The sequence below is a fragment of the Oscillospiraceae bacterium genome (assembly GCA_035380125.1).
Classification (GTDB): domain Bacteria; phylum Bacillota; class Clostridia; order Oscillospirales; family JAKOTC01; genus DAOPZJ01.
In genome coordinates, this window is the sequence record DAOSWV010000005.1 from 1 (window position 1) to 57,671 (window position 57,671).

Below are 57,671 nucleotides of genomic sequence, written 5' to 3' on the forward strand. Positions count from 1 at the left end.
CCGCAGTGGACGGCGTATCGTTTATGGACGACTGGGGTACGCAGATATCGCTGTTGATCTCCCCGAAGACCTGGGAACAGATTTTTAAACCGATGTACAAGGATTACAGCGACCTTGCGCATTCCAAGGGCAAGAAGATCTTTTTCCATTCGGACGGATACATCGAGGCCATCTATCCGCATCTGGTCGAAATCGGTCTGGATGCGATCAATTCACAGTTGTTTTGCATGAATATCGAAAATCTGGTTGAAAAATACGGCGATAAAGTCACTTTTTGGGGCGAAATCGATCGGCAGCACATTTTGCCGTTCGGAACGACCGAGGACGTGAAAAAAGCCGTCAATCGGGTGGCTTCCGCAGTTATCAAGAAAAACGGCAAGCGCACCGGCGCATTCGCCCAGTGCGAATGGAACGCCTTCGACCCCTATGAGAACATCGTGACCGTATTTGAGGAATGGGATAAGCAATGATATTGGAATTAAATTGTTTTTCGAGACGCACTTTCGGGTGCGTCTTTTTCATTTCAAAAGGCATTTTTACTTGTTACATCGCACATATGGTGGTATACTGTTTACATCCTCAGAAAGGAGAAAAAGCACATGCTTTATCCGAAAAATCAAACCGAAAAACTCGACAGAGAACTTTTTAAAAATCCCACCTGCGAATATCGCGGGACGCCGTTCTGGGCTTGGAACACCAAGTTGGACCAACAGCTCATGAACAAAGAAATAGACCATATGAAAGAGATGGGAATGGGCGGTTTCCACATGCATACCCGCGTGGGACTTGCGACCGATTATCTCTCCGATGAATATATGGAGGTCGTCAAGGGCTGCGTCGAAAAAGCGCGTGAGGACAATATGCTCGCATGGCTATACGACGAGGACAGATGGCCCTCCGGTGCCGCCGGCGGTCTTGTCACCAAACAGAAAAAGTACCGCGCGCGTTTCTTGCTTTTTACGCTGCATCCGGAACACAGTAAGACCGGAGACCTGCTTTCCAAATACAGTGTGGTTTTGGACGAGACCGGCTGTCTGAAGGATTATAAGAGATTGCCGAAGGACAGTGAGACCGAAAAAGCAAACGGAGATATTTGGTACGCATTTATCGAGTATCCCGAGGAGAGCACTTGGTACAACAACCAGACCTATCTTGATACGATGTCGCCGGAGGCTGTTCAACGTTTTATTGAAGTCACCCATGAGCGGTATAAAGAGGTTGTGGGAGATGAGTTCGGCAAACTGATACCGGCCATATTCACCGACGAACCGCAGATTCAAGCCAGCGACACCTTTGGATTTGCAAATGAGAAAAAGGACGTCAAACTTCCGTTCACGCAGACGTTTGCGAGGACCTATAAACAGACCTATAAAGAAGATATTCTGAATAAAATTCCGGAACTGTTTTGGAATTTGCCCAACGGTAAGATTTCAACCGCGCGCTATCACTTTTACGATCATGTGGCGGAACGCTTCGCTTCTGCTTTTGCGGATACAATCGGAAAATGGTGCCGCGAAAACAACATTTTAATGACCGGGCATCTGATGGCGGAACCGACACTCACCTCACAGACCAAATTCGGCGGTGAGGCGATGCGCCCGTATCGCAGTTTCGGAATGTCCGGCGTTGATATGCTCTGTGACAGACATGAGCTTTCCACCGCAAAACAGGCACAGAGCGCGTCACATCAATATGGTCAGCCGGGTGTGCTGAGCGAACTCTACGGCGTTACGAACTGGGATTATGATTTCCGAGGGCATAAGCTGCAGGGCGACTGGCAGGCCGCTTTGGGTATCTCCACGCGTGTGCATCACTTATACTGGGTCTCAATGGAGGGTGAAGCAAAGAGGGATTATCCGGCCGCCATCGGACATCAGTCCCCGTGGTATAAAGAATATCCTTGGGTTGAGGATCACTTTGCCCGTGTCAATACCGTTATGACGAGAGGCAAGCCGTTTGTCAGAGTCGGTGTCATCCATCCGATTGAATCCTGCTGGATCAATCTCGGGCCGCGCGAACAGAGCCAATCCATTATCGATGAGCTTGAAAAACGCTTTGACGACATCATTGAATGGCTGCTGTTTGGGACGATGGACTTTGATTTTATCTCCGAATCACAGCTGCCGAAGACCTATAACAAAGATTTAAAGGGATTCGGCGTCGGCGAAATGGAATATGACGCGGTCATTGTTCCGGCCTGTGAAACCATCCGCTCGACCACACTTGCGGCGCTTGAAGAGTTCGCAGCAAAAGGCGGAAAAGTCATCTTCGCCGGTCAAATTCCGGAATATGTCGACGCAGAACTTTCCGATAGAGCAAAAAAGATCGCTGCCGAATGCACGAAAGTCGAATGGTCACGGGAAGCCGTTTTGGACAGCATCAATTCGCTGCGCCAGATTGAAATTATCAATACAAAAGGAAACAAGGCGTCTAATCTGATCTATCAGATGCGGACTGACGGAGATATGAAGCAGGTGTTCATCAGTCATGTCTATCCGCCGGAAAGCAAAGACGTCGTGCCGGACGAACATTATAACATCATCTTGACAGGCGAATACAAACCGTCCGTATGTGATACGCAGACCGGTGAGATTTATGAGATTGGTGCAGATTATCAAAACGGCAATACCGTGATTCGGTGGGACTGCAGTGCCTATTCCTCGCTGCTGCTGTCTTTAGAGGTCGGAAGAACCGAGAAAACGGCTAAACAGGAAGAAATGCAATACATCGAAGTTGGCGAACTGGCCGGGAAGATGCCCATTACATTGGAAGAGCCGAATGTCTTGCTGCTGGACATGGCCGAATACTCGGTGGATGGCGGTGAATGGCAGCCCTGTGAAGAGATTTTACGTATCGACGATAAAGCTCGCACACAGCTTGGAATGAAACTGCGCGGTGGCGGATGGGCGCAGCCGTGGGTCACCAAGGAAAAGAGCCGTCCGAAGAATAATCTAAAATTGAAATTCACCATCGAATCCGATATCCGAGTCAAGGGTGCGCATCTGGCTCTTGAGAGTTTGGAATATACGAAGATCTTCCTGAACGGCCGCAAAGTGAATGCTCCGGCCGACGGTATTTATGTAGACGATTCCATCAAGACCGTGCCGCTGCCCGATATCAAGCCGGGGACGAATGAATTGATTCTCGATATCAAATTCGGCAAGTTGGTCATGGTCGAATGGTGCTATCTGTTGGGCGATTTCGGCGTTGAGGTCAAGGGTCGGTATTCAAAGATTGTCAAGCCCGTCACGGAACTTGCGTTCGGCGATTGGACAACGCAGGGACTTCCGTTCTATTCCGCGAATTTAATTTATCACTGCGAGATTGACGGCGGAAGCGATACGATGATTGAAGTTTCGAATTTCCGCGCACCACTTGTGGCCGTGGAGCTTGACGGAAAACGCGTCGGAACGGTCGCGATTTCACCGTATAAAGTCGAACTCGGAAAACTTTCACCCGGTAAGCACCGGTTGGATCTGACCGCTTACGGAAGCCGAATCAATACTTTCGGCGAATTGCATAACTGCAATCTGTCCGTCGACTGGTTCGGTCCGAACGGGTGGCGCAGTAAGGGCAACGAATGGGCATATGAATACCGCCTGTGGAAGAGCGGCATTTTGATCGCCCCGAAGGTCTGGAAAAAATAACGGAAAACTCTTGTTAAAAAGCACTTTGTTTTCCGTTAATGACAGATTGAAAAAGGCGCACCTTTCGGTGCGCCTTCTTTATTATCCTAACGGAGCGCTTTGCATGTAGTTAAGAAATTTCTAATCGATAAAATCCGAAAATATAGCATCTGTAAGCCATAATCTGTCCGAGATTCTTCGACTCCGCATTCGATGGTAAACCATCGAATTGCTTCGCTCAGAATGACATAATCTGCTTCTTTGTATTATTAATGTCTTTTCACTTTCCAAATGCCACTTTTTCAATCTCGAACGCAATCTGCAATTCTTCGTTGGTTGGAATAATGTAAATCGGAACCTTGGCATCCGGCGCGGAGATGTTGGCTTCTTTGCCGTTCATCTTTTCGTTGAGCACCGGGTCAAGCTTGATGCCGAACCGCTCCAGACCCGCGCACGCACCAGCACGCAACATCGGGGAACGCTCGCCGATACCGGCGGTAAACACAACCGCGTCCAACCCACCCATTTCAAAAGCATAGGAGCCGATCAGTTTTTTGACGTGATATCTTTGAATATCATTGGCCAGTTTGGCGCGTTCGTTTCCGGCCAGTTCAGCTTCTTCGAGCTCGCGGCTGTCGCTGCTGATACCGGAAACGCCCTGCAGGCCGCTTTTTTTGTTGACCAGTGTGTTTAAATCGGCCACCGACATTTTCTCTTTCTGGGCGATATAAAACAACGCCAGCGGGTCGATCATGCCGCAACGGGTACCCATCAAGATGCCGTCGCAGGTGCCGAAACCCATGGAAATATCAATGGATTTACCGCCGTCGACCGCACAGATGGAAGCGCCGTTTCCGATATGACAGGTGACGATTTTGGTATCCTTAATATCTTTACCGAGGAGCTGAGCCGCACGGTTTGCAACATATTGATGAGAGATGCCGTGAAAACCCATTTTACGGACGGCGTATTTTTTATAATATTCATAGGGGATGCCGTAAATCGCGTGAGCCATGGGCATGGTCTGATGGAAGGAGGTATCGAACACGCAAACCTGGGGAACATCTTTGCCGAACATATCAATGCAGGCGCGCACGGTATTGGCTTCGGCGGGATTATGCAGCGGGGCATATTCCGCATATTTATCGATTGTTGCAATCACCTTGTCGTCAGCAAGCACCGATTTGACGAGCTCCATGCCGCCGAAGACAATCCGATGACCGACTGCTTTGATGTCGGCAATAGAGTTGAGAACTTTTGTGCTTCCGGTTGTGACGAGTTCAATGACCTTTTTAAACGTGGTCATGTGGTCGGGAAGGGCGGTCTCGAGGGCAAGTTTTCTGCCGTCGGGGAATTTATATTTGATCCGGCCGTCGATTCCGATACGCTCGCAGTTGATCTCAGCGAGCACGCTGCGGGTTTCCATTTCGATCAGCTGACTTTTCAACGAAGAACTTCCTGCGTTAATTACAAAAAAAATCATGAATATACCCTCCAAAATTTCATGGACATCATTGTCACAGTGTTTTATACTACCACATTCGACAGGTTTTTGCAATATAAAAAAGTTTATTTGGTGTGTATTTAAAAGCACTATATAACCTTGTGCATATTGAAATTTTATCTTCGGTATAATATAATTCTAATACAAACTTACAGCATTTGGGGAGTGAGTGAGATTTACAGATTTGATGCGCTCAAAGCGCGCAAGATTCATTTCATCGGCATCGGCGGCAGCGGGATGTATCCGCTTGCACAGATTCTGCACAGCGAAGGTTACCAAATAACCGGTTCGGATAATAACCCTTCGCCTACAGTGGATGCCGTTCGGGAAATGGGAATTCCGGTGACAATGGGACATTCCCCGGAAAATATCGTTGACTGTGAACTGGTCGTCTATACGGCGGCACTGCTTGAGGACAACCCAGAACTGCTCGCGGCAAAAGCCAAGGGTATTCCTACCATGCCCCGCGCAAAGCTGCTCGGAATCGTCGCCAACTCCTATGAGAACGCCGTCGGTATCTGCGGCACGCATGGCAAGACGACCTCCACCTCAATGCTGACAGAGATATTTCTCAAGGCCGGTAAGGATCCGTCGGCTGTCATCGGCGGAAAACTGGCCTCGATCGGCGGAAGCGGCAGGGTCGGAAAGAGCGAATATATGACCTGCGAAGCCGACGAGTTCCGCGACACCTTTTTAAATATTTATCCCGCTTATTCATTGATTTTGAACGTTGACGAGGATCACCTCGAATATTTTAAAAACCTCGAAAACATTATCAAATCCTTTGCGCAGTTTGCAAATCAGACCAAAAAAGCGGTCATTGCCAACGGTGACGATGCAAACACGCTCAAAGTCGTAAAATCCTGTAAGACCGACGTTGTTTTATTCGGAACTTCCGCCGGCTGCCGTTTTCAGGCCCGAAATATCTCGGAAAACGGCCCTTATTTCTCCTTTGAGCTCTATAGCGACGGAAAACTTACGGGAAACATCGATTTAAAAATCCCCGGTAAACACAATGTGATGAATTCTCTCGGTGTGCTTGCCGCCGCCGATCAGTGCAGCGTAGAGATAAAAGATGCAATCGAAGCGGTCAACGCTTTTCAAGGTGCCGGAAGACGCTTTGAAACTATTGGCAAGTTTAACGGCTTCACATTGATCGACGATTATGCACATAATCCGACCGAGCTTGCGGCTACCATTTCCGCAGCGAAACTGATCGGATGCAAGCGCATCGTCGCGGTGTTTCAGCCGGTGACGTTTTCACGCACAAAACTGATGTTGGACGGACTGGCCGATTCATTAAATATGGCCGATCAGACAATTTTGCTGCCGATCATGGGCGCAAGGGAGATCAATACTTACGGTGTTTCATCGGCGGATCTGGCTGCCAAAATTAAAAACTGCGTTTTGACCGACGGGTTTGAATCGGCGGCAAAGGCGATCAAAGAAAACGCCGCGCCCGGCGATCTGGTTCTGACGCTCGGATGCGGCGACGTCTATAAGGTGATTCCGTATTTGAAAGATTTGATCAATGCATGATAAATAGAATTATTTTATTCTTGTGAAATTATAAATCTCATCCGCGAGATCGGCCATTTTTGCGCTTGCAAAATTTCCGGTGGCCAGCACGTCCAAATGTTCAGGTCTGCCGCTTAACCAGTCGAGCAATATCCCCTCATAAAGTACGCCGAACGCAGTTGCGTCGGAGATATAATCGAATATTACCAAATCAAAGCCGCCGAAAGCGGCTTTATTTGTTGCCGCTTCGAAATAATCGGTGTTGTCAAGCAATGTATATCGCCGTTTTTCTTCGGTCATTTCGGCATAATTTTGGTTGGTCGGATGCGGTGGCTGATAAACCCGCAGTTTTGGATTATCGCCATCTCTAAAGGTAATATACTTTCCGATATTGGAAAAGTCGGTATAGAGGATTTTCTTCCCGACCATGGAATATGCGTCCGCAATTCCCCGGACTGCGGCGTCCATGGCATGGGTTCCGCCGTAATATAAGATAATTTTATTCTCCATAAAGCGCCGCCTCCGTAAATGATTGTTTAGATTCTATCATATTCCGTCAGAAAAATAAATAATTTTTCGAGGCTTTCGAGAAAAAGCGAAGTGGCTTTCCATGTGAAGCAGATTGACGCTTATGTTCTGTTGATTTTTAAGGGCTTCACTATAAAGCGCATATCAATGATGAGACAAGCATACTCTTTTGAGAAAAGGAGGTGGTGGATACGGATGCCTTTGAAAGCGCATCTGCGGCACTGGGCGGGTCATTTTATCGGATGCTGTCAACGGTCGGACAGAAGCAGCGAAGCCATGCAACTGAAATCACGCTGCGAAAGGACCGGTGCTTTTGTATCAACAGCGAATGCGACACCGTCTTTTTCAGTAAAACAGGAAATCTGTGTACGGATGCCGCTTTTCAGCTCTATCGTCCTTCTGCCGCAGAGATGGAAGAGTGCCTGTTCCGACTCTGCGATTATTCCGTCCAGACTCACAGAGACCAGCTTTCGCAGGGCTATATCACCGTCAAGGGCGGCCATCGTGCGGGCATCTGCGGAAACGCGGTTCGAGATACGGCGGGGAAGATTATCAACTTCAGCGATATTTCGACCATTCGGCTGCGCATTGCAAGAAATATCGTCGGGGTCGCAGATCAATTCAAAGCGTATTTTCTGGGGCAGAACGCGGACACGCTCCGCTCATTGTTGATTGCAGGAGCGCCCGGAACCGGGAAAACCACGATTCTCCGGGATATTGCGAACGCGATATCAAATGCCAGATACGGCAGATTCTTCGCTGTTTCGGCGGCGGATGAACGCGGTGAACTCTCCCCGGAAGGTATTTGTTGTGATGTCATTCGCAATATGCCGAAAGCCGAGGCCATCCTGCTTGCTGTTCGAAATCTCCGGCCCGATGCAGTGCTTTGTGACGAAATCGGAACAACCGCCGAAGCAAGCGCACTGACTGAGGTCGTCAACAGCGGAGTCGCGGTATACGCTTCGATTCATGCAGGCAGTGCAGCCGAATTATTATTAAAACCTCAAATGTACATTTTGTCCGAAAACAAGGTCTTCCAACAGACGGTGCTGCTTTCGGGATATGACCGAAGTGGATATATCTATGAACATATCAACATGGAAGCGGTGAGTTGAGATGCGTCTGGCGGCGGCGCTTTTGGTGTGCCTGGCATCGATTTTGATCGGTTTTTCACAAGCGGCGCGGTTAAAAAAACGCAGAGCCGCTTTGGAGGAATTTCAGCGTGTGCTGATTGAGATCAAAGGCCTGCTGAAATACGAGAACGCCTCTACCGATGCCATTTTCCGAAAAATCGAACAGCTCCGGTTACCTTATCTGGGGACTTTTTTTACAAAATGGCGCATCTATTCCGAAAAATCCGATCCGGCGGCGGCCCTGAAAAAAGCAGCAGCCGAATTGCCCGATTGCCTTTTAAAAGACGACCGGGCGCTGTTTCAAAAACTGGGTGCGTTTTTAGGCCGCAGCGATGCGCAGACACAGATCGAATTATGCACGCAGCTGGCGGAAAAATGCAACGCTATGCTTGCCGAATATGAACGCGATCACGGCAATCTGACGGGACTTTATCAGAAACTCGGCATCCTGATCGGAATCGGCGCCGCAATTTTGATTTTGTAAAATTTCGTCGGCGAAAAGACTGATTTTTAAATGGGAAGGGAACGCAATGCTGGACATCAATTTTATTTTCAAGGTTGCGGCAATCGGCCTTATCGTGGCAGTGCTTTATCAAATTCTCTCGCGTTCCGGGCGGGAGGAACAAGCGATGCTGACCACATTGGCAGGTTTGATTGTGGTGATGACAATGATTATCTACGAAATCAGCAATCTCTTCCGTACCATCAAGTCGCTGTTCGGACTATGAGCATTGACATTCTCACGGTTGCGCTTCTGGGAATGGTGACGGCGGTGATCTGCGTGATATTAAAACAGTACAAGCCCGAATTCAGCGCTGCACTTGCAATCGGGTTTTCGGTGATTTTAATGCTGTACCTGCTCACACGAATCACCCCCATTGTAAACGCTTTGGAGACATTGGCCGATCAGAGCGGTATCCCGACCGAATTCTTTACCGCGGTCACAAAAGCGCTTGGTATCAGCATTCTGGTTGGGCTTGCCTGTGACAGCTGTGTTGACGCCGGTCAGAATTCCCTCGCTTCAAACATCGAACTCGCCGGGAAAATCGCTATTGTTCTGATTTGTATCCCTTTAATCGGCGAAATTGTGGAAGTGGTGAAAAAACTGCTGATATGAAAACGAGAAGACGAACGAAATGGGCGGCCGCATTGCTGTTCGGCATTTTAATCGCTGTTAATCTGTTTTGCTTTACACCGGGCGCTCTGACCGATGAAGAATATAATCAGCTCGTTGAAGAGCAGCTGACCGAATTCGGGGCGGATGAAGTCGAACAACTTCCGGACGAACAGACGAAAGTTCTCCTTGAGCAGATAGGACTCGGTGAGATCAATCCTTCGGAATTTCTGGATCTTCAGCCTGACAGCATGGCTGAGATTATCATGGCATTGACCAAAAAGAGTTATCCCGCGCCGCTTGCCGCCTGTTTTGCCGTCTGTGCGGTTTTGCTGATCGGGCAGCTGATGAACGGGCTGCGGCTCGAAAACCGCCCCGGTTTTGAAAAGGCCTATCAGTATTTCGCGGTCGTCGCAGCCGCTTCTGCGATCTTGATCCCGCTCGTGAGCCGGATCAACGAGTCGTTCGTGCGGATTGATGAGGCGTCGGTGTTTATGACCGGATTTGTTCCGGTTTTTACAGCGGCGGTGTCAGCCTCGGGGCAGCCGATCTCTGCGACGGTCTCAGCGGCGACGCTGCTTGCGGCTGCCGAAATTGCAATGTGGGCAGTAAAATCCGTGGTGCTTCCTGCCTGCGGGATTTTTGCGGCGTTCGGCATGGTCGCCGGTGTTACGGGCAACGCCGATCTGGAAAAACTGTCGGGATTTTTTAAGGGGTTGGTTGTGTGGATTCTGGGCGCTGCGGCAACGATTTTAGTCGGAATGATGTCGCTGAAATCTTTCTTATCTTCTGCGGCGGATTCCGTGACCATCCGGACCTTGAAAATGCTGGTCTCGGGTTCGGTACCGATTGTCGGAGGAGGATTGTCGGACGCGGTTTCCTCGGTGGTATCGTGCTTTTCTTTGATTAAAAATGCGTTCGGATTTTTCGGAGTCGCGGCGGTTTTACTCTGCGTGCTGCCAGAAATAATCACGATTGCGATTTGGAAACTTGCCGTCGGTCTGTGTTCGGCTTTGGCGTCTTCAACCGACCAGAAAGGTGTGGCAAAGTTGCTGAAAACCCTCGGAGATATGCTGTCGATTGTGATTGCAGCGTTGGTTTTGACGGTACTTGTCTTTATTGTCGGCATCGCAGTCATGATGAAGACCTACGGAGGCATATAATGCTGAGAAACTGGTGTATCGGCTTGTGTGCGGGCGGAATCTTCTGCTCGATTATCCAATTACTCTCCCCGACCAAACGCACAGAACGGGTGATGCGGTTTGCGTGCGTGCTGTTGTTTTGCCTGTGTTTTTGCTTGCCGCTGATCGGTGCCCAGCTTCCCGAGATTGATTTTAATATGCCGGAGCTGACCGATTCGGCAGCAGGATATTCCTACGGTGAACTCAACGGGGGCGTGGAATTTTTAATCATGAAGAAGCTCAAAACAATCGGCGTGGATGCAAAGAGCGTCACGGTAAACGTCGAGAGTGAAAATCCGAAAGCGGTCGTGGAAATCAACGGGTCACAGTCGGCGGCGTTTGTTTTAATTGAGAACTGTATCAAAGAGAATTTCGGTTTGGAAACCCAGATCATACTCTCGGATTGAGGTGAGAATTTGTCCGTCATCGAAAAATTCACGGAGCGCTTCGGCAAAGATAAAAAGCTCCGCATTGCCGTGATTGTCCTGCTGGCGGCAGCGGCGGTCCTGCTTTTAGTCTCAGAATTCATTAAAACGGCCTCGGAAAATGCACAGACGACATCTATGTCGGAATATACGGAGCAGCTCGAGCATAAAGTTAGTGACTTGCTCAGCCGAGTCGACGGTGTCGGCCGCATTGAGGTTGTCATCACGCTGCAGACGAACGCCGGCTTGAATACGAGTGCCGTCACTGCGGCAGCAGAACCCGAGATCAGAGGCGTCGTGATTCTATGTGACGGGGGAGACGACATCAGGACGGTCGCGAAAATCACCGAGATCGTGTCCGCGGCTCTCAATATCGGCTACAATCAAATCTACATCACAAAAATGAGCAGCGAATAGGAGGCATTTTTCAATGAAAAACGGAAAGCGGCAGATTATATTGGCGGCCTTGGTGGTGGCGTTGGGAGTGACGGTATATCTCAGCTGGGTATTCGGCAATCAGACACCGCTGACCGATCCAACGGGCGCGACCAATCTCAGCGATGTCATCGACGTCGGAAATACCGAAATAGAGGGCGTTGAGGGGATATTGACTGAAAACGCCGAAAAATACTTCACTACGGCACGCCTGTCCCGCCAAAAGACACGGGATGAGGCGATCCAGACCATGCAGGAGACGATAAACACCGCCACCGATGATGAGGTGAAAATGACCGTTGCACAGTCGGTTTTGGTTATGGCGGACAATATTGAGGCCGAGGGCAGAATTGAAAATCTTGTGATGGCAAAGGGCTTTGCCGACTGTATGGCTTACATCAACGACGGAACGGTCAGTGTCGTGGTAGCGACCGGAGAGGACGGTCTGACCGCAAACCAGGCGGCACAGATTCAGGACATTGCGGTCTCCGAAACCGGTGCAGACGTCGAAAATATTCGTATTATCGAGATGAAGTAAGAAAAATCAATTTATAGAATTATTTTTGTTAGATTCCATATTCGACGGTCAGAATTATCGTGTTGTTGAAATGAAATGAGAACTTTCGGTTGATATAGTCGCTTTTGTGTGGTATAATGACCACGCAAAAACGACTAAGTTTTTGTGTATTTGTATGTAAAATATCAAAAATTTAAAGAAAGAAAATTTATATGAATCGAAGAGAGTCCAGAGAAGCAGGATTTCTGATCGCGTTTGAACAGTCTTTTACAGGTCAGGATATCGAGGCCATCACAGAGCTTGCAAAAGAATACAGGGAATTCAAGTACGATACCTATTCGCTCGAATTGGCAAAGGGTGTTGCGGAAAATCGCGATCAAATTGACAATTTCATCACTGAAAACCTGAAAGACTGGACTTTGGGGCGTATCTCCAAGGTCTCTCTTGCGATTTTACGCTGCTGTATCTATGAATTTAAAATCGGTAAAACCGTGCCGGAGGAAATTGCCATCAACGAAGCGGTCGAGCTTTCGAAAAAATATTCGCTGCCGGAAGATACGGCGTTCGTCAACGGTATTTTGGGCTCTATCTCCCGTATTGAGAAAAAACAAGAAGAGGAACCCGACGAAAAAAAACAAGATGAATAAAAACGATTCGGTATTGGCAAACGCCAATAAATCAGTATTGGCAAACGTCAATAAATCAGTGTTGGCGTTGGATACAAGCAATTATACAACTTCTGCCGCAGTGTTCAAAGGCGGCTTTGATCAGGGCCAAACGGGTCTTGTTCAAAGTCGTCTTTTATTACCCGTAAAAGCGGGTGAAAAAGGACTGCGCCAGAGCGACGCAGTATTTTTGCATACCAAACAATTGCCGGAAGTGATTGAAAAGCTCGGTAAAATCGTTGATATCGGTGCAATCGGATACAGTTCCGCACCGAGGGATTGCGATGATTCTTATATGCCGTGTTTCAAAGTCGGAGAAGCAATGGCGCGGTCGATGGCTTCCGTTCTGGGCGTGCCTTGTCATGCGTTTTCCCATCAGGCGGGGCATATCGCCGCCGCTGTCTTCGGATTGGACATGCTGTCGCTGTTATCGGAGGAATTTTATGCGTTTCATCTATCCGGCGGTACCCTTGAATGCGTTCTGGTGCGTCCGGATAAAAATAAAATTATCACCTGCGAAATCGTCGGGGGTACTGCCGACATCAGCGCGGGGCAGGCGATCGATCGGATAGGCGTGATGATGGGAATGAAATTCCCCTGTGGTTCGGAACTTGAGCAGTTGGCACTGAAAAGTACGCAAACGTTTAATCGGAAAGCCCCGATTAAAGACGGCAGGGTCTGTTTATCCGGTCTTGAAAATTTATGCATGGAACTGTATAATAAAGAGTGTCCGGAAGATGTTGCAAAATTTTGTTTTGAATATCTGGGATTGAGTATTTCGGAACTGTCCCGAGAATTGACAAAAGCGCATCCGGAGGCCAAAATCGTCTATTGCGGCGGGGTGGCGGCAAACACTATCATCCGCGAAAAACTTGCCTGTGACCGGGCCTTGTTTGCTCCCGTACCGTTTTGCACCGACAACGCGGCGGGAACCGCTGTTTTAACCGCAATTATGGAGGGCATTCTGTGAGTATTGCTTTAACGGTAACACAATTGAATACCTATTTAAAAGCGGTTATGGACAGTGATGATTTACTGCGCAGCGTCTTTGTGACCGGTGAAATTTTAAATTTTACCCGACATTTTAAAACGGGACATCTCTATTTCACGCTTAAAGACGGAAACAGTGCCATCAAATGCGTGATGTTCGCTCCGCAGACCAAGCGCCTCAAATTTACCCCTTCAGATGGGCTTGCGGTCATTGTCAACGGCAGAGTTTCATTATTTGAACGCGATTCGAATTGTCAGATTTATGTTGAGAATATCTCTCCGAACGGCGCCGGTGTCGCTAAAGAGGCTCTGAAAAAACTGTTTGAAAAGCTGAACGCCGAACATTTGTTCGATGAAGCACAAAAACTTTCATTACCGAAATATCCGAACAAAGCAGCCGTAATCACTTCGGCTTCAGGTGCTGCTTATCAAGATGTGGTCTCGGTCTGGAAACGACGTTGGCCGCTCTGCGAGTTGGAATTGATTCCGGCGACAGTGCAGGGGGAACAAGCGGTCACACAGATCTGTGCCGCGCTGAAAAAGCTGCAAAAAACCGATGCCGATGTCATTTTATTGACCCGAGGCGGCGGTTCTGATGAGGATCTTTGGCTTTTTAACGATGAGGAATTGGTTCGCACAGTCGCAGCGAGCAACATTCCGATCGTCAGCGCCGTTGGGCATGATATTGATTATACGCTTTGCGATATGGCGGCCTCGATGCGGGCTGCAACTCCGACTGCAGCAGCTGAGTTGGTCTTTCCTGATTGGCGTGAAGTAAATCGGATTATCGATTTGTTATCCTTCGACAATGCAAAAGCGATTAATGCACAGCTTGTCGATTACGAATACAGGATCAACATTGATTTATCTGCTTCGTTGAATGTTTTATTATCCGTTAAGCGGCAGCAGTGGATTCATCAATGTGAAAAGTTGGAAGCCTTGTCACCCGTTTCGACGCTGCTGCGCGGATATACCATTGCGATTTCGGACGGGGAACCCGTTCAGAGCGCAAAAGAAATGAAACTTAAAAAGGATTTTGATTTAAAATTTTTTGACGGCGAAGTTCCCTGCAAGGTCAGGACGGAGGAAAGCAAATGAGTGAGAAAAAATTTGTCTTTGAAGAAGCCTTAAAACAGCTTGAGGAGATCAATCAACTGCTTTCGGCGGGCAATGTGATGCTCGACGAAGGTATTTCCCTATATGAGGAAGGCGCAAAACTGGCTTCGCAATGCAAAGAAGCACTCGAAAAAGCAAAAGAACGCATTTCAAAAATGGAGTTAAAAAATGATTGAAACCGAATTTCTCAAAGAGTTTAAAATAAAAACAGAAAACGCCGAACAGGCGGTTTTGCGTTATCTTCCGAAGGCGGAATCCTATAACAAAACGACCGTCGAGGCGATGATTTACAGCGTGAAAAACGGCGGAAAGCGGCTGCGTCCTCTGCTGATGATTGAATTTTTTAATCTCACCGGTAATGATGAGACGCCGATCTATCCGTTTGCCGCCGCCTTGGAATATATCCATTCCTATTCGCTGGTGCACGACGATCTGCCCTGCATGGACAACAGCGACCTGCGGCGCGGAAAACCGTCTACCCATAAACAATTCGGGCAGTGGCAGGCTCTTTTAGCCGGTGACGGTCTATTGAATTATGCATTTGAGATCGTTTTAAATCATGCGGATTTTTCGAAGCTCCCAGCCGAAACGGTTTGTGCCTGCTTAAAAGAACTTGCGCAGGCATCCGGAATTACGGGGATGGTCGGCGGTCAAAACCTCGACCTCGAGAGTGAGGGTAAACGCCTTACAGCCGAAGAATTAACGCTTTTACAGAGTAAAAAGACCGGTGCCATCATCAAAGCTGCCGGCAGAATCGGCGTAATCGCCTCGGGCGGAGATGAAAACACGCTTCGGCTGGCGGATGAATACTGCGAAAACCTGGGTCGGATGTTTCAGATCACCGATGATATTCTCGATGTCAGCGGAGACGAAAAGCTTCTAGGAAAACCGACAAACGGCGACAGTGTCCATGATAAATCCACCTTCGTCAGCGAACTCGGCCTTACCAAAGCAAAGACGGTCGCAGGAGAGCTGACAGAGAACGCCGTTAAAGCTGCGCAAGCACTAAACTGTGATTTCCTCGCCGAACTTGCCAAATACCTGCTCATACGCAAGAACTGATGTAGAAACGGAGAAAAAATGATTCCCAACGGAATGCTTTCAAAAATAAATAATCCTGCTGATCTCAAGCCGCTGAATCAAAAACAGCTTGAACAGCTTTGCGTTGAAATTCGCAGGGAGATCATGGAGGTTGTCTCGAAAAATGGCGGCCATCTGGCTTCGAATCTGGGGACAGTCGAGTTGACCTGCTGCCTCGAAAAAGTGTTTTGTGACAAAGAGGACAGTATTATATTCGACGTCGGTCATCAGTGTTATACCCATAAACTGCTCACGGGCCGAAAGGAATGCTTTGATACCCTGCGCAAAGAAAACGGGATTTCGGGCTTTTTGCGCCCGTCCGAGAGCGAATACGACGCGTTTGTCAGCGGCCACAGCAGTACGGCGCTCTCCTCGGCATTGGGGCTTTCGGCTGCAAAGCATATGCGCGGCGAGAACGGGCAAGTAGTTGCAGTCATCGGCGACGGTGCGGCAACCGGCGGGCTTTTTTACGAAGCGCTCAACAACGCGGCACAATCGGAAAACAAAGTCGTTATCGTCATAAACGACAACGAGATGTCAATTTCCAAAAACATCGGGGGCATTTCGAAACATCTGGCAAAACTGACGTCTCGGCGTAGTTATTTCGATTTTAAAGATTTCGTCGAGAAATTCTTAAAAGGCATACCGTTGATCGGAAAAGGTTTATTCAGAGCCGCAGTACACCAACGCGATTTTTTGAAACGGATTTTTGCACACAGCACTATTTTTGCCGATATGGGCGTGAAATACATCGGCCCGGTGGACGGACACGATATCGGACAGCTATTGGCGGTTTTCGAACGGGCAAAAAAGCGCGACGTCTCCGTGGTGGTGCATTGCATTACCGTAAAGGGGAAAGGCTTCACAGAGGCCGAAAACAATCCGACACAGTTCCATTCGACCGCTCCGTTCATCATTGAAAACGGAGCAGCGGTCAAACCACCCGACATCGACTTTTCCGGCGCATTCGGAGAGGTCATGTGCCGTCTTGCGGAATCGGATGAACGCATCTGCGCGGTGACAGCCTCGATGTGCGACGGCACCGGGCTTTCTGTATTTTCAAAACGGTTTCCGAATCGCTTTTTCGATGTGGGCATCGCAGAACAGCACGCCGTGACTTTTTGCGCCGGACTTGCAAAAGGCGGTATGATTCCGGTGTTGGCTGTCTATTCGACTTTTTTGCAGCGCGGATATGATCAGCTTATTCACGATGTTGCCATCGCCGGCTTGCACGTCATTTTTTGCATCGACAGGGCGGGCTTTGTCGGCGCGGACGGTGAGACCCATCACGGTCTTTTTGACGTCGCTTATTTTAACAGCATTCCCGGTTTCACGGTATTTTCACCGGCAAATTTCGAGGAATTGAATCAATGTCTGGAGCGCGCTGTAAACCTAAGCGGACCGGTTGCGATCCGTTATCCCAAAGGCATTCAAAAGCTTGTACAAGTTGTGGGAAACGAAAGTCATAAAAATAATATCCTTGCTGTCGGATACGGGCGCGTCGGGGTCAACGTTTTAAACGCAAGCCACGGTATCGCGGAAGCCGTTAAGCTTTTACAGATAAAACCCATCGAAGACAAAATTATAAAAAATTCGCTCGGGTATAAAAAAATTGTGTTTTTCGAAGAAGCCGTTCATTCGGGCTCGGTCGGCGAGGAATTTTTATTTCAACTGCAAAAACAGGGTTTCCGAGGAGAATTTGAGCAAATTTGTATCCCCGATGAATTTGTGGCACAGGCGAGCGTATCAAGCCAGTTAAAACAATACGGCCTCGATGAAGACAGCATCCGTCAGCGGCTTTTAAACCTCATAAAAAACGGTGACCGCAAATGAGGGCCGATCTGCTGCTGGTTCAAAAAGGACTCGCCCCGAGCCGTCAAAAGGCGCAGGAGCTGATTAAGTCCGGAAAGGCACTTACCGACGGCAGAACCGTTAAAAAGCCGTCCGAGGAGCTCGCAGAAAGCTGCAATCTGATCTGTGAAAGCGGCTGTGAGTTTGTCGGACGCGGCGGATATAAGCTCAAAGCGGCGCTTGATGAGTTTTCCATTGATGTCTCGGGTCTTGTTGCTGCCGATATTGGCGCAAGCACGGGTGGATTCTGCGACTGTATGCTGCAAAGAGGCGCAAAGAAAATTTATGCCGTAGACGTAGGCCATGGCCAACTCGTGCCCTCGATTCAATCCAACCCGCATGTCGTCTCTTTGGAAGGGATCAATGCAAAGGACCTCGATTGGCGGATTTTCGGAGAAAAAGTCGATTTTCTGACGGCGGACCTCTCGTTTATTTCAGCGACGATTTTATTCGATAAATTTCGAGAAGTGTTGAAAGATGACGCCGCGGCTGTTATACTGATAAAGCCACAGTTTGAAGCCGGAAAGAGCAATATCGGTAAAAACGGAATTGTAAAAGATCCAAAAGCTCATCTCGATGTCTTGAAAAATGCCGCAGAACGCGCAAAAGAAAGCGGGTTCATTATTCAGGGTATTACCAATTCTCCGATCACCGGCGGAGACGGAAACGTTGAATTTTTATTATTTTTAAAAACCGCTGGTGCAGAAATTGCAGATACGGAAAAAGAGATTTTAAAAGCTGTAGAAAAGGCGAACAAACTCGGGAAGGATGATGTCCAATGAAAATCGCAATGCTGCCGTCGATTGTCTGTGATGCAAGTATTCCTGCGGTCACGGAAGTGTGCCGATATTTGAAATCCAAAGACGTTGAGGTTATAACGCTTGAAAAATATTGCGGTTACGGGGATGTCTGCAGCTACACCGACGATTTTTACGGCATGATTAAAAATTGTGACATTGTGGCGGCTATCGGCGGTGACGGCATTATGCTTCACGCTGCCAAACACGCCGCACAATTTGATAAACCGGTTCTGTGCATCAATTGCGGGAGAATGGGGTATTTGGCGTCGATGGAAGCCGGAGAGATCACCCTTTTAGATAAAGTGGCAGACGGAAATTATCGTGTTTTGGAACGCAGAATGCTCTCGGTTTCGCATGAGAGTAAAGACGAAATCAAAGAATTTTATGCACTCAATGACGCGGTTCTCGGCAGCGGTAATATCGCCAAGACGGTCGAAATTGAGGTTATGTGCGAAAATCGGACCGTGATGAAAGTTAAGGGCGACGGCGTGATTTTTTCGACACCGACAGGTTCGACCGCTTACGCCTTTTCTGCCGGTGGCCCTGTGATTGATCCCAATATCAACTGTGTTTCGTTAACCCCGGTCTGCCCGCATTCTTTTTCTACAAGAACGCTGGTTTTTTCGGCACCGGTTGAATTTACCGCCAAAGTTCATCGGGGTGAAGTATTCCTGACAGTCGACGGAGAAGAGGGCATTCGATTTGAAAGCAATGACACGCTGCATATCGGTACTTCCGATAAAACCGTAAAATTTATCACTTTAAAAGACAAGAGTTTCTTTGATGTTTTTCGCGAAAAAATCAATGAGTAAAACCGAAGACAACTGAAATAGATAAACGAAAGGAAGATTCGAGATGAAAAACAAGCGTCAGGAAAAGATTTTGGAACTGATTTCCGGAAATGAGATTCAGACCCAGGATGATCTGTTAAAAATGCTCAATGATTCGGGCCACAATGTCACCCAGGCTACGGTTTCACGGGACATCAAAGAACTGAAACTTGTCAAAGTCACCACGAGCAACGGCAAATACCGCTACAGCGTCGGCAACAGGAGTAATTCCAGCGAACCGGAATCAAGGTTTATTTCTATGTGCGAGCAAAACGCAATTACCGCCGATTATGCGGGCAACATCTGTGTGATACGGTGTCTGAGCGGAACCGCAAACGCCATCTGCGCCGCTATGGACGTGGCCAGAAGCGATATTGTCGGTACTATTGCGGGTGACGACACGATCTTTGTTTTGTTTAAAACAGCGCAGCAGGCGGAGGATTTCAGTACCCATATTCTGCGCATCATCAGCGATTGACCTTAAAATAAGGCGGTTTTCGGCATGCTGACCAAACTATATATCGAGAATGTCGCCGTCATCAAATCGGCGGATGTGGATTTTAATGCAGGGTTCACGGTATTGACCGGTGAGACCGGTGCAGGTAAATCGGTTATAATCGACTCTGTCAATGCGATTCTGGGACAGAGAACCTCCAAAGACCTTGTGCGCTACGGCGCGCCAAAGGCCTATGTCAGCGCGACCTTTTCCGAGCTTTCGCCTGATGTGGTCAAGCTTCTTGATGAAAACGGATATGATCACGACGAGGGCGAATTGATTTTGTCCCGTGAGATTCAGGCGGGCGGAAAAACCACCGCAAGAATTAACAGCCGCCCCGCAACCGCGCAGATTCTGCAGGAACTCGGAAACCGTTTAATCAATATTCACGGCCAGCACGACAATCAAAAACTGCTCGATGAAAATGCACATTTGGATATTTTGGACTCGCTTGGGGAATACCCCGAAGCACTCGCCGATTATCAAACTGCTTACATAGAATTAAAGCATATTAAATCAGAACTTGAACAGCTTTTGAAAAACATCAATGATCGCGAAGAACGGCTCGAAATTTTAAAATATCAGATCAATGAATTGGAATCGGCGCATCTTCAAAAAGGTGAAATAGAATCGCTGGAGGCCGAACGGCTTTTGATTATGCATGCCGAAAAAGTGGCAGAAGCCGTAGAAAATGCACGCAGTCTCATCGACGGAAATTCGAATATCGACGGCGTGCGTGCCGATTTAACCGAAAGCGTCCGACAGCTGGATTTAACGGCAAAATACTCCGAAAACGCCGGTGCGATTGCAAAGCGGCTTGACGAGATTACGATGGTTTTACAGGAAATTTCGTTCGATCTGTCCGACCTGGCAGACGGGCTTAATTTCGATCCGGGGCGTCAAGCGGAAATCGAGGACCGTTTAAATATGTTGGATAAATTGCGCCGCAAATACGGCGATGATGAGACGGCGATGCTTGATAAACTGACGCATTTAAAAGCGGAATACGATATCCTGATTGACAGCGACTTTCAGACGCAAAAGTTAAAGGATGAATTTGATAATGCAAAGCAAAATACCTTTACAAAAGCGCGAGCGCTTTCAGAGAGGCGCCATACGATTGTGACCCGGTTTATGAACGACGTCGCTCAGGAACTGGCCTTTTTACAGATGCCGAACGTCAAACTAGAAGCCGCATTTGAAAAAATACCGCTCAGCAGTACGGGGTATGATAAAGTTGTTTTCCTGATTTCGGCCAACATCGGCGAACCGCCGAAATCTATTTCAAAAATCGCTTCGGGCGGTGAATTGTCGCGTATCATGTTGGCCATCAAGAGCGTATTATCCTCACATGACGATATTCCGACCCTCATTTTTGACGAAATTGACGCCGGTGTCAGCGGGAAAACCGCCTCCAAGATCGGTATAAAGATGAAACACGTCTCGAAAAACCGGCAGGTTATTTGCGTAACACATCTTGCGCAGATCGGGGCTTATGCCGACAGCCATCTGTTGATTGAGAAAGCAGAAAGCGAAACCGATACGCGCACCACGATTTCGGTTTTAGACGCACAGGGCAGAGTGGATGAACTTGCCCGCATCCTAGGCGGCTCGGAAATTACCGAGACCACGCGCAGCAATGCGCGGGAACTGCTTGCGCAAGCAGCGCGTGAACAAGTTTTGTATTTACAGAAGGAAAGAACAGATTGAAATTTATACTGTTTTTTGTTATACTGTCTGCATACCTTTGTGAAGGAGTCCGATTATGACACTTTTTGAAGAACTGAAAGCCCGGGAACTTGTGGCACAGACCACGGACGAACAGCTGATCGCCGAAAAACTCGAGAAAGAAAACGTTACTTTCTATGTCGGGTTTGATCCGACTGCAGACAGTCTGCACATCGGTCATCTGCTTGCGATCGTCTCAATGGCACGCCTGCAAAGAGCCGGACACAAACCGATTGCATTGATCGGCGGCGGGACGGCCATGGTCGGAGACCCCTCGGGCCGCAGTGATATGCGTCAAATGCTCACAAAGGAGCAGATTGAATATAACGGCAATTGTTTTGTCAGCCAGATGTCGGCGATATTGGACTTCACAAGCGATAAGCCCAACAAGGCAATCCTAGTCAACAACGCCGATTGGCTTTTAAAACTCAACTATATTGATTTTTTGCGTGAAATCGGTTCGCATTTTTCGGTCAACCGGATGCTGACTTTCGAGTGTTATAAATCGCGGATGGAAAAAGGTCTTTCTTTTATCGAATTCAACTATATGCCCATGCAGAGTTATGACTTTTTAATGTTATTTCGAAAGTACGGCTGTACCATGGAATTCGGCGGCGATGATCAGTGGTCGAATATTCTGGGCGGCACAGAACTCATTCGCCGTATTGAAGGTGCTGACGCTAACGCGATGACCTTCAATCTGTTGCTAACCGCAGAGGGCAAAAAGATGGGCAAAACCGCCAAAGGCGCGGTTTGGCTGGATCCCAAAAAGACCTCACCGTATGATTTTTATCAGTACTGGCGCAACATCGACGACGCCGACGTGATCAAGACCATGAAGATGCTGACCTTTATCCCGCTTGAACAGATCGCGGAATACGAAAAAGCCACCGGAAGCGAACTGAACGCGGTCAAAGAGACGCTGGCTTATGAGATTACCCAGATGATTCACGGTAAAGAGGCGGCTGACGGATGTCTGACAGCGGCAAAGGCGCTGTTCGGCGGCGGCGGCGACTTGGAGAATATGCCGAGTACCGAGATCACCAAAGACGAATTCGAAGCAGATGGTATCGAAGTGCTGAAACTGCTGACGCTTTCGAAACTGGCACCTTCCCGCGGAGAGGGACGACGACTAATCGAACAGGGCGGCATCAGCGTAGACGATGAAAAAGTCAAATCATTTGGTGAAAAAGTCTCGATAAACGCATTTGATAAGGGTTCTGTCATTATCAAAAAAGGGAAAAAGGTCTTTCACAGAATTATTTTAAAATAGAAAACAAGTTTGGTATATTAACTGAACCCAAATACCAAAAATTGAATCTGTAAAATAGGATGGCCAATTCATATGAATATCGACAAAATTAACGAGATGCTTAAACCATATGGTTTAAATCAAATCTCCGAAATCCCGATTGAATCAATCGTATTTGAGGACGAAGTCCGAAAAAACTGTGAAGCAAACGTCTGCGGCAGATACGGTAAGACCTGGGGGTGTCCTCCGGGCATCGGTCCGGTTGCAGGATGGAGAGAAAAGGCAATGTCCTTTACACATGCGGTAATGTTCAACTATGTAGGTAATATCGAAGATTCCTATGATTTTGAAGGGATGCAGGAAATCGGAAAGCGATTCGGCGAAATTGTCAGTGCGTTTAATAAGAAGCTGCAAGAAGATAATGAAAAATATCTGCTATTCGGTGCGGGGAGCTGCTCACTTTGCGAAAAATGCACCTATCCCGACGAACCCTGCCGGCATCCCGAGAAAATGGTACCGTCGATGGAGTCTTGCGGAATGTTTGTCGCCAAAATGGCCGAACCCAACGGATTCAAGTACATAAACGGAACGAACACCGTGACCTATTTCGGCCTTATCGTATATTAATAATTCGTAAAAAGAGGTAATCATGGATATCACATTTAATCAAACAGGAGAATTGACACTCGGGGGGATTACAGCCACAAAACTCGCCCAACAATATCAAACGCCGCTTTATGTGATGGAAGAGGACAAAATCCTCTCGGCAATCAGGGCATATAAAGACAATTTTAAAAAGTATTATCGGGGCAATGCCGTTATCTGTTATGCCAGTAAAGCTTTTACTTGCAAAGAAATGTACCGCATCTGCGATCAGGAGGGTATCTGTACTGATGTCGTGTCCGGCGGCGAACTTGCAACTGCGCTGGCGGTTGGTTTCCCGGCCGAAAGAGCATTTTTTCACGGCAACAATAAGACTGAGGAAGAACTGACGCTGGCTATTCAATCCGGTGTCGGAATGATCATTGTCGATAACCTCACGGAGCTTGAGCGTGTCGAGGTAATCAGTGCCTCTCTCGATAAAGTAACCAGGGTATCGTTCCGCATCAAACCCGGTATCGAAGCACATACCCATGAATATATCAAAACCGGTCAGATCGATTCAAAATTCGGCCTTGCGCTTGAAAACGGAGAAGCCATCGAGGCTGTTCAGCGTATCTGCTCAAATTACGCGCATCTCGAACTCGTCGGACTGCATTCGCACATCGGTTCGCAGATTTTTGATGCGGAACCGTTTATGGATTCGGCACGCGTGATGCTGCGCTTTCTAAAAAAGGTTAAAGAGATCACGGGTAAAACGCTTAAGCATTTGTCGCTCGGCGGCGGTCTCGGCGTCAAATATACCGATTCCGACAATCCGATGCCGCTTGGAGAAGCCATTAAAATGGTCTCCGAAGCCGTTATGGATGAATGCGGCAAACTGGGTCTCGACCTGCCGGAGCTTTCTGTCGAACCGGGTCGCAGCATCGTCGGAGAAGCGGGAACAACTCTCTACACAGTCGGAAGCGTCAAAGAGATTGCGGGTATCCGTAACTATGTTGCCATCGACGGCGGCATGACCGACAACCCCCGTTATGCGCTGTACGGTTCGGTTTACACTGTTTTGATTGCGAACAGAGCCAACGAGAAAAAGGATTATATCGCAACCGTAGCCGGTCGGTGCTGTGAATCCGGCGACTTGATCGGTAAGGACATGGAAATTCAAAAACCGGTTCCGGGTGATATTTTGGCCGTTTTGACGACGGGTGCATATAATTACACCATGGCGTCCAATTATAACCGCGTCCCAAGACCTGCGGTAGTCTTTGTCAAAGACGGACAGAGCCGTGTGGTTATACGCCGCGAGACCTACGAAGATCTCTATCATTTTGATGTCTGAGGGTTTGAAAGGACGGCCGATGAGTGAACAGTTATAACGTGTGGGCACAGTTTTACGATGATTTGATGGATTTCGATTATCCCGCGTTGTGCGATTATTACGAATCCGTCTTTGAAAAGTACAACTGTCATCCTCACACGGTTCTCGACCTCGCCTGCGGCACGGGAAAAGTCAGTGCAGAACTTGCAAAACGCGGTTATGATATAACGGGTATCGATCTCAACGAAAACATGCTGGCGCAAGCGCAGTTCAATCTGGCTGATTATCCTGAAACTTTGCTTTTACATCAAGACATGCGGGAATTGGACCTCAACGACACGGTGGATTCCGTCGTCTGTGCGCTGGATGGATTCAATCATCTGTCAGATACCCGGTCTTTCGTTTCGGCACTTCAAAGAGCAGCTTTGTTTCTAAACCGAAACGGGCTGCTTATTTTTGATCTTATTTCAGAGGGAAAATTCTTTAAAGTTCTTTCCGATAATGTTTCGGTATTTGATTTGGATCGGCTCTATTGCGTTTGGCAATCGGAACTTTCGGGAAAACGCACCATCCGTCATACATTGGATTTTTTTATCTCCAACAAAAACGACAGATACAGGCGCGACAGCGAATATTTTAGCGAGTATTGGTTCAGTCCGACTACAGTGAAAAACGCGCTAAAAAAAGCCGGATTAACACTTCTGGAGATCAATACAAAAGACCCAATGCGAACATTTTATATTGCAGGGAAAGGGTGAAAAAACATGGTTAACGGTGAAATCAACTATTTTACATTTTCAAAAGTGGCATGGCGCTATTTCTTCCGGATTCTGTTCGGAATTGTGCTGTGTATCGTGATGTACGGCACGTTTTTCAGCTTCTTCGATGCTGCATGGTATCAGAGGCTGTTGAGCGTGTTGACGTTGGCTTTGCTTGTCTATATGCTTTATACCGGCATGTGGAGCGTGGGCGTTCATGACAAGGACGAGGTGTTTTTCCAGCGAATGAAAATGAATCCTCTGAGGGGGCTTTCTGTTTCAGGGGTTGTAAGCATTCCGTATTTTATTCTCAATCTGTCTTTAATGTTAATCTGCGTCAATACGGACAGCGACAAAAATTTCGATATGGTCAGACTGATTTTCAATCTGATTAACGCACCGTTTTTATTTATCAACTTGGCAACCGATTATCATAATATCGGTAGTGCCATTATCGCAGGTATCTTCCTTCCGCTCACGATTATCGGAATCGGCGGCCTCAGTTATTATCTCGGCCTTAAGAATATTTCAATCCTGCAATTGAGCGTTTATAAGGATGAAAAAGATAAAAACGAGGAGAATAAATGAATTTGACGCATCAATTCGGGAAAGGCGCGCAGGCGGATATCTATCTGGAAGATGGGTTCATTTATAAGGCGTTTCGTTCAGAAGACCGAAAATCAGACGCCTTTTGGGAGGCGACCGTAACTTCAATTGCGGAGTCGGCGGGGCTGCCGGTTGCAAGGATTCATGAAGTTGTGAACATCGACGGAAAACCCGTTTTGAAAATGGACTACCTCAACCAAGAAACTCGATAATATCCAAAAAACAGCTTTACTTTAAAAACTGAAGCTTACCGAACGGGAATTGTCTGTGTCACTGCGATTTTCATGGATTTAATATCATTTGCGCCAAAGATCGGGATTATATCATTGATTGGCTGAACACGGTTACCGGTTGTGCTTATGCGGACGTCTGCTATACTTATATGTTGTACGAGCTTTATTTTAAAGAGATTTCACAGAGGTATCTGGAAACTTATTGCCGGCGTCGGAATATTGAAAAGGAGAGTGTTTTGGAATGGCTTCCGGTCATTGCAGTGGTGCGGCTTGATGATAACAACCCGAATAATTATAATCAATTGATGTCGTGGGTCGGTCAAATATTATAAGATTCGCTTACACAAGTAATACCATCGGGTTGCTGCTCATATCATAAACGGGTGATAACGTAAATGTTTTCAACCTACTATAATTGCCGGTTCACGGTGAGATTGGAATGGATATGAGCGGATTTTCAGTGAAAAAGGCCTACACATGGGCGGCAGTGTTGCTGTCGGCTGTCATATTTCTTACATTCGGGGTTTCGGAAAATGCAGCGCGAACAGCTATATCATCGAGCGATATTGATGTAATTATCGATCCCGGACACGGGGGAGTGGACGGCGGTGCTATCGGGGTAACCGGAAGTATCGAAAAAGAGATCAATCTGGCAATATCATTGTATCTGCGTGATATACTCATCGATGAGGGGCTGAACGTCCTGATGATTCGTAGTACAGATATCTCAATCCACTCAAATAATGCTGTCACCATTCGACAGAAAAAGACCAGCGATTTAAAAAACCGGCTTGCGATCATCAACGCAAATCCAGACGCCGTTGTTATAAGTGTACACCAAAACAGCTTTACAGCCGGATATGTCCACGGCACGATGATTTATTACGGGACCGTCAATCCAAACAGCAAAGAACTGGCGGAAGAAGTTAAAAAATCGATTCAAAGCCTTCAGTCAGACAATCAGAAACAGTTAAAATCAGCGGGAAAAAATCTGTATCTGATGAGCAATGCAAAGGGTCCGGCGGTTTTGGTGGAATGCGGATTTTTATCAAACACAAATGAAGAAGCGCTGTTGAAAACTCAAAATTATCAACAGAGTATGGCTCAATCCATCGCCGACGGCGTGCTGGCTTATTTTACGAGCGGAATCATCGACAATCCGATGGAATGATTGAGACGAGAAAGGAAAAAACATGAAGACAAAAACGGTATATGTATGTCAGCAATGCGGATATGAGACCCTAAAATGGATTGGTAAATGTCCTTCCTGCGGCGAATGGAATACGCTTTCGGAAGAATTAAGGGAAACCGAAAAAGAGAGATCGTTCAAAACAAATAATCATTCTGCCGCAAAACCGTTTCGGCTTCATGAAATCACTTCGTTTGAACAAAAACGGACAAGCACCGGAATACGTGAATTTGATCGTGTTTTAGGTGGCGGAATTGTCAACGGGTCGCTTGTTTTAATCGGCGGCGATCCCGGTATAGGAAAATCCACAATATTACTGCAGATTTGCGGGAATCTGGGTAATGAGAACAATATACTCTACGTCTCCGGTGAGGAATCAGCGCATCAAATCAAATTACGTGCTGATCGGTTAAAGGTGGATTGTCAGGGTCTTGTTGTAATGAACGAAACGGATATTGCCGCAGTTATGGAACAGATTGAGACGCAAAAACCCGATCTTGTTATCATCGATTCCATTCAAACCATGTCGCATCCGGACATCTCATCTGCTATGGGCAGCGTGACGCAAGTTCGGGAGTGCTCAAATTTAATGATGAAAATTGCAAAATCAAGCGGTATTCCGATTTTTTTGGTCGGTCATGTCAATAAGGACGGTGCCATCGCCGGTCCTAAAGTGATGGAACATATCGTAGATGTGGTGATTTATTTTGAAGGGGAAAGAAATCTCAGTTATCGCATTCTTCGTACGGCCAAAAATCGATATGGTTCCACTAACGAAATCGGTGTATTTGAAATGCGTGATACAGGTCTTGAAGAAGTTCAAAATCCATCCGCAGAATTACTTTCCGGCCGTCCCACCCACGTCAGCGGCAGTTGCATCGGGTGTTTGATTGAAGGATCGAGACCGATTCTGTGTGAAGTACAAGCCCTTGTCAGCCAAGCTGGATTCGGAAATGCACGCCGCATGGTTTCGGGCTTTGATTTTAACCGCTGCTGTATGCTGATCGCGGTACTTGAAAAGCGCTGCGGTCTTCGCTTTGGCAACTATGATACCTATTTAAATGTGGTAGGCGGCTTGAAAATGGATGAACCCGCTTCGGATCTGGCAGTTTGCCTGGCGTTGGCTTCCGGTCTGACCGACAGACCGCTGAAAGACGATTTGATCGCTTTCGGTGAAGTCGGGTTAGCCGGTGAATTGCGTTCGGTCGGAAACGTCAGCCAGCGTATTTCCGAAGCAATTCAACTTGGTTTTAAAAGCTGTATTCTACCGTCAAAATGTTATGCGCAAATGAAGGGACATTATCCCGAATCATTTACGCTTTATCCGGCTTCGACGCTTAGCGGCGCCTTTAAATTTGCTTTCGGGGAAAGCGAAAAAGAAAAAACAAATAAATAAAATTTCTTTCACATATTCCTTCAAGACGGCGGCAACAATACAACAAAAGCCGTTTTGGAGGGATATTTTTGTCCGGAAAAAAGAGAGTCGGAAAACGAATCGCACTGCTTTTAGCGGTAATTTTTGCTTTTTCTGCCGCGTCATATTTATATTTTGGATCAAGATCATATGTAAAAGTGGAATGCATTACACCTGAAACGGTAAACAGGACGATTTACGTTACGGGTCTCGGTTATTTAAAAGAGGGAAAACGAACCGGCTATTATTTTGATATTCCGGTAAAAGTCGAACAGGTTTACGTCAAAGTAGGCGATGAGGTCAGAGCAGGGGATCCGCTTTTAAAAATAGATCTGAAAGCTACGGAATTAACGGCAAAAATGGCGGCAGCCGGGATTATATCGCAGGAGAGCAATTCAATTGAAACCGTAAGCATTATCGATTATTCAAAAAAAGTAAGCGGCGACATTAAAGAAATATTGGAAAAAATACCGGAATTCGTTTATGCGGCATACGATTGCGTTATCAGCGGTGTTTCGGTGCAAAATGACGAATACTCGAATCCTTATTCGCCACTGGTCACCATGTCTGATCGATCGATAATATGCGCCGAAATCACAGTGGATGAACGAGATGCAGAAGCGCTTGAAATCGGACAGCAAGCGATTATCAGCGGCAGCGCATTAACCGGTGACTATGTTGCCATTGTTACTTCAGTCGCTGCACGTGCGACAATGTCCGGTACGGATGCGACTACGTCCAGTAAAGTAGATGTCAGATTGGAGTTGTCGGGAGCAGATGATTCTTTGGTAATTAACTCACTGGTCAGAGCCGATATATCAATCGGGACAGTTGAAAATCTGTTGATTATACCATATGAAGCTGTATTTTTTTCTGATGAAAGCGACTATGTATATATCAACCAAAACGGAATCGCTTCAAAAATAAACGTAAAAACAGGGAGAGCATTTGATGACGGAATCGAAATTGTTACGGGAATTTCGACAGGAGATAAACTTATCGTCTCATCAAAAAGCGAACTGACAGACGGATGCAGCATCAAGGAATGAAATTATGAAAGTAAAGCTAATATACTTGTCATGCAGAAATATATTTAATAAAAAAATCAGAAGCGCATTATGTATTATAAGCGTTATGATCGGCGTTTTTTCAGTGATGTTTCTGTCGTTTTTCGGAGATTCGGGCGCTGCCGCGATTGACAATGAATTAAAAAAAAGCGGAATAGGCGGTCTTTTGATTTATAACACCAACAACAGCATTATATCTCAGCAGGAGTTAAATACAATTACGGCATCTAATGCCGTTTTGGAGACTGCACCTGTGACGATGGCATTTACTTCGGTGAAAGATTTTGAAGAGGAAAAATGTATTTCTTGGGCCATTGATGAAAGCGCGAAAGAATTGATTTCAATAGAGGCGGTGCAGGGGCGTTATTTTAACGCCTCCGATTTCAGAACATTCAGCTGCGTCTGTATGATAGATGAAGCATTGGAAAAAACCTTATTTGTAAATAAATCGGCGGTCGGTGAGACACTTCAGATTCTTGTAGGATCAAAGTATTATGAATTTAAGGTTGTCGGAGTCGTTAAAACCGGCGGCGGAATCCTGCAAAATTTCACATCGTATATGCCTTGCATGATTTTTTTTCCGCAGTACACTTATTCACGAATCAGCGGAATTATGGGATACACTCAGATTGCTGTAGATTTAAACCCCGAGATGAAAGCGGAAAAAGCAAAAGCGGAGATCTACCGCCGTATTAATATATCAACTATTAAAATCGAGAATTTAGCAAAACAAAAAGATAGTTTCAATAAAATCGCTAATATTACTAAAACCGTATTGTCCTGTGTCGGTATGATTTCAATGCTTGTGGCCGGAATCGGTATTATGACAACAATGCTTATGTCAGCAGAAGAAAGAAAACGTGAAATCGGAATAAAAAAAGCCATTGGCGCCGGCAGGGGAGACATCGTTGCAGAATTTTTAAGTGAATCTGTGATATTGATGATTTTCGGTTTTATATTCGGGTTGGTATTTGCAACAGCATTAACTTTGATCGTATCCGCTAGATTTAACATTATACCGCAGATTTCAATACAAAAAATCGGATTATATTTTATCATCACAATTATCTTAGGAATTATTTTCGGTGGATATCCAGCATATAAAGCGGCATCCATGAATCCCAGCGATGCACTCACAAAATAGTCTGACAAACATGAATAGGGTAGAAACGGAGGAGTGAAAAATTAATATTTAAAACTATACAAAATAAAGATTTTGTATTGACAAGGGAAGCGAAAAAGTATATAATGCTTATAATAAAGTACTCCTCCGGAAATACTGCAATTTCAAAGGAAACATCGAGACGATTTGTTTCAAATAACAACAATTATTACGAGGTGAAAAAATGAATTTTACTGATGAAAACATTCCGCTGGAAATTCGCCGGTATCTCACTTATATGCAGACCATTCGCGGAAAATCAAAAAAAACCGTTGAGGAATACTTTCTTGATTTACGAACATTTTTCCGTTATATCTGTAAACGCAGATATAAACTGGAATGTGCCTATGAAGATGTTGATATTTCAAAAGTTGACCTGGAACTTATCAAATCGGTAAGCCTTCAAGACTGTTATGATTATTTAATGTATGTAACTTCGGAACGTGATAACATGGCGGCTGCACGTGCCAGAAAAGTTTCAAGTTTAAAATCGTTTTACAATTATTTACATAAAAAGGCGGCTTTGATTTCAGAAAACCCGACGAAAGATTTAGATTTTCCGAAACAGCGCCGTTCATTGCCTAAATATCTCGATTTAGATGAGAGTATCAAACTTTTGGAATCAGTTGATTCTAAACATCCGGTTCGTGATTACTGTATTGTAACATTATTTTTAAACTGCGGAATGCGTCTTTCCGAATTGGTGAATTTAAATTTGAACGATTATAATCCGGAACTTCATACGCTGCGTTTACTCGGAAAAGGCAATAAAGAACGAATGGTCTATACAAACCGTGCATGTGATGAAGCCCTTGAAAAGTGGCTGGAAGTTCGTCCGAAAGAGGGGCTGAAAGATCCGGCGGCCATGTTTATCAGTCAGCAAAAACGCCGGATTAGCCCTAAAACCATACAGTGGATGCTTCCAAAGCTGTTTCAAAATGCAGGCTTGGGCGGCCGTGGGTTCTCCGCACACAAACTCAGGCATACGGCGGCCACCTTAATGTATCGGCATGGGAATGTCGATATTCGCGTTCTGCAGGAACTTCTTGGCCACGAGAGTTTGGCAACCACCGAAATTTATACGCATATTGTCAATAAGGATTTAAAACAAGCAGCAGATTCCAATCCGCTTGCTAAAGTCAAAGAAAAAACGAAATAGTATTTTACTCGCTTTCTTTATTTTCAGGTTGGTTTTCATCCGTGTTATCATTTAAATCAGCTTCGTAAGAGACGGAATCGAGCTCAGTCTCTTTTTCTGCACGCTCTTCTTCGGGCGCAATAAGATGATGATGAAAAACTTTGTATACACTGAAAACCTGCGAATAGCCGATTAGTGAAAATCCGATCAACCAAAACAACAGTAGCCAAGGGGTTAACGTGAACCCAAGAACACCAATGCCGACTAAAACAGCAAAAATGATGAGTGACAAGAAGTTTTCCTTTACACCCAAAAATGCGAAAAACAAGGCATTACGCACAATTTGCGGAACTTTCAGGTTGATGGAGACGATTTGAAGATAAACGTAAGGACGCATACTATAATATAAAAACAAGATAAATCCGATCAAACAAAGGGTAATCGTTGTTTTTAAATCCGCGCCGGTTGTCATAATGGCGCGAAAAAGGGTCCAAAAAGATAAAATGGTAGCAGCAATGACTGCATCGAAAACACCGAAAATAAAGGATTGTTTAAAGTTGGATTTGAATTGTTTGAAAAAATCCGAGAAAAAGTAAATATGTTTACCCGTTTTCAGGTTTTTGTAAATATAGAAACTCGCAGCGGTCAGAGGGCCGAGAATAATCCCCAAGATCAAAACGATTAAAATCATTAACGGAATATTAGAAATATATTGATTGTAATTACTGTTGGTCAGGATCAAATTGACCATGAAACCCAATAATATAACAGGAGAAAAAATAATTCCGTAAAAAATATTAAGCATAAAAAGCTTTCCGAGATTTTCGAAAACAGATTCTAAGAATACGAAAAGAGCCCGTTTTTTCTTTTCGGGAGCCTCTTCCCTGTAATATTTTTTATTAAATTTTTCCTGTGCCTTTAATTCATTTTCAAGAATTTTAGCGCGTTTGTCAGCATTCATGTGATTTGCAGATCTCCTATTATTTAATTGCGTAAATTTTTGCCGAAGCGATATTGCGATAATCCATCAGACGCATAATATCCTCTTCCCCTGCCCCTTTACCGACCAGATGAAAAGCGTAACTCTGCCGCAACATCAACGGCGTTACTTCCTTGACAATTCCGGCGTCTTTGGAATAATCTTTAATGATCTTCCAAAATCCCTGTCTGGTCAGGCGGGTCATCTGCTGATTGACAAAAAGCGGCGCTGATTGGGTAGGAAGGGCTTGAAGCATTTTCGTATAGGCGTTCATGTATTCCGCTAAAATTTTAACGGCCGTCGGATAGATTGTGATATTTCTGCGTTTTTTTGCGGATTTGCTGAGAATCTGGGATTTTGACAAATTTACATCCCCGACATTTAATGCAAGCAGTTCTGTAATTCGGAGCGCGGAAGCATAAGAGAGTTCCAAAAGCGCTCGATCACGAATGCCCTTAAAAGTGGCTATATCCGGCTGCGCAAGAATTCGGGAAACCTCTGATTCAGTTAAAATAACGGGCAGCTTTTTCTGCTCATGAATAATATTATACCCGGTAAGCGGATTTACGGTGCATATCCCGTCGTAGACAAGAAACCCGTAAAAGTTTTTTACTCCGGAGACAAAACGCTCCAGAGAAGCCGAAGAACGCCCTTCGTGCTCAAGAAAAGATATGATTAGTCCGAATGATTCGGTGTCAAGGTCCTCAAAATGATCGATTCCGAAATCCTTAATTTTGCGTTCAAGAAGATCCACGTCGTTTAAATAACAACAAGCAGTATTGGGTCTTACTTTCTTGACGCTTTTCAGGTATTCCAAATACCTTTCGCGCATCTTCAACATTCCTTTTAAAGTAATTTGTAAAACCCTAACCCTAAAACCCCATCTAACAGCGAACCGGCCGCAATGACCAATACGCATAACGGATACGCATATATCGGAATTTGACTTCCGGCGCGCTTTTTTCCGTTTTTCAAAAGCGAATTAAAATAAACCTTTGAGCCTTCAAATCCAAGAGATGCCGCATAAATTAGTGCACTGCAAGAAATGATGAAACCCGGCAGTAATCCGAATATGTAGAATGTAAAGCCATTCAGCTGTCGGTAACAGCATAAAGTTCCGGCAATCAGACCACTGGATAATCCCCTGATAAATAGTGCGGCACCCGCAACAGCAACACCGAATGCGAAGGTTGCGGATAATCCGCAAATTAAAAAATAAGCAAATGAAACAAGTATCGATCGGACAAAAAGAGAACTGAATGTCGGCTCGTTATATTGTGCGCAAATTCCGTCGTAAATACCGGAAATACCGCTTGTATCATTTGAATATAATGTTCCGGCCGCAATGGCGCCGATCAAAGTACCGCCGACCAAAACGGCAATGCAGATACCGAAATTTTTTAAAATCCTCGGCTCGTCCAAACCCAGCGTATGCGAAAACCTGATCAAAAAATCTTTCATTTTCAAACTCCTTTCGCAAGGACATGCTGATCCAATATATGCGCGAAAAGGAGCTTGTATTCGGATTATTTCTTCAGAATCTCGGCTTTGGCGGTACAGGCGTCCATCGCCCGAGCCACAGTGTTACAAAAGTCGCTTTCTTCCAGGACTTTAACGGCTTCAATGGTCGTTCCGCCCGGAGAACACACAGCTTTGACAAGGGCGTCAAGCGATGTTTCCGATTTTATAATCATCTCTGCGGAACCCTTGATGGTCTGTGCAACTAGCTGCCGAGCGACAGTTTCATCAAATCCGTTTTGAACGGCCCAGTCGACCATGGCTTTCGCAAAAAGATAAACGTACGCAGGGCTGCTGCCGTTGACGGCGATCACTTTGTTCATCATTTCCTCAGGCAAGACCACACAAAGGCCGCTTGCTTCGAAGATATCACAGACAAATTGAATCTGCTTCTTATCGGTCCCCTGCCCTCCGCAAACGGCGGTTGCGCCGATGCCGTTGGCAATCGGTAAGTTTGGCATCGTCCGAATGACAGGAGCATCGTTAAGACGGGACGAGATATACTCCGTCGTTACTGCGGCAGCGGTACTGACAAAGAATTTACCGGATACATCCGCCGTGTCCGTAATCGTTTTCAAGGTCTGTTCAAAATCGGCCGGTTTAATGGCGATAAAAATGCAGTCGGAATTGGCGATGACTTCCGCCTCGGAGACGCAGAGTTTTGTGTGATTGTCCAGAAGTGACTTTGCTTTCTCGGGGAATTTGTCACAGAGAAAAAGCTGTGTCTCTTTGAATTTTTCGCTCTTTCTCATCCCGGAGATCACCGAGGACGCCAAATTTCCGACGCCGATGAAACCCACAATCATAAAATACCCCCTCATAAGTCATTCACAGCAAATTTAAAAAGTGGTGTGAGGTAAATTATAAACGATATTGATTTCCATTTCAAGTGATTTTTATAATTTTTAAGATTCTTAAAACGTTCTTTTCAATTTTCTATAGGAATTATTCAGTATAAATGTCGAAAATTGTCGATAAAAACGATTATACAATCCCCAAATAGTGGTTGTCTTTTATTGTAATATATGGTAACATAATAATAACATATCATTTAGACAGATCCGAAAACTAATAGAAAGCCTGACAACCTGACCGAAGGAACGGAGGCAAAAGTGATGAAAATAAAAGCAAACCGAGCGATTCTATTCCTGATTGCCCTGCTTGCCCTAACGATGCTGACCGGGTGTCCGCCAACAATGCCACCTGTTGATAAGATATCCGCCAAGGAGGCCTGGGACATTATGAAATCTGCTCAAGAGACGCTTCCCGATGATGCCGTTCCCGTCTATATCAAGGGAACTGCAATGAAGCCGGAAAGTCCGATTGAAGAAGGAAAAGCCGGTATTTGGGACATCGGCTTTTATTCGGAAAGCGAAAACGCGGTATTGGTGGTTCATTTATACAATGAAAAAAACAGCGAACCTGCGCCCTTGCTGTCGGGTATATGCTACGACGACATCTCTCTCACGGCTTATGATCTGGCTGACTGGGAAATTGACAGCGCCGAAGCGTGTGAAATAGCAGTTCAAAACGGGGCTGGTAAAACAGAATCCATGTCTCTGAGAAGCGCTCGCTTTAATCTACAGAATTATGAAAATTATCCTTTCGAGATTTATTCTTTTATTCCTGAATCAACAAAACTATGTTGGGTAATCAGAGCTGGTGATGTATATTGTATTGACGCCAGTACCGGAGAGTATTTGGGCAGTTACGCCACATAATCGTTTAAGATATAATATTTTAAGCATCATAATCAATTTCTATTTTAAATTATAATGTCATAAAACCAACATCCTATTCATTTTTTCATATTTTATATAAAATCATCCACATTATCCCATACACCATAATTTACAAGGAAATAAGGAGGTTAAAAAATGAAAAAGCTCAGACAGTTATTCCAAATTTCCGCTCCGGTGATGGCTTTTCTGCTGATGATATCCTTTTCGGGTATCAACATCAGCGCAATGAAACTAAGCTCTGACACAGAAGCCACAGTCAGTTTGTCCGAATCTGAAGAAAGCAACGCATCTACAAGTTACTCCGACTTTTCGCTTACGCTCAGCTGGGACGACCCGATCGAGCTACTGTTGAAATAACAAACGGCGCTTCCGTGAGAACCGGCGGTTATGATATTAGAGTTTGCGTTCTTGCGGCGGGTTCAAATGTTTCTGTTTGTCCGATTATAGGTGGTATAATCGGTGCAGTTTATAATGTATACCAATCATTTTCAGACATTGCTACTTATCCTCCGCCAAGCATTGTTAATTTTAATATGGAACAGGATGAAGAGAGTCCAAACGCTATGAAGGCCATTCAGGTTCAGCAAGCAGTTGCGCTTGCTTCCGAATTTATGAAGATTATAAACAATGGTGATTATTTAGATTCCCTTCCAGTCATCTATCCGAATCCATTTGGCGAAAATTCCGATTATAGTTCATTTTATGGCGGTCTTGCTTTGTTTATAGGTTTAAATGTTTATAGTAATTGGGATGTTATTATACATGAGTACGGTCATTATGTAGCGGATGTTCTTACATCATTTGCATTTTTAATTTCAAATGATCATAATTTTAATACTAATTATTGGGATAGTAACACAGAGGATAAAGAATTTTCCACAAAACTTGCATGGCAGGAGGGATGGGCGGATTATTTCTCCTTATACACACAATATTACATGATAAACGAAGAACAGTATATTGGAGAAATAGTAAATGGCAACGGCACATTAGGTGATTTATTATGGTCAGGTTACTCAATTGAAACAGGTCGCAAAAACGGAGATAATTTCATTCCAAACGGCGAAGCAAACGAAGGTGCGGTTCAGTGTGTCCTTTGGGATATTACCGACGATTACGATTTAAACGAACCTTTTGATACGCTGAACTGCGATTTCAGGACAATATGTGATTATATTTATATCGGTGATTGCCTAACATTAAGCGAATTTGTTAGTTATTTTAATGCATATCTAAGTGATTCAGAGGAATATGCACTCGGGGATATCCTTTCTGAATATAATGTGTCTCCCGAACTCACAGGCCCAGCGGACGGCGCTGTGTTTTCAGCAATATCATCGCCGCCCACATTCACATGGAATCCGGGCGGTTGTATAAATCATCCAAACAATGTATTTAAGCTTACAATATATATAATGGAATCGGGGGTAGTTACAGAAATATTTGATTCCGCATACTTGACTTCTACAAGTTATACTTTATCTTCAACTGACTGGAATAACATCTTCAATAATTACGGGGACTGTACTCTTTACTGGGCAGTAAAAGGTTATCAAACAACAGATGATGATACCGGCCCTTATCTGTCAAACAGTTCAAGCATTATCCCTCTACCCACCCCTGAGCTGATCGCCGCTATACCGCTAGATGAAGATACGAATCTGATCTTATGGAATGAAGTTCCGACCGCAACAGGTTATACGATTTATTACTCAAATAGTCAAAACGGGGTATACGCACCGATTTCATATACTTATCAGCCGTATGCGCCAAACTCAACCGTCATGAGCTATACCGATACCGGTTTTACACTCGGTTATTCGCATTATTACAAGGTCAAGGCCACAATCGGAACAAGCAGTTCGGAATTTTCCAATGCCATGGCGGTGGTACCCAATTGTGATTTTACTTATACGCAAAATCAAAATGATACGTTGACCATTACCGGATATTCCGGAACCAGTCCTTCTGTTATAATTCCAACACAAATAAATGGTTATACCGTTACTGCAATTGGAGACGAGGCTTTTTCATATAGTACAATAACAAGTATCATAATACCCAATACCGTCACCAGCATTGGCAACCAGGCGTTCACATATACTATTGGATTATCAAATATTAATATCCCAAATAGTGTAACAAGCATTGGGGCATATGCATTTGCCTGTAGCGGCATTTCCGGTGTCAGTTTGTCAAACAGTTTAACCGATATTAATTATGGTTTATTTTTCTCAACAAATCTTGAAAGCATTGTTATCCCAAACAGCATAACCAGCATAAGAAGCCATGCTTTTAATAGTTGTTATTACCTGTCAACTGTAACCTTATCGAATAATCTCACCAGTATAGGGGCTTATGCATTTAATTATACCAATATCAACAATATATCTTTTCCGGACAGCATTGAGAATATTGATATGTATGCATTTGGCTATTGTGAAAACCTATCGAGTGTAAATATCAATTCATCATCTGATGATTTTATCATTGGAGATTACGCATTTGTCGGATGTTCAAGTTTATCTTCGGTCACGATAGATACTTGCGAAAGCATAGGCATGTATGCATTCTCTGGGAATAATGGTTTATTACAAGTAGAACTCACAAATGTAGAAGATACAGGATGTCAAGCATTTAGCAATTGTGATTCTTTAGAGGAAGTTACCGTTTCAAATGTAGGTACTATTGGTGATTATTCATTTTATGACTGTGATTCTTTACAGGAAATCGATATTTCCAACACTGAAATAATCGATACATATGCATTCTACGGTTGTGATGATTTGATATCGGCAGACATAGATGCTCTAGAAATAGGAGAATACGCTTTTTGCGATTGTCAGAGTTTATATGATTTAGATCTCGATGGTATTGAAACCATTGGGGACGGTGCTTTTAACGGTTGTATATCATTAACAGAAGTAGATATCCCTAGTGGTGTTACTTATTTGGGTGAATCAGCATTTGTGAACTGTACGGGATTAACACGAGTAGTAATACCGGGGAGTGTTTCGGAAATCAGTTATGCTGCCTTTGCAGGATGTTCAAGTTTGTATGATGTTACGTTGGGTTATGGCATAGAAAGCATCATGGAATATGCATTTGCCAGCTGCACCGCTCTTACGCAATTGACTATTCCCGTGAGTGTCACATATATTGATCCAACAGCATTCCAAGGCTCCGGGCTCGAGTAGGGTTGACTATCCCTAAAAACACTTCTTTTATAAAATTAATTGCGTTAGATAAAAAAATGAGGCGCTGTCATCAGCGCCTCATTTTTAATTCACTTTATATGCCGCAAGTCCGATTTATTTGATCATGCCGGCGACTTCGTCAGCGAAATTGTCCTCTTTCTTTTCAAGACCTTCGCCGCGCTCATAACGCTCGAATGCGACAACCTTGATCTCACCGCCGAGTTCTTTGCCAACACCGTTGAGGTATTGGGTAACGGAGATGTCAGCGTCTTTGACAAACGCCTGCTCGATCAGACAGACCTCTTTGTAATACTTCTTGATTCTGCCTTCGACGATTTTCTCTGCGATATTGGCGGGTTTGCCCTCGTTAATTGCAGAGGTTTTGGCGATTTCACGCTCTTTAGCGAGCGTATCTTCGTCGACGCTCTCTGCCGACAGGAACAGCGGGTTCATCGCTGCGATATGCATTGCGATATCCTTGGCTGCCTCAACGAATTTATCGGTGGCAGCGATGGCGTCGGTGGTGTCAAACTTGACCAAAACGCCGATTCTGCCGCCGCCGTGGACATAGGACATCAGATGCCCGTCCATCACGACAAAACGGCGGATCGAGATGTTCTCACCAATGGTGTAAATTTTATCTTTTAAATAGGACTCAAGGGGCTGACCGTCGCAGTCTTTGGTTAAAAGTTCTTCGACAGTGGCCGGTTTTTGAGTCAGAATGACATTTGCAATTTTAGCAACAAGCTCTTTAAAAGGATCGCTTTTGGCGGCGAAGTCGGTTTCACAGTTGACTTCGACAACAACGCCTTTTTTGCACTTCGTGCAGACCTCGGAATAAGCCATACCTTCTGCGGCGATTCTGCCGGCCTTTTTTGCCGCTGCGGCAAGGCCCTTTTCGCGCAGAATCTCAATTGCTTTTTCGGTATCGCCGTCCGCCTCTGTAAGCGCTTTTTTGCAATCCATCATACCTACGCCCGTTCTGGTGCGCAGATCTGCTACGTCTTTAGCGGTAAATCCCATATTAGTTCCATTCCTTTCATAAACAAATCTTTTGAGCTTTCTGAAAACGCTGTAAAAAGATCATTTTTATCAATCATATGATGCTTTTGATTCAGCGGTATTATTCAGCAGCTGTTTCGCCTGCTTCTTCCGTCGCAGCTGTTTCTTCCGTCGCGGCTGCGACATCCGATTCACCTTGTCTGGCTTCGAGAATGGCATCTGCCATTGCGCCGGTGATCAGTTTAACAGCGCGGATAGCGTCATCGTTGCCCGGGATGACATAGTCAATCTCGTCAGGATCGCAGTTGGTATCAACGATAGCGACGATCGGAATGTTGAGCTTTCTGGCTTCGGAGACGGCATTGCGTTCTTTGCGCGGATCGACGATGAACAATGCGCCCGGCAATTTGGCCATCTCTTTGATGCCGCCGCGGAATTTTTCAAGCTTTTCGATCTCGAGGCGGAGTTTGATGACTTCCTTTTTGGGAAGGATGTCGAACGTGCCGTCCTCTTCCATCTTGCGCAGTTGGGCAAGACGGGCGATTCTCTTATGATTGGTTTGGAAGTTGGTCAGCATGCCGCCCAGCCATCTTGCATTGACAAAATGTGCGCCGGAACGCGTTGCTTCTTCTCTGATAGAATCCTGTGCCTGTTTTTTGGTACCGACAAACAGGATCGGTTTACCCTCTGCCGCGACGCTGCGGATGAACATATACGCTTCGTCGAGCTTTTTCACGGTCTGCTGAAGGTCGATGATGTAGATGCCGTTACGCTCCGTGAAGATATACGGAGCCATTTTGGGGTTCCAGCGTCTGGTCTGGTGTCCGAAGTGGACGCCGGCTTCCAGCAGCTGTTTCATGGATACGACTGCCATTGTGGTTTCCTCCTAAAATTTTGGTTTTAGATCCTCTGCGCCGCTTTGGGGAGACAGTGCCCCGCTCAAAGAACCGTAATGAACGGCACCCCTTTGAGAACCCGACGCATGCGAATTCCGTGGTATTATACCACATTCAAAGGCAATTTTCAACTCTTTTGTGAGGATTTTTTTCGTGTTATGGTCTCGGTCTTGACCACAGCCCCTTCAACGGCTATAATTGGTATTAAACGGGAGGTGCGCGGATGGTTTGCATCGGTAACGAATGGGACGAATTACTCGCCGGAGAATTCGAAGCGCCTTATTATCAGAAACTCAGAGAATTTTTAAAATCCGAATATTCACATTACCGGGTCTATCCGAGTATGTATGATATTTTCAACGCTTTGAAATATACGCCTTATTCCAAAGTTAAAGTTGTCATTTTAGGACAGGATCCCTATCACGGTCCCGGACAGGCGCACGGGTTGTGCTTTTCGGTGAAAAAAGGCATCGAACCACCCCCTTCCCTCAAAAATATTTTTACCGAAATCAAATCAGATCTCGGAATCAATCCCCCGAATCACGGAGAGCTGACCACTTGGGCAAGACAGGGCGTGTTGCTGCTCAATACGGTGCTCACAGTCCGTGAAGGCCAACCGAACAGCCACAAGGGTGCCGGATGGGAACTGCTGACCACTAAAATCGTAGAATTGCTCAATGAAAACCCCAATCCGATTGTATTTTTATTATGGGGCGCAAACGCCAGAGCCAAAGTGCCCATCCTGACCCATCCCAACCATTTGGTGCTGACCACTGTCCATCCGAGTCCGCTCTCGGCTTATAACGGCTTTTTCGGATGTAAGCATTTCTCCAAGGCCAATCAATTTCTTGTTAATAACGGTATTGAACCGGTCAACTGGCAGATCGAAAATATATTATGCGAGGTGTCAAATTAATATGGAGTTTTTTGAACTCATTCAAAAGCGTGAGAGCTGCCGCAATTTCAAGGATGCTCCGGTTGAAAACAATAAACTGCTAAGATGTGTCGAATCGGCACGTCTTGCACCGTCGGCGTGCAATTCACAGCCTTGGCGCTATATTGTCGTTAACGAACCGGAACTCAGCCCAAAGGTTGCAAAATGCGTTCAGGACATGGGCATGAACAAGTTCGCAAGCAACAGTCCGGCTTTTGCGGTTGTGCTGGAGAGTGAAGCAAATTTAATGTCCCGACTTGGCGGCAAAGTAAAGGATCAGCAGTTTGCACCGATTGATATCGGGCTTTCGGTGGCACATTTCTGTTTGGAAGCCACGGATCTGGGTCTGTCCACTTGTATTCTCGGATGGCTTAACGAAACCAAACTGAAAGATTTGCTTGGCATATCAAAACAGGAACGCGTTCGTCTGGTGATTGCAATCGGTTATGCGGCAAATGATACACTTCGGACGAAACAACGCAAATCGCTTGAAACGATTGCGGAATTTCATTTTACGGAGGATAAAAAATGAACACGCATATTCTTTTGTTGTATGTGAGCATAGTCCTTGAATTGCTGGGGGTGCTCTTTCTTGCGCTGTTTTCCTGTTTGAAGCTGCACGGTAAATTCCGTGTGTTCATCATCGGCCTGTTTGTTTTCCTGCTTGTGGATGCGGTCGATTACATTGCAAAACAAATTTCTTTATCGACCGGGGCGTTTGATTCAAACGCATTCGGCGTTCAGATGATCGTTTTTGCGATTCAAGCCATTATTTTGGCTTTCTGCGCCTATTTCAGTGTCAAAGTTTTTGTCAATTTTTCTTACAGATACAAAGATTTTTTCACCATTGGCGCCGGTGCTGCTGCGTTCAAATTATTGGATGGGGCGAAGGAGCATTTCAGTTATCTGCAACTGCTTCTCGGCAATTATACTGTCACAGAGGGCGGCATGACAGCGGAACAATATCAGCAAAACGCCGATGCGCTCTTACAAATCCCCGTCGTGGATTTCGGGATTGCTCTTTTCGAAGTTCTGCTGACCTCTTTTATCATTATTCTGGCGGCTTATCTCGCCTCCAGTGCATTGGCCCGTGAGGAGGATTCAATGATCTATATTCCCATCGGAGCGGGTGTGTATCTCGTCTACAGCGCTGCATATTGGGCGTTGTTCCGGTATGTATCCATCTGGTTGGGACTTGCCGTCGGACTTGCTGCTGCGGTCGGTTCGATTTTTGTATTGCGCAGTGAGCGAGAGTAAATAAAAATCATGGTGCTGTGCCGTAAAAACAATACTGAAGCCGGCACAGTTTTAAAGTAATGTTTATCAGGTTTTTAAATTGGACCGCGTGGGAAATGACGCCTCCTCCTGCATACGGGAGTTTTCATCTGACGTTCTTTTTCGTCGGTCTTGCACTCAGCATTTTTTTAGCATGGCGGCTGCGTAAATTGAACGATAAACAAAATCGTTTCTTGCTCATTGGAATTGGTTTGTTACTAATTCTTTTCGAAGTTTATAAAATTTCCTTCCGTTATTTTGTTGTTTATAACCGAGACATAAGCAAAATTTGGTGGTTGTTTCCTTTTCAGCTTTGTTCCATCCCAATGTTTTTGTGCGTGATTGCACCGTTATTGAAAAATAAAACCGTTTCAGGCGCGATGTACGATTTCATGCTTGCATTCAATCTATTCGGCGGATTTATCGCATTCACCGAACCATCGGGGCTTGTACATAACTATTGGACGCTTACAATCCATGCGTTCGTCTGGCATATGACACTGGTATTTGTCGGACTTTATCTGGGTTTTTCGGGCCGTGCGGGTCTAAAACTTGAAAATTATAAACGGGCGGTGCTGCTCTATTTAGTTTTATGCGGAATTGCCTTCGGTATCAACTGTGCTTTTTGGAAAGTCTCCGGCGGCTCGATGAATAATTTTTATATCGGCCCGGCAAATTCACCACTGATCGTATTCAAAGCAATTTGTCAAAGATACGGCTGGTTTATCAATGACTTAATCTATATTCCATTGATGTGCCTTGGCGCATTTCTCTTCTATGCGCCGTTCTGCCTGTTCAGAAAAAAATTTCCGATTCGCAGAAAACCCCACCCGGTTACATAGACTTGATGACACACTAAAAACGTCATAAAACGCAGGGGCCGCAGCAATTGCTGCGGCCCCTGCTCTTTTATGATGTTTATTTAAACGGATTCTCCGTTTTATAAGGTAGTGACGCCGGTTGATTGTAGTTGATGTCTTCGACGCTGAGCAGTTTCAACACCTCGAATAAGGTTTTTCCGACGTGTGCAAATCCGATTCCGGCGTGGTGCGGAAAGTGTTTTTCAATCAGGACGTGGCGGTAAAACCGGCCCATTTCCGGGATTGCCATAACACCGATACCGCCGAATGAACAGGGATCGATATCGAGAATCTGCCCCTGTGCAACATAACTCGAAATATGACCTTCTGCGGCGCCTTGAATGCGGAACATCGTGACATCACCGGGTTTCAGCTGACCTTCTAGCGTTCCGCGGCTGACATTGGGTTCGCTGTTGGGTTCGATCAGACGTTTCATAATCAACTGATATTTCAATGCGCCGGTCTTAGGTTTCAGATTGCACATGGAAGTGTTTCCGCAATGAAACCCCATGAACAATTCTTCATTGGTGAGGCTTCCGATGGTGCGGTGGTTCTTTTTATACATATCGGCCGGGACCGTGTTGTTGACATCGAGCAGCGTCGGCGTCATTCCGGTCGCAAGATAGAGTATGTATTCGGACAGCGCGCCATAGGAGTCGGTTTCGCAGGCGACCGGATAGCCTTTTGCCGCCAGACGGGAATTGACATAGCACGGGACAAAGCCGAACATGGTCTGGAACGCCGGCCAGCACTTGTTGGCAAAAACGCCGTATTCACAGATACCCAGATTATTTTCGAGCCAATCGATGAGCGTAATCTCGTATTGGGCAAGTTTATCCATGACTGCCGGGAAGTTATTGTGTCCCTCAAGCTCGTTTTCCATCTCGCATTTGACCTGTGCAATGCGCGGATCATCTGCGTGTTTCAAATAGGCGTCATACAGGTCAAGTTCCGAATTCTCCTGGATTTCAACGCCGAGATCGAAAAGTTGCTTGATCGGCGCGTTGCAAGCGATAAAATTAAACGGTCTGGGGCCGAACGAAAAAATCTTCAGCTTTTTCACTCCGACGTAAACTCGGGCAATCGGAATAAATTCCTCAATCATTGCCGCCACTGCATCGGGCGTGCCGACCGGATATTCCGGGATATAGGCTTTGACTTTGCGCAAACCGAGATTAAACGAGGCATTCAGCATTCCGCAGTAGGCGTCTCCGCGATTCCCCATCAACGCGTCCCCGCTGTTTTCCTCGCCGGCGCCAACCACCATAACCGGTCCCTCAAAGCGTTGGGCAAGCATGGTCTCGGGCCCTTCAGGGCCGAAATTCCCCAAAAAGACGACCATTGCGTTCACACCGGCATCTTTCAACTGGGAGAGCGCTTTGGGTACATCCGGTTCGTCCTCGACGATCTGCGGACATTCAAAAACAGAAAAACCGAGTTTCTTGCATTCGGCAACCACGGCGGAACGTCTTTCCCGAGAGAGATCTTTTGGGAAACAATCGCGGCTGACTGCGACGATTCCGAGTTTTACGGTCGGTGCATTTTGCATATATAAAACCTCCTAGAATTGCTGTACCAAGTTTAACATTCCCCACTCCGGCTGTCAAGTTCATTTTTTCGTTGATGCGCTCATATATTTTGCACAGATACAAACGCCGCGAAAAGGATGGATGATTGATATGACCACATACAGGCGTTACAACAAGCCGCAAAACGACCGGGAGAAACAACCCGATTCTCAGCCCAAAAAATCGCCATTATCAGTGTTTGAGCTGCAGTGTATCGTCGTTTTTCTATTAATTGCTTCATTGTTATTAATCAAGGCCTTTGCTGCTGATACATTTGAAAAGATCAATGGTTTCATCGGCGGCGCAATCGGGGAAACATCGTCTTCCGAGACATCTTCACAGCAGACGGCTGCGGAGAAACTCGCCGAATATATCGCCGGACAGCTTGGGGAATCAGAGATCTCCGAGCCTGCGACCTCAACGCAGCCGGAAGAAAGTGAAGTGCCCGAAGAGACCGAGACCTCCGAGCTTCAGGATATACTTTCAGGTCTCTCCGTTTCCGGAGAGGATATATTGGCTGTTCAGACGATTAGCATCAGCAATTATAAAATTGATAATGAGGAGACCGTCACCTATTGCGGCGATCTCGTACCGGTATCGTTGCTGACCGAGACCGATACCGCAAAAACCGATAGTTTTGCGCAGAAAGCCGAAGGCGGTCTGTTAAAAGCGCCGGACGGCTGCAGTTTTGAACCGTATTTCAGCGACGTAAAACTAAATGCGCCGATCACGGGAAAGATCACTTGCAAATTCGGATACCGTTATCATCCGATCACAGGTTTATTCGGTTTTCATACCGGTACCGATATTGCCGCAAATTCAGGTACTGCCATTTATGCAGCTGCCGCAGGTAAAGTCATTGAGCGCGGTTACAGCGACGTTTGGGGATATTACATGCTCATCCAGCACAGTGACAGCACTCAAACCTTTTATGCACACTGCAAGAAATTGTTGAAGAGCAAAGGTGCAAGCGTAAAAAGCGGAGAAAAGATCGCCACTGTCGGCAGCACGGGCTGGTCAACGGGACCGCATCTGCATTTTGAAGTTCGAATCAACGGCGTCTATGTAGATCCAGAATGGATTCTGTAAGCGGCAGTCAAATAAAAATTACCATCAGCTTTTGGGCGGTCGCGGTTTTGGGTGCGGTTATCTGCATCGATCAAACGGCCGTTATTATTTTGTTATGTGCTTTGGTTCATGAATTCGGCCATCTTTTCGCATGTTTGATTTTCAATGCAGAAATAAAGGAGTTCAATTTGACCGTTATCGGATTCGGGATCGTGAAGAGTCCGGTTACATCTCTTCGTGAAATTCTTATTACCGTCGCAGGTCCGTTTGCCGGGCTGACACTTTCGGCAGCAGCCTTCTTATTGGGATATAATCAAATAGGCGTTATCTCCTTATTCCTTTCCGCGATCAATCTGATCCCTGTTCCGCCGTTGGACGGAGATCGAATTTTACGGGAAATACTTTCACCCGTTTTTATTCTTACAATTAATGTTTTTGCACTTGCTTCTCTTTTCGTATCTGGTATATATTTGGCTATAAAGTATATTAACTTTACAGTGCTGTTGTTTTCACTGTTGATGCTATGCTGTTTTTTCGGGAAATATAAACAAGGTATTTCTACCAAAATGTTCCGCGATTTTCCCCCGAATTTTTGAATTTTCATACCCGTTTCGGCAAATACTTTATGTGTTGAAACAACCGCCGAGATGGGAGGGATTCTCTTGCAAAACAGCAAGGTAGAGATCAGCGGAATCAACACTTCTAAGCTGAAAACCCTTACCCAGAGCGAAAAAACCAATCTCATGCAGCGTTCCAAAAAGGGCGATAAAGCCGCCAGAGAAGAATTGATTAACGGAAATCTGAAGTTGGTTTTAAGCGTGATTCAACGCTTTACAAACCGCGGAGAGAACCCCGATGATTTATTTCAGGTCGGTTGTGTCGGATTAATCAAAGCCATCGACAATTTTGACGAAGGGCATGGCGTGATGCTGTCCACCTATGCAGTCCCGATGATTATTGGTGAAATCAGGCGGTTTTTGCGTGACAATAATCCGATCCGAGTCAGCCGTTCAACCAAAGATCTGGCTTATAAAGCTATGCAAGCCAAAGAAAAACTGACGAACAAACTCTCCCGTGAACCCAATATTGAGGAGATTGCAAAAGAGCTGAATATCCCGAAAGAGGAAGTTGTGATTGCACTCGAATCCTTAGTCAATCCGGTATCCTTATATGACCCCGTTTTTTCCGATTCGGGTGATACGCTTTATATCATGGACCAAATCAGCGATAAAAACGACGACAACGCCTGGCTCAATGAGATTTCGCTGCGTGAGGCAATCAATGCACTTGGGGATCGGGAAAAGCAAATTTTATCTTTGCGCTTTTTCGAAGGAAAAACGCAAATGGAAGTGGCCTCGGAGATCGGAATCTCCCAAGCCCAGATTTCCCGCCTCGAAAAAGGTGCGCTTAAAAAAATCAAAAAGCAAATGTAATAAGCAAGTATAAAATATCAGATAAATCTAAAATACAGAAGCGATTTCTTCGCGCGTTGCGGTTCCCGTGACGCCAATTTTTTTGATTGTCACCGCCGATGCGGCTGATGCGACTTCCGCGCTGATGATCGGATCGCAGCCGGTTGCGGATATACAGGAAAACGCGGAGATGAAAGTATCCCCCGCACCGCAGATATCAAACGGGCCTTTTGCATCCCTGTCTTTCGCGGGTATAGAGGTGACGCTTTTCCCGTCGCAGTACATCGATCCGTTCGGCCCCAACGTGAGCAGCACATTGCAGTGTTTTGCATTGGCAAAATTGAGCGCATAAGTTCCGTATTGGCTCGGTTCCAGCGAATTTACGCCGAATGCACGGCAAAATTCGGTCTCATTGGGTTTGACGGTAACATAAGAGAATTTGTTGATGTTGTTGCGGCTGTCAACGATAACCGCTTTCCCTGCCCTCGCGATTTCAATGACGGCGGCACGGACCATTTCCGTGATTACGCCGTTTTCAAATTGATCGTTGACGCAGATGATGTCGACTTTTTTCGCCATTTTCTTTAATTCTTCAATGATGCGGTTTTCGCTGTCAGCCGATATCGGCGTATTCGAATAAAAATCGAGGCGCGGGTCCTCATAGACCGTATCGGACATCCCGTGCCGGATCGGCTTGCAGTAGGCGTTGGTCAGACGTCCGTTTTCGCAGATCATGCCGGCAGTGTCGGCCCCGATCTCTTGAAATTTCTGATTCATCAGAGCGCCTCGCCAGTCGTCGCCGTAAATGCCGCAGACAAAGAGTTTTTCCGGTTTCAGCGCCGCAATATTGGCGGCTGCATTGCCGGCGGACCCGAGATAGACCTGTTCTTTATAAACGGGCAGCGGGAAATGCGGCGTCTCGCGGGAGAGTTCGCTTCTCGTCATGTCCGCGTGCCAATAGATATCGACGCAGAAATCGCCGATCACGCCGATTTTTACGCGGTCGATCCGGCTCAGTAATTCTCTGATATCAGTCACAGCGCAGTCCCTCCGCAATTTTATCATACAGCGTCGGAATGGTTGCCAGATGGTTTCCGACAAAATGCCAGCCCTTGCCGCCCATGCTGGTCGGACGGTTGACGATATTCTTCCGCGGCCTGTAGTAATAATTCGGGTCATTATAACCGATCTTTTTGCGGAAATCGCCGAGGTCGGTCAGGTCAAAATTCGCGGTTGTGATATGGAAAGTCGGATAACCGAGGTTGCGTGCGATGGAAAGCGCTTTTAAAAACACCTCGGGTCCGATCACAGATGAGCCGAAGTTCAAATAGACGCCGCCGTCAAGTTGTGAGACACTGTTGCACATTTTTTTAAAATCGATTCCGCTGCACTTACCGATGTCTTCCATGCGGCAGGTCGGATGTTGGTGAATGATGTCGGTGCCCAAAGCGATATGATAAGTTGCGGGAATGTCGTGGGTGTAGCACTGATAAATCACGCAGTCGTTTCGAAACGGAAACTTCTGCGGGTTTCGGTCAATGTATCTGCCCAGCGATTCACCATAGCCGATACCATCTTTTGCACCCGCCGAGATCGCTTCGTTCATCCAGGCACCGGTCTCTTCCCACATGCCAAAAGAACCGTCCTCGATGGCCGTGGGAACGTCTTCGCTGGTGCCGCCCAGATAACACAACTCAAAATCGTGAATGCTGCCTGCGCCGTTTGAAGCCACGTGTGTGATGATACCCATTTTGATCAACTCGATGATGTATCGAGATAAATTGTTTTTGATCACATGCGCACCCATACTCCAGATCACCGGACGCCCGTTTTTTCGTGCGGTTAGAATGCGCTCCACCAGCTCGTCAAAACCGTCTGCGGAAAACTCCGGATGCGGCGTGACACCCGGGGTCATCAGACCCTTTATTGTAACCAAATTGATTCGATCTTTTGAAGAAAACATCTTCAGCCCCGAGGTATCCAACTGTTTGTCTCTGTTGCTCATAACATCCACTCCATGATTTCATCAAGATCTCCGAAGTCGCCGACAATCGCATGTGCACCGGATACTGTAAGGCGCTTTCCCTTTACGGGGTTTATTCCCTGCCTCGCCTGTTCATCCGAGGCAACACCGAGTGTCAGCGCACCATTTTCACGGCCCAAGCGGATTTCAACTTTACCGTCGCCGATTACGATCATCTCACTATTCTCTTTTAACAGCTTTTTGATGACCTCATCTTTAGAACACTGTTCCGAATGCGGTTTCGAACCGGCGATTTCGTCGAAATATTTTGCAAGGCCGAGTGCGGTCGCCTCTTTAATCACGTCTTCTTCATCGGTTCCGCTGGCGGCGAAAAGTTTGATCCCATGACTTTTCAGCGTTTTCAAAAACGCTTCCGAGCCGCGGATCAGATAGGTCTCGGGTTTAATTTCGCCATTGATCAGCTTGTCACGTTCTACGGCGACATGTTCCATCAGCCGATGATTATATTCGGCCTTATAAAACCACGGATCATCCGATGCGCCCGGATTAAAGCCGTATTCCTTTACAGCATTAGTGAGCCATTTCATCTGTCCGATAGTCTGGATGCCGGTCGATTCGTCGACATAAGCATAAATATCTGCTTTAATTCGTTCTCTTTCTGATTCGGAAAGTTGTTTATCGCCTGTGATGCATTCGTACATCAACGGGCGCATGACCTCTTCCCAGCCGCAGCGCAGCGTCGAAAGTGTTCCGTCGAAATCAAAGATGGCGCATTTGATTGATCTTTTTTCATGGGGCTGTAAGATGATCATAAATACCTCAATCCAGCGGAACGAGCTTTAACGCGTTCTTGTAATAGATTTTGTCTAAAACCTCTTGAGGCAGATTGAGCGTGGCCAAAACTTCCTGATGGCGGTTATCGAACCAGTCACGCCCGTAAAGAACACGGTCTTGATAATCAATTAAAAATTTTCGTGAAAATTCATGATCGCGGTCGAGTGCGTTTGCGCCCGAACCCGCCGACATATCACAATAGAAGTTCGGGTATTTCTCGAGCATCTCGATAATTTTACCGCCCGGCTGCACTTTCCCGGTAGGATACGGATCTTTATCAAATTGGTCATCGCCTGAGATATGCGCCCAGAAACCGGGAGCATGTCCCAGAAAATTGGTCTCGGGGCATTTGGCAATGGCACGTTCAAACGCATCGATGCCGCCGCCGTACCACCAGTTGGGAAACGGATGCCCGCCTTTGTCAAACTCATAATCCAGATGAACCAGAACCGGCATGCCCTGCTCTCCGCAATATCGGAACATACGGATTGCGTCATAATTATCGTACATCATACGAAGTTTGATTTCTCCGTAAACCCGAACATCATACAGGGATTTCATCGATTTTAACCGATCGATTGCGCCGGGTTTTCTCGGATCGGGCGCATAACCGAGTACAAAGCGGTCGGGAGCCTTCAACTTATAAGCCAGACAATTTTCAAACGGGACGGGTCCAACGCCCGGTTTATGTGCAAACACATGCAGCGTGTTGGGATCAAATTCATCGTCCGGACACTCCCATGAAAGAAGCCATGTGATATCAATTCCCCGTTCATCCATGTTTTCAATAAATCTGTCAAAGTTATATCCATACCAGTCGGCATGATTGTGATCGTCAATTCTCATGATAAAAACCTCTTATTTTTTGTAGGCGTTATATACTTTTTTAATGGCCTTTGCGACGTTTACACAGTCCTCATCGCTCCAGCTTTCGAAAATATAGAACAAAATCGTATCTTCGATTGATTTTTTGGCGACGGGCATATCGTCAAGATTTGTGATCTTGTTTCCGCTGATATTTTGCGGTGCGGACCATGGGAAATGCCCTGTGCCGAATGCGCGTTGATTTTGAAACCAATCAAAGGTAAACGGCAGTCCGGGATAATCGGGCAGCACGTTCATATTGCACTCAGCGGCAACCGCTTTGCCGAATTCCTGTTTGGTACAGTTAACGGTGCTGTCGTCGAACAACAGTCTCCAAAACCAAAACGACGGTTCCGATCCGGGGATGAATTCGGGCTGACGGAGCGCTTTGACCTCGGCTATTTCGGAGAGGATCTTATTGATAACTCTGCGTCTGCCCTCGGCGATTGCAGCAGTCTTTTTAATCTGTTCGCGTCCGATGGCGCAGCCCAGTTCGTCTCCGTTGAAGTTTAACGAAGCGACACAGTTGGTGCTTCCGGTGGGCAGGCCGAACGGTTTACCACGGTCGGAATACCGACGGACTTTCCAATATAAATCCTCGTCTTTCGTGAAAACCACGCCGCCTTGTCCGCCCATGCAGGTATGCTTGCCGAACATCATTGAATAGGCAGCGATATCGCCGAAGGTGCCGACCAATTTACCGTTTAGTTTTGCGCCGTGTGCTTGCGCACAGTCCTCGACGATTTTTATCCCTTTGGATTTTGCGAATTCACAAATTTTATCAATTTCAGCAGGTTCGCCGGCGATATGCGGGATGATAATCACAGACGTGCGGTTGGTGACGGCTTTTTTAACAGCTTCGAGATTGGTATTGAAAGAGCCCGGATAGGCGTCCGCCACCACTGGGATGCAGTTGGCCATCACAATCGGCATGATTCCGCCCGGATCGGTGATCGGGCCGACGACGACTTCGGAAAACGGCTCGGGTTCCAGAGCGCGGAGTGCGACGAATACCGCCGTAGTTCCGCCGTTGACCGCGTCGGCATACCCGCCGCCCATCATCTCGGAGAATTCTTTACAGAAAATTTCCTCTTCGGGACCGCCGTATCCCGGTGCGACGCCTTTTGAAATGGCCTCGTCGATGATACGGTTTGCAGCGGCCTTTTCCTCGGCACCGAAATGCCCTCTCGGCGGCAATGGATTCGGTACGGCTTTGGGACCTCCGTTGATAGCCAATTCATTGATCAAACGCTCATTCATCATAATGATAAACCATCCTTTCGCTGATCGGGTTTGAAAGATTTATTCTTCAAATTCCCCTTTTTGATTAATATATGAATGAATTCTTTTGACTGCAGATTTAATTTCACGCAGTTGGGCATCCAGTTTTAAATCTGAAAATTCTTCGGTAAGTGTGTTTAAAATGGATTCAGATGCTTCAAACAGTTTTAATGATTCGTCATATAGCTCCGGACGATTATTCTTTCTTGCAAGTTCTTCGGTAAAACGTCCCATTGTATAATAGGTGATATATAATTTGTCGTGGCCCGGATTGTCCATTTCAAAGAGCAACGAATACCAAGGTAGTTTTGATTCAAGCCGTTCGAGCCGTTGAGCAAAATTTTCGGATGGTACGAGAAAAAGAATTTCGGGTGCTTCAATCACGGGTTTGAGTTTTGAAAGGCGAAGATTGACATCGGCTTTTTCACGAAAAAGTGCCAGCGCGTCAACTAAGCGCTCCATCATTTCATAGAGCTCCGCCGTATGTGTACAGCTTGCGGATAAGTGTTTCAGTGAGGATTCGTCTCCGTCTCTGATGGCAAGCCGCCGGTTGATCTCCAGTGCTTTTTCAAATTGTTCAAGAGCCGATTGATAGTCTTTATTCAACTCATAAATTCCGCCGATACTGATCAGGCAATTTGCAATCTCTCTGCGTGAATCGGCCTTAAAATCTCTCTCCGCGGTATTATAAAGCGAAATGGCTTCATCGTATAATTTCAAAGCCGCATCAAAAGCTTCGTAATGGCTGTATGCGCTGCCGAGATCGTAAAGAGCGTCAGCCCACCCCAACAAATCGGACAAAATAACGGCTTCTTTATAAGCGTTTTTTAACATGTCCCGTCTTTTTGTCAACAGCGCAACGGCATCGTCGATATGGCGGGTTTTTAACATGGCCGATGCACAGAATTTGTAAAGCAGTGCGAGTTCGTTTCTTCTCTCAGGTGTATCCTGCGGAACAGTTTCATAAGCCGTTACAGCTTTTAAAAAATAACCCGAAGCGTCAGAAAACTTTCCCGCACGGGTAAAAGCCTTTCCGATGCGTTCGTAAAAATCCACTTTGACGCAAAGATCTGAGATCTGTTCCAGCGTCTCTGATGAATATGTAAAATAGTGTCTGGACTGTTCGATGTCGTCTGTCAGCAAATAAGCTTCTGCAGTTTCGGCTTGTTTTTTCGCCAACTGAGTCAAAGTTTCGTCATTTTTCTCTTCCGTTGCTTGTGTGCGAGCGATGATAATCTTCTTTAATAATTCTGCAACGTCTTCATGCGTGATTGAATGCAAACTCATAAAATCCTCCCGTGCATATAATATCATTTTATATGGATTCAGTCAATCTGAAATGTAATTAAAAACATGGATTAATATTGATAAAATCAAGGCATATTCTCATGCATTCGTCTTATATTATCATAAAACAGAAATATAAATTGAAATTCTGCGCCAACGGTCTTTTATTTTACGCGAACGGAAAAGCGCATACAAAAAGAGCGCTCGCTTTGCGAACGCTCTTTTTGTATGTCTTTATGAGAACAGGAATTATTCTTCCTGTGCGGATTTACCGGAAAGGAGGACGTTGGTCAGAATGCCGAGAATCAACGCTGCGGCGATTTCGGTGATCGTGATTTTTCCGAAGTTCAGTGCAAGACCGCCGACGCCTGTGATTAAGATAACGCTGACGACGAACAGGTTGCGGTTCTTGTTGAGGTCAACTTCTTTAAACATCCTTAAGCCGCTGACAGCGATGAAGCCGTAGAGTGCGATACAGACACCACCCATTACGCAATCCGGAATCGTGTTGATGAAGGCCACAAACGGGCTTAGGAACGAAAGGATAATCGCACCGGCCGCAGCATAAAGAATGCTGTAAACCGAAGCATTTCTCGTAATGGCTACGCAGCCGATGGATTCGCCATAAGTCGTGTTCGGGCAGCTGCCGAAGAATGCGCCGACCATGGAACCGACACCGTCGCCCATAAGGGTGCGCGAAAGGCCCGGATCTTCAAGCAGGTCTCTTTCGATGATGGAAGAAAGATTTTTATGGTCAGCGATATGTTCGGCAAAGACAACGAAGGCAACCGGCATATAAAGCAATGCGATCGTGCCCATATTGGCCCAGTCGAAATTCGGCGCTTCGGTGATCGCCTGAACAAATGCAAACTTCGGAACATGGATAAAGCTTTCAAATGTCACCGGGGCAAAGTTCGTCTGAAGTGCGGAGAAATTGATGATTTTCAGATATTCGACGCCGGTTGCATTTCCGATGACTGTAAAGACGGAAGCAGCTGCATATCCGGCCAGAATACCGATGATGAACGGAATCAGCTTGGAAAGTTTTTTGCCATAAGTGGCGCAGACAACGGTTACCGCCAGTGTGATCAGACCGCAGAGAATTGCAATCAGATTATATGTCTGACCGGTTGCGGAAGCTTTTGTGAGGTTACCGACCGCACTGCCCGCCAGAGAAAGTCCGATCAGAGCAACCGTCGGACCGATAACGACTGGAGGCATGAGTTTGGAAACCCATTTGGTGCCGACAATTTTGATGATAGCTGCGATGATGACATAGACGAGACCGGCCAAAATAGCACCTGCGATAATTCCGAAATAGCCGAAGGCTGTCGCCGAGAACATTGCGGTCATAAAGGCAAACGAGCTTCCCAAGAAAACCGGGCTTCTGCCTTTTGTAAACAGGAGGTAAATCAAAGTGCCTACGCCTGCACCGAGAAGTGCCGCCGCGGGATCCATTTCGAGGTTTGTTGCACCCGAGTTGTTCACGATGATCGGAACGACCAGGGTCGCGGCCATGATTGCCAGTAACTGCTGAAGTGCGAATAGCAGCAGTTGTCCGAACTTTGGCTTGTCTTTGACGTCGTAGATGAGTTTCATTGGTTATGACCGTCCTTTCTGTTTTTCGGGAGAGAAATTATATATTATTAAGTGGAAGCCCACAAAATAACCGCGATCAAATTTCGTAGAGATAAACCCCCTCTTCTTCGTCGAATTCCGGTAATTTTACTGCGACCAATTCCGTTAACGCTGTCGGAATGTTCTTGCCCACATAATCTGCACGGATCGGCAGTTCTCGATGTCCGCGGTCTATCAATGCAATCAGTTGAATGTTCGCCGGTCTTCCGAAAGAAAATACCGCATCGATCGCCGCTCTTGCAGTCCGTCCGGTAAAAAGCACATCATCCACTAAAATGACTTTCTTGCCGTTCATGTCGAACGGAATGTCTGTGCTGTTTACCACCGGATCCTGTGCAGTAAGCGTCAGGTCGTCGCGGTATAATGTGATGTCAAGTATTCCCACGGGGATTTCGGTGTTTTCAAACTGCTTGATGATTTTTGAAAGCGCTTTTGCAAGCGGGACGCCTCTGCGCCGTATCCCGATAAAACACAAATCATCGGTGCCCTTGTTTTTTTCTACGATTTCATGGGCGATGCGGATAAGAGCGCGATTCATCGCGTCTGCGTCCATTACTTTGAATTTAAGCTTCATTGTCCGCCACCTCCGTATATAAATAATGATCCTGCCGATTCTCTGGCAAGATCATAGTTATAACGATACAGTTATACCCTCAATCTTGCCGGCCTCACAGTGCGCGTTTAAAGATCAACTTGGGCATGCGTGATGAACGTACCGTGTACGGATCAACGCATTCGGAGTAACCTCTCCTTTGCGGCTATGATAACATAGTTTAAATGAACTTGTCAAGAAAATTCGACAGAAATTTTAAACTTTTTTATTGGCGAATATTTGATTGAATGATATAATCTATTGAAAGAACTTTGTTTGGCCCGTTGGCTTTTAAAGGAGCTATAATGAAGATAAAATTGATCGTTTGTGATTTGGACCGTACATTGCTGAAAACCGATAAATCAATATCCGAACGCTCTGTCGCGGCTTTTGAAAAATGCAAACCCAATGGAATAATGACTGCAATCGCCACGGCTCGTTCGGAATGGGCTTCAAAACGGATCTG

Annotated in this window: 60 protein-coding genes (1 of these 60 running past the window's edge); 43 read left to right on the top strand and 17 right to left on the bottom strand. The window is 46.0% G+C overall.

The window, feature by feature from the left end:
• On the top strand, nucleotides 1–470 hold a 470-nt coding region (locus tag PK629_02460; protein HOP10330.1), incomplete at its 5' end, for a uroporphyrinogen decarboxylase family protein.
• Nucleotides 471–599: 129 nt separating this feature from the next.
• Nucleotides 600–3,647: a hypothetical protein gene (locus PK629_02465; protein ID HOP10331.1), complete on the top strand. Its 3,048-nt coding sequence runs from the start codon at nucleotides 600–602 to the stop codon at nucleotides 3,645–3,647.
• A 259-nt stretch (nucleotides 3,648–3,906) separates the two neighbouring features.
• Here PK629_02465 and PK629_02470 read toward each other — a convergent pair whose 3' ends face one another.
• Entirely contained in the window at nucleotides 3,907–5,109 is a 1,203-nt protein-coding gene (locus tag PK629_02470) for an acetate kinase (GenBank protein HOP10332.1), read from the bottom strand.
• A gap of 186 nt (nucleotides 5,110–5,295) precedes the next feature.
• Between PK629_02470 and murC the strand changes: the two genes are divergently transcribed.
• A complete protein-coding gene (murC, locus tag PK629_02475; GenBank protein ID HOP10333.1) occupies nucleotides 5,296–6,669 on the top strand; it encodes a UDP-N-acetylmuramate--L-alanine ligase in 1,374 nt (457 codons plus the stop codon).
• A 9-nt stretch (nucleotides 6,670–6,678) separates the two neighbouring features.
• Here murC and PK629_02480 read toward each other — a convergent pair whose 3' ends face one another.
• Nucleotides 6,679–7,158, bottom strand: a complete 480-nt coding sequence (locus PK629_02480) for a cob(I)yrinic acid a,c-diamide adenosyltransferase (GenBank protein HOP10334.1) — start codon at nucleotides 7,156–7,158, stop codon at nucleotides 6,679–6,681.
• 203 nt (nucleotides 7,159–7,361) lie between these two features.
• On the opposite strand from PK629_02480, the gene PK629_02485 reads away from it, so the two are divergent.
• From PK629_02485 to PK629_02625, 29 genes are all read left to right on the top strand, one after another.
• Complete coding sequence (locus PK629_02485) at nucleotides 7,362–8,291, top strand: ATPase, T2SS/T4P/T4SS family (protein HOP10335.1); 930 nt, start codon at nucleotides 7,362–7,364, stop codon at nucleotides 8,289–8,291.
• 1 nt (nucleotide 8,292) lies between these two features.
• The gene (locus PK629_02490) at nucleotides 8,293–8,793 is read left to right on the top strand and encodes a stage III sporulation protein AB (protein ID HOP10336.1); all 501 of its coding nucleotides are present in this window, start codon (nucleotides 8,293–8,295) and stop codon (nucleotides 8,791–8,793) included.
• 49 nt (nucleotides 8,794–8,842) lie between these two features.
• Nucleotides 8,843–9,037: a stage III sporulation protein AC gene (gene spoIIIAC, locus PK629_02495; GenBank protein ID HOP10337.1), complete on the top strand. Its 195-nt coding sequence runs from the start codon at nucleotides 8,843–8,845 to the stop codon at nucleotides 9,035–9,037.
• Nucleotides 9,034–9,426 (top strand): SpoIIIAC/SpoIIIAD family protein, encoded by a 393-nt coding sequence (locus PK629_02500; protein ID HOP10338.1) that lies wholly within the window; start codon nucleotides 9,034–9,036, stop codon nucleotides 9,424–9,426. The genes spoIIIAC and PK629_02500 overlap by 4 nt, the downstream gene beginning before the upstream one ends.
• On the top strand, nucleotides 9,423–10,586 hold the full coding sequence (locus PK629_02505; protein ID HOP10339.1) for a hypothetical protein: 1,164 nt from the start codon (nucleotides 9,423–9,425) through the stop codon (nucleotides 10,584–10,586). The genes PK629_02500 and PK629_02505 overlap by 4 nt, the downstream gene beginning before the upstream one ends.
• Nucleotides 10,586–11,011, top strand: coding sequence for a hypothetical protein (locus tag PK629_02510; GenBank protein HOP10340.1), 426 nt, complete (start codon nucleotides 10,586–10,588; stop codon nucleotides 11,009–11,011). The genes PK629_02505 and PK629_02510 overlap by 1 nt, the downstream gene beginning before the upstream one ends.
• 9 nt (nucleotides 11,012–11,020) lie before the next feature.
• On the top strand, nucleotides 11,021–11,446 hold the full coding sequence (locus PK629_02515) for a hypothetical protein (GenBank protein HOP10341.1): 426 nt from the start codon (nucleotides 11,021–11,023) through the stop codon (nucleotides 11,444–11,446).
• A 13-nt stretch (nucleotides 11,447–11,459) separates the two neighbouring features.
• Nucleotides 11,460–12,002: a SpoIIIAH-like family protein gene (locus PK629_02520; GenBank protein HOP10342.1), complete on the top strand. Its 543-nt coding sequence runs from the start codon at nucleotides 11,460–11,462 to the stop codon at nucleotides 12,000–12,002.
• 191 nt (nucleotides 12,003–12,193) lie between these two features.
• Nucleotides 12,194–12,628 carry a transcription antitermination factor NusB gene (nusB, locus tag PK629_02525; GenBank protein HOP10343.1) on the top strand — a complete coding sequence of 145 codons (435 nt, stop codon included), beginning with the start codon at nucleotides 12,194–12,196 and terminating at the stop codon, nucleotides 12,626–12,628.
• Entirely contained in the window at nucleotides 12,621–13,616 is a 996-nt protein-coding gene (locus tag PK629_02530) for a peptidase M22 (protein HOP10344.1), read from the top strand. The genes nusB and PK629_02530 overlap by 8 nt, the downstream gene beginning before the upstream one ends.
• A complete protein-coding gene (gene xseA / locus PK629_02535; protein ID HOP10345.1) occupies nucleotides 13,613–14,734 on the top strand; it encodes an exodeoxyribonuclease VII large subunit in 1,122 nt (373 codons plus the stop codon). The genes PK629_02530 and xseA overlap by 4 nt, the downstream gene beginning before the upstream one ends.
• Nucleotides 14,731–14,928 (top strand): exodeoxyribonuclease VII small subunit, encoded by a 198-nt coding sequence (xseB, locus tag PK629_02540; GenBank protein HOP10346.1) that lies wholly within the window; start codon nucleotides 14,731–14,733, stop codon nucleotides 14,926–14,928. The genes xseA and xseB overlap by 4 nt, the downstream gene beginning before the upstream one ends.
• Nucleotides 14,921–15,814 carry a polyprenyl synthetase family protein gene (locus tag PK629_02545; protein ID HOP10347.1) on the top strand — a complete coding sequence of 298 codons (894 nt, stop codon included), beginning with the start codon at nucleotides 14,921–14,923 and terminating at the stop codon, nucleotides 15,812–15,814. The genes xseB and PK629_02545 overlap by 8 nt, the downstream gene beginning before the upstream one ends.
• 18 nt (nucleotides 15,815–15,832) lie before the next feature.
• A complete protein-coding gene (dxs, locus tag PK629_02550; GenBank protein ID HOP10348.1) occupies nucleotides 15,833–17,665 on the top strand; it encodes a 1-deoxy-D-xylulose-5-phosphate synthase in 1,833 nt (610 codons plus the stop codon).
• Nucleotides 17,662–18,465, top strand: a complete 804-nt coding sequence (locus PK629_02555; protein ID HOP10349.1) for a TlyA family RNA methyltransferase — start codon at nucleotides 17,662–17,664, stop codon at nucleotides 18,463–18,465. The genes dxs and PK629_02555 overlap by 4 nt, the downstream gene beginning before the upstream one ends.
• Nucleotides 18,462–19,295: an NAD(+)/NADH kinase gene (locus tag PK629_02560; GenBank protein HOP10350.1), complete on the top strand. Its 834-nt coding sequence runs from the start codon at nucleotides 18,462–18,464 to the stop codon at nucleotides 19,293–19,295. The genes PK629_02555 and PK629_02560 overlap by 4 nt, the downstream gene beginning before the upstream one ends.
• 43 nt (nucleotides 19,296–19,338) lie before the next feature.
• Entirely contained in the window at nucleotides 19,339–19,791 is a 453-nt protein-coding gene (gene argR / locus PK629_02565; protein ID HOP10351.1) for an arginine repressor, read from the top strand.
• Nucleotides 19,792–19,815: 24 nt separating this feature from the next.
• The gene (gene recN, locus PK629_02570) at nucleotides 19,816–21,519 is read left to right on the top strand and encodes a DNA repair protein RecN (GenBank protein ID HOP10352.1); all 1,704 of its coding nucleotides are present in this window, start codon (nucleotides 19,816–19,818) and stop codon (nucleotides 21,517–21,519) included.
• Between the two features lie 52 nt (nucleotides 21,520–21,571).
• Complete coding sequence (tyrS, locus tag PK629_02575; GenBank protein HOP10353.1) at nucleotides 21,572–22,810, top strand: tyrosine--tRNA ligase; 1,239 nt, start codon at nucleotides 21,572–21,574, stop codon at nucleotides 22,808–22,810.
• 72 nt (nucleotides 22,811–22,882) lie between these two features.
• Nucleotides 22,883–23,416, top strand: coding sequence for a DUF2284 domain-containing protein (locus tag PK629_02580; GenBank protein HOP10354.1), 534 nt, complete (start codon nucleotides 22,883–22,885; stop codon nucleotides 23,414–23,416).
• A 22-nt stretch (nucleotides 23,417–23,438) separates the two neighbouring features.
• Nucleotides 23,439–24,728, top strand: coding sequence for a diaminopimelate decarboxylase (gene lysA, locus PK629_02585; protein ID HOP10355.1), 1,290 nt, complete (start codon nucleotides 23,439–23,441; stop codon nucleotides 24,726–24,728).
• A gap of 23 nt (nucleotides 24,729–24,751) precedes the next feature.
• Nucleotides 24,752–25,465 (top strand): class I SAM-dependent methyltransferase, encoded by a 714-nt coding sequence (locus tag PK629_02590; protein ID HOP10356.1) that lies wholly within the window; start codon nucleotides 24,752–24,754, stop codon nucleotides 25,463–25,465.
• A 6-nt stretch (nucleotides 25,466–25,471) separates the two neighbouring features.
• A complete protein-coding gene (locus PK629_02595; protein ID HOP10357.1) occupies nucleotides 25,472–26,053 on the top strand; it encodes a hypothetical protein in 582 nt (193 codons plus the stop codon).
• Nucleotides 26,050–26,283 carry a hypothetical protein gene (locus PK629_02600; protein ID HOP10358.1) on the top strand — a complete coding sequence of 78 codons (234 nt, stop codon included), beginning with the start codon at nucleotides 26,050–26,052 and terminating at the stop codon, nucleotides 26,281–26,283. Before PK629_02595 ends, PK629_02600 begins: the two co-directional genes overlap by 4 nt.
• A 466-nt stretch (nucleotides 26,284–26,749) precedes the next feature.
• Nucleotides 26,750–27,475, top strand: a complete 726-nt coding sequence (locus tag PK629_02605) for an N-acetylmuramoyl-L-alanine amidase (GenBank protein ID HOP10359.1) — start codon at nucleotides 26,750–26,752, stop codon at nucleotides 27,473–27,475.
• A gap of 22 nt (nucleotides 27,476–27,497) precedes the next feature.
• Nucleotides 27,498–28,889, top strand: a complete 1,392-nt coding sequence (gene radA, locus PK629_02610; GenBank protein HOP10360.1) for a DNA repair protein RadA — start codon at nucleotides 27,498–27,500, stop codon at nucleotides 28,887–28,889.
• A gap of 68 nt (nucleotides 28,890–28,957) precedes the next feature.
• Entirely contained in the window at nucleotides 28,958–29,956 is a 999-nt protein-coding gene (locus tag PK629_02615) for an HlyD family efflux transporter periplasmic adaptor subunit (protein HOP10361.1), read from the top strand.
• Between the two features lie 4 nt (nucleotides 29,957–29,960).
• Nucleotides 29,961–31,118, top strand: coding sequence for an ABC transporter permease (locus tag PK629_02620; protein ID HOP10362.1), 1,158 nt, complete (start codon nucleotides 29,961–29,963; stop codon nucleotides 31,116–31,118).
• 202 nt (nucleotides 31,119–31,320) lie between these two features.
• On the top strand, nucleotides 31,321–32,295 hold the full coding sequence (locus PK629_02625; GenBank protein ID HOP10363.1) for a tyrosine recombinase XerC: 975 nt from the start codon (nucleotides 31,321–31,323) through the stop codon (nucleotides 32,293–32,295).
• A 4-nt stretch (nucleotides 32,296–32,299) separates the two neighbouring features.
• Here the strand turns inward: PK629_02625 and PK629_02630 are convergent, their stop codons facing one another.
• The 4 genes from PK629_02630 to proC form a co-directional block, all read right to left on the bottom strand.
• Nucleotides 32,300–33,235: a DUF624 domain-containing protein gene (locus tag PK629_02630; GenBank protein ID HOP10364.1), complete on the bottom strand. Its 936-nt coding sequence runs from the start codon at nucleotides 33,233–33,235 to the stop codon at nucleotides 32,300–32,302.
• A gap of 19 nt (nucleotides 33,236–33,254) precedes the next feature.
• The gene (locus PK629_02635; protein HOP10365.1) at nucleotides 33,255–34,085 is read right to left on the bottom strand and encodes a tyrosine-type recombinase/integrase; all 831 of its coding nucleotides are present in this window, start codon (nucleotides 34,083–34,085) and stop codon (nucleotides 33,255–33,257) included.
• 14 nt (nucleotides 34,086–34,099) lie between these two features.
• Entirely contained in the window at nucleotides 34,100–34,714 is a 615-nt protein-coding gene (locus PK629_02640) for a stage II sporulation protein M (GenBank protein ID HOP10366.1), read from the bottom strand.
• Nucleotides 34,715–34,779: 65 nt separating this feature from the next.
• Complete coding sequence (proC, locus tag PK629_02645; GenBank protein ID HOP10367.1) at nucleotides 34,780–35,577, bottom strand: pyrroline-5-carboxylate reductase; 798 nt, start codon at nucleotides 35,575–35,577, stop codon at nucleotides 34,780–34,782.
• 309 nt (nucleotides 35,578–35,886) lie between these two features.
• Here proC and PK629_02650 point away from each other — a divergent pair, with 309 nt between their 5' ends.
• The 3 genes from PK629_02650 (at nucleotide 35,887) to PK629_02660 (ending at nucleotide 39,710) form a co-directional block, all read left to right on the top strand.
• On the top strand, nucleotides 35,887–36,492 hold the full coding sequence (locus PK629_02650; GenBank protein ID HOP10368.1) for a hypothetical protein: 606 nt from the start codon (nucleotides 35,887–35,889) through the stop codon (nucleotides 36,490–36,492).
• 156 nt (nucleotides 36,493–36,648) lie between these two features.
• Nucleotides 36,649–36,870 (top strand): hypothetical protein, encoded by a 222-nt coding sequence (locus tag PK629_02655; protein ID HOP10369.1) that lies wholly within the window; start codon nucleotides 36,649–36,651, stop codon nucleotides 36,868–36,870.
• Between the two features lie 14 nt (nucleotides 36,871–36,884).
• Nucleotides 36,885–39,710: a leucine-rich repeat domain-containing protein gene (locus PK629_02660; protein ID HOP10370.1), complete on the top strand. Its 2,826-nt coding sequence runs from the start codon at nucleotides 36,885–36,887 to the stop codon at nucleotides 39,708–39,710.
• Between the two features lie 114 nt (nucleotides 39,711–39,824).
• Here the strand turns inward: PK629_02660 and tsf are convergent, their stop codons facing one another.
• Nucleotides 39,825–40,733 carry a translation elongation factor Ts gene (gene tsf, locus PK629_02665; GenBank protein HOP10371.1) on the bottom strand — a complete coding sequence of 303 codons (909 nt, stop codon included), beginning with the start codon at nucleotides 40,731–40,733 and terminating at the stop codon, nucleotides 39,825–39,827.
• A 100-nt stretch (nucleotides 40,734–40,833) separates the two neighbouring features.
• Entirely contained in the window at nucleotides 40,834–41,586 is a 753-nt protein-coding gene (gene rpsB, locus PK629_02670) for a 30S ribosomal protein S2 (GenBank protein ID HOP10372.1), read from the bottom strand.
• Between the two features lie 245 nt (nucleotides 41,587–41,831).
• Here rpsB and PK629_02675 point away from each other — a divergent pair, with 245 nt between their 5' ends.
• The 4 genes from PK629_02675 (at nucleotide 41,832) to PK629_02690 (ending at nucleotide 44,659) form a co-directional block, all read left to right on the top strand.
• Nucleotides 41,832–42,524 (top strand): uracil-DNA glycosylase, encoded by a 693-nt coding sequence (locus tag PK629_02675; GenBank protein ID HOP10373.1) that lies wholly within the window; start codon nucleotides 41,832–41,834, stop codon nucleotides 42,522–42,524.
• A gap of 1 nt (nucleotide 42,525) precedes the next feature.
• Entirely contained in the window at nucleotides 42,526–43,074 is a 549-nt protein-coding gene (locus PK629_02680) for a nitroreductase family protein (GenBank protein HOP10374.1), read from the top strand.
• On the top strand, nucleotides 43,071–43,799 hold the full coding sequence (locus tag PK629_02685) for a hypothetical protein (GenBank protein HOP10375.1): 729 nt from the start codon (nucleotides 43,071–43,073) through the stop codon (nucleotides 43,797–43,799). Before PK629_02680 ends, PK629_02685 begins: the two co-directional genes overlap by 4 nt.
• A 95-nt stretch (nucleotides 43,800–43,894) precedes the next feature.
• Nucleotides 43,895–44,659: a YwaF family protein gene (locus PK629_02690; GenBank protein HOP10376.1), complete on the top strand. Its 765-nt coding sequence runs from the start codon at nucleotides 43,895–43,897 to the stop codon at nucleotides 44,657–44,659.
• Nucleotides 44,660–44,735: 76 nt separating this feature from the next.
• Here the strand turns inward: PK629_02690 and PK629_02695 are convergent, their stop codons facing one another.
• Nucleotides 44,736–46,226, bottom strand: a complete 1,491-nt coding sequence (locus PK629_02695) for a fucose isomerase (GenBank protein ID HOP10377.1) — start codon at nucleotides 46,224–46,226, stop codon at nucleotides 44,736–44,738.
• 130 nt (nucleotides 46,227–46,356) lie between these two features.
• On the opposite strand from PK629_02695, the gene PK629_02700 reads away from it, so the two are divergent.
• The 3 genes from PK629_02700 to sigG are packed head-to-tail and all read left to right on the top strand — an operon-like array spanning nucleotide 46,357 to nucleotide 48,746.
• Nucleotides 46,357–47,334, top strand: coding sequence for a M23 family metallopeptidase (locus PK629_02700; protein ID HOP10378.1), 978 nt, complete (start codon nucleotides 46,357–46,359; stop codon nucleotides 47,332–47,334).
• A gap of 47 nt (nucleotides 47,335–47,381) precedes the next feature.
• Nucleotides 47,382–47,909 carry a site-2 protease family protein gene (locus tag PK629_02705; protein HOP10379.1) on the top strand — a complete coding sequence of 176 codons (528 nt, stop codon included), beginning with the start codon at nucleotides 47,382–47,384 and terminating at the stop codon, nucleotides 47,907–47,909.
• Nucleotides 47,910–47,960: 51 nt separating this feature from the next.
• Nucleotides 47,961–48,746, top strand: a complete 786-nt coding sequence (gene sigG / locus PK629_02710) for an RNA polymerase sporulation sigma factor SigG (GenBank protein HOP10380.1) — start codon at nucleotides 47,961–47,963, stop codon at nucleotides 48,744–48,746.
• A gap of 27 nt (nucleotides 48,747–48,773) precedes the next feature.
• Here sigG and PK629_02715 read toward each other — a convergent pair whose 3' ends face one another.
• The 8 genes from PK629_02715 to pyrR all read right to left on the bottom strand — a co-directional run bounded on the left by PK629_02715 (nucleotide 48,774) and on the right by pyrR (nucleotide 57,187).
• Nucleotides 48,774–49,763 (bottom strand): PfkB family carbohydrate kinase, encoded by a 990-nt coding sequence (locus PK629_02715; protein HOP10381.1) that lies wholly within the window; start codon nucleotides 49,761–49,763, stop codon nucleotides 48,774–48,776.
• Entirely contained in the window at nucleotides 49,756–50,730 is a 975-nt protein-coding gene (locus PK629_02720; GenBank protein ID HOP10382.1) for a hypothetical protein, read from the bottom strand. Before PK629_02720 ends, PK629_02715 begins: the two co-directional genes overlap by 8 nt.
• Complete coding sequence (locus PK629_02725) at nucleotides 50,727–51,521, bottom strand: HAD hydrolase-like protein (protein ID HOP10383.1); 795 nt, start codon at nucleotides 51,519–51,521, stop codon at nucleotides 50,727–50,729. Before PK629_02725 ends, PK629_02720 begins: the two co-directional genes overlap by 4 nt.
• Before the next feature lie 7 nt (nucleotides 51,522–51,528).
• On the bottom strand, nucleotides 51,529–52,389 hold the full coding sequence (locus PK629_02730; GenBank protein ID HOP10384.1) for an amidohydrolase family protein: 861 nt from the start codon (nucleotides 52,387–52,389) through the stop codon (nucleotides 51,529–51,531).
• A 12-nt stretch (nucleotides 52,390–52,401) separates the two neighbouring features.
• A complete protein-coding gene (locus PK629_02735; GenBank protein ID HOP10385.1) occupies nucleotides 52,402–53,670 on the bottom strand; it encodes a DegT/DnrJ/EryC1/StrS family aminotransferase in 1,269 nt (422 codons plus the stop codon).
• Between the two features lie 39 nt (nucleotides 53,671–53,709).
• Nucleotides 53,710–54,975, bottom strand: a complete 1,266-nt coding sequence (locus tag PK629_02740) for a tetratricopeptide repeat protein (protein HOP10386.1) — start codon at nucleotides 54,973–54,975, stop codon at nucleotides 53,710–53,712.
• 249 nt (nucleotides 54,976–55,224) lie between these two features.
• The gene (locus PK629_02745) at nucleotides 55,225–56,574 is read right to left on the bottom strand and encodes a solute carrier family 23 protein (GenBank protein HOP10387.1); all 1,350 of its coding nucleotides are present in this window, start codon (nucleotides 56,572–56,574) and stop codon (nucleotides 55,225–55,227) included.
• A gap of 76 nt (nucleotides 56,575–56,650) precedes the next feature.
• Complete coding sequence (gene pyrR, locus PK629_02750) at nucleotides 56,651–57,187, bottom strand: bifunctional pyr operon transcriptional regulator/uracil phosphoribosyltransferase PyrR (GenBank protein ID HOP10388.1); 537 nt, start codon at nucleotides 57,185–57,187, stop codon at nucleotides 56,651–56,653.
• Between the two features lie 323 nt (nucleotides 57,188–57,510).
• On the opposite strand from pyrR, the gene PK629_02755 reads away from it, so the two are divergent.
• Nucleotides 57,511–57,671, top strand: the start of a protein-coding gene (locus tag PK629_02755) for an HAD family hydrolase (protein HOP10389.1). The gene runs 610 nt beyond the window's last position; the window shows 161 of its 771 coding nt (coding positions 1–161); it begins with the start codon at nucleotides 57,511–57,513; the stop codon falls past the right edge of the window.

Coding starts and splice junctions, on each gene's coding strand:
- PK629_02595 (HOP10357.1), top strand. CDS start 25,472: ATGGTTAACGGTGAAATCAACTATTTTACATTTTCAAAAGTGGCATGG.
- PK629_02635 (HOP10365.1), bottom strand. CDS start 34,085: ATGCGCGAAAGGTATTTGGAATACCTGAAAAGCGTCAAGAAAGTAAGA.
- PK629_02620 (HOP10362.1), top strand. CDS start 29,961: ATGAAAGTAAAGCTAATATACTTGTCATGCAGAAATATATTTAATAAA.
- tsf (HOP10371.1), bottom strand. CDS start 40,733: ATGGGATTTACCGCTAAAGACGTAGCAGATCTGCGCACCAGAACGGGC.
- PK629_02510 (HOP10340.1), top strand. CDS start 10,586: ATGCTGAGAAACTGGTGTATCGGCTTGTGTGCGGGCGGAATCTTCTGC.
- PK629_02730 (HOP10384.1), bottom strand. CDS start 52,389: ATGAGAATTGACGATCACAATCATGCCGACTGGTATGGATATAACTTT.
- PK629_02545 (HOP10347.1), top strand. CDS start 14,921: ATGATTGAAACCGAATTTCTCAAAGAGTTTAAAATAAAAACAGAAAAC.
- PK629_02600 (HOP10358.1), top strand. CDS start 26,050: ATGAATTTGACGCATCAATTCGGGAAAGGCGCGCAGGCGGATATCTAT.
- xseB (HOP10346.1), top strand. CDS start 14,731: ATGAGTGAGAAAAAATTTGTCTTTGAAGAAGCCTTAAAACAGCTTGAG.
- PK629_02500 (HOP10338.1), top strand. CDS start 9,034: ATGAGCATTGACATTCTCACGGTTGCGCTTCTGGGAATGGTGACGGCG.
- PK629_02680 (HOP10374.1), top strand. CDS start 42,526: ATGGAGTTTTTTGAACTCATTCAAAAGCGTGAGAGCTGCCGCAATTTC.
- PK629_02605 (HOP10359.1), top strand. CDS start 26,750: ATGAGCGGATTTTCAGTGAAAAAGGCCTACACATGGGCGGCAGTGTTG.
- rpsB (HOP10372.1), bottom strand. CDS start 41,586: ATGGCAGTCGTATCCATGAAACAGCTGCTGGAAGCCGGCGTCCACTTC.
- PK629_02725 (HOP10383.1), bottom strand. CDS start 51,521: ATGATCATCTTACAGCCCCATGAAAAAAGATCAATCAAATGCGCCATC.
- PK629_02685 (HOP10375.1), top strand. CDS start 43,071: ATGAACACGCATATTCTTTTGTTGTATGTGAGCATAGTCCTTGAATTG.
- recN (HOP10352.1), top strand. CDS start 19,816: ATGCTGACCAAACTATATATCGAGAATGTCGCCGTCATCAAATCGGCG.
- PK629_02490 (HOP10336.1), top strand. CDS start 8,293: ATGCGTCTGGCGGCGGCGCTTTTGGTGTGCCTGGCATCGATTTTGATC.
- sigG (HOP10380.1), top strand. CDS start 47,961: ATGGGAGGGATTCTCTTGCAAAACAGCAAGGTAGAGATCAGCGGAATC.
- PK629_02640 (HOP10366.1), bottom strand. CDS start 34,714: ATGAAAGATTTTTTGATCAGGTTTTCGCATACGCTGGGTTTGGACGAG.
- PK629_02520 (HOP10342.1), top strand. CDS start 11,460: ATGAAAAACGGAAAGCGGCAGATTATATTGGCGGCCTTGGTGGTGGCG.
- PK629_02630 (HOP10364.1), bottom strand. CDS start 33,235: ATGAATGCTGACAAACGCGCTAAAATTCTTGAAAATGAATTAAAGGCA.
- dxs (HOP10348.1), top strand. CDS start 15,833: ATGATTCCCAACGGAATGCTTTCAAAAATAAATAATCCTGCTGATCTC.
- PK629_02735 (HOP10385.1), bottom strand. CDS start 53,670: ATGATGAATGAGCGTTTGATCAATGAATTGGCTATCAACGGAGGTCCC.
- PK629_02555 (HOP10349.1), top strand. CDS start 17,662: ATGAGGGCCGATCTGCTGCTGGTTCAAAAAGGACTCGCCCCGAGCCGT.
- PK629_02580 (HOP10354.1), top strand. CDS start 22,883: ATGAATATCGACAAAATTAACGAGATGCTTAAACCATATGGTTTAAAT.
- PK629_02465 (HOP10331.1), top strand. CDS start 600: ATGCTTTATCCGAAAAATCAAACCGAAAAACTCGACAGAGAACTTTTT.
- PK629_02695 (HOP10377.1), bottom strand. CDS start 46,226: ATGCAAAATGCACCGACCGTAAAACTCGGAATCGTCGCAGTCAGCCGC.
- proC (HOP10367.1), bottom strand. CDS start 35,577: ATGATTGTGGGTTTCATCGGCGTCGGAAATTTGGCGTCCTCGGTGATC.
- PK629_02655 (HOP10369.1), top strand. CDS start 36,649: ATGAAAAAGCTCAGACAGTTATTCCAAATTTCCGCTCCGGTGATGGCT.
- PK629_02650 (HOP10368.1), top strand. CDS start 35,887: ATGAAAATAAAAGCAAACCGAGCGATTCTATTCCTGATTGCCCTGCTT.
- PK629_02625 (HOP10363.1), top strand. CDS start 31,321: ATGAATTTTACTGATGAAAACATTCCGCTGGAAATTCGCCGGTATCTC.
- lysA (HOP10355.1), top strand. CDS start 23,439: ATGGATATCACATTTAATCAAACAGGAGAATTGACACTCGGGGGGATT.
- PK629_02560 (HOP10350.1), top strand. CDS start 18,462: ATGAAAATCGCAATGCTGCCGTCGATTGTCTGTGATGCAAGTATTCCT.
- PK629_02530 (HOP10344.1), top strand. CDS start 12,621: ATGAATAAAAACGATTCGGTATTGGCAAACGCCAATAAATCAGTATTG.
- nusB (HOP10343.1), top strand. CDS start 12,194: ATGAATCGAAGAGAGTCCAGAGAAGCAGGATTTCTGATCGCGTTTGAA.
- PK629_02505 (HOP10339.1), top strand. CDS start 9,423: ATGAAAACGAGAAGACGAACGAAATGGGCGGCCGCATTGCTGTTCGGC.
- PK629_02720 (HOP10382.1), bottom strand. CDS start 50,730: ATGAGCAACAGAGACAAACAGTTGGATACCTCGGGGCTGAAGATGTTT.
- radA (HOP10360.1), top strand. CDS start 27,498: ATGAAGACAAAAACGGTATATGTATGTCAGCAATGCGGATATGAGACC.
- PK629_02700 (HOP10378.1), top strand. CDS start 46,357: ATGACCACATACAGGCGTTACAACAAGCCGCAAAACGACCGGGAGAAA.
- PK629_02675 (HOP10373.1), top strand. CDS start 41,832: ATGGTTTGCATCGGTAACGAATGGGACGAATTACTCGCCGGAGAATTC.
- PK629_02740 (HOP10386.1), bottom strand. CDS start 54,975: ATGAGTTTGCATTCAATCACGCATGAAGACGTTGCAGAATTATTAAAG.
- PK629_02480 (HOP10334.1), bottom strand. CDS start 7,158: ATGGAGAATAAAATTATCTTATATTACGGCGGAACCCATGCCATGGAC.
- argR (HOP10351.1), top strand. CDS start 19,339: ATGAAAAACAAGCGTCAGGAAAAGATTTTGGAACTGATTTCCGGAAAT.
- PK629_02745 (HOP10387.1), bottom strand. CDS start 56,574: ATGAAACTCATCTACGACGTCAAAGACAAGCCAAAGTTCGGACAACTG.
- pyrR (HOP10388.1), bottom strand. CDS start 57,187: ATGAAGCTTAAATTCAAAGTAATGGACGCAGACGCGATGAATCGCGCT.
- PK629_02690 (HOP10376.1), top strand. CDS start 43,895: ATGACGCCTCCTCCTGCATACGGGAGTTTTCATCTGACGTTCTTTTTC.
- PK629_02470 (HOP10332.1), bottom strand. CDS start 5,109: ATGATTTTTTTTGTAATTAACGCAGGAAGTTCTTCGTTGAAAAGTCAG.